The 57671-nt window shown below is 67.4% G+C and carries 45 protein-coding genes (2 of these 45 running past the window's edge); 21 read left to right on the top strand and 24 right to left on the bottom strand.

All coding sequences use genetic code 11. The features are described 5' to 3' along the window. Both KY496_RS20060 and KY496_RS20065 read left to right on the top strand, forming a co-directional pair. On the top strand, window positions 1-1969 hold the end of the coding sequence (locus KY496_RS20060) for a GH36-type glycosyl hydrolase domain-containing protein (RefSeq protein WP_219862116.1). Its footprint begins 6134 nt before the window's first position; only the last 1969 of its 8103 coding nucleotides appear in the window; its start codon lies off the left edge, out of view; its stop codon occupies window positions 1967-1969. A 10-nt stretch (window positions 1970-1979) separates the two neighbouring features. Then, the gene (locus tag KY496_RS20065) at window positions 1980-2849 is read left to right on the top strand and encodes a hypothetical protein (protein WP_005663592.1); all 870 of its coding nucleotides are present in this window, start codon (window positions 1980-1982) and stop codon (window positions 2847-2849) included. Window positions 2850-2858: 9 nt separating this feature from the next. On the opposite strand, the gene KY496_RS20070 is transcribed toward KY496_RS20065, so the two are convergent. The 4 genes from KY496_RS20070 to KY496_RS20085 form a co-directional block, all read right to left on the bottom strand. After that, the gene (locus KY496_RS20070) at window positions 2859-4328 is read right to left on the bottom strand and encodes a PD-(D/E)XK nuclease family protein (RefSeq protein ID WP_219862118.1); all 1470 of its coding nucleotides are present in this window, start codon (window positions 4326-4328) and stop codon (window positions 2859-2861) included. Between the two features lie 23 nt (window positions 4329-4351). Continuing rightward, window positions 4352-5836 (bottom strand): DUF2779 domain-containing protein, encoded by a 1485-nt coding sequence (locus tag KY496_RS20075; protein ID WP_005663588.1) that lies wholly within the window; start codon window positions 5834-5836, stop codon window positions 4352-4354. A 40-nt stretch (window positions 5837-5876) separates the two neighbouring features. Next, on the bottom strand, window positions 5877-7967 hold the full coding sequence (locus tag KY496_RS20080) for an AAA family ATPase (protein WP_005663587.1): 2091 nt from the start codon (window positions 7965-7967) through the stop codon (window positions 5877-5879). Window positions 7968-8032: 65 nt separating this feature from the next. Further along, complete coding sequence (locus tag KY496_RS20085) at window positions 8033-8569, bottom strand: hypothetical protein (protein WP_005663586.1); 537 nt, start codon at window positions 8567-8569, stop codon at window positions 8033-8035. A gap of 209 nt (window positions 8570-8778) precedes the next feature. On the opposite strand from KY496_RS20085, the gene KY496_RS20090 reads away from it, so the two are divergent. Together KY496_RS20090 and KY496_RS20095 are read left to right on the top strand one after the other, a co-directional pair. Beyond that, window positions 8779-9192: a hypothetical protein gene (locus KY496_RS20090; RefSeq protein WP_005663584.1), complete on the top strand. Its 414-nt coding sequence runs from the start codon at window positions 8779-8781 to the stop codon at window positions 9190-9192. Continuing rightward, window positions 9192-10199: a YafY family protein gene (locus KY496_RS20095; protein WP_005663582.1), complete on the top strand. Its 1008-nt coding sequence runs from the start codon at window positions 9192-9194 to the stop codon at window positions 10197-10199. Before KY496_RS20090 ends, KY496_RS20095 begins: the two co-directional genes overlap by 1 nt. On the opposite strand, the gene KY496_RS20100 is transcribed toward KY496_RS20095, so the two are convergent. The 5 genes from KY496_RS20100 to KY496_RS20120 form a co-directional block, all read right to left on the bottom strand. After that, entirely contained in the window at window positions 10190-11872 is a 1683-nt protein-coding gene (locus KY496_RS20100) for a nuclease-related domain-containing DEAD/DEAH box helicase (RefSeq protein WP_005663581.1), read from the bottom strand. The two genes, KY496_RS20095 and KY496_RS20100, sit on opposite strands and share 10 nt — an antisense overlap. A gap of 93 nt (window positions 11873-11965) precedes the next feature. Next, window positions 11966-12949, bottom strand: coding sequence for a LacI family DNA-binding transcriptional regulator (locus KY496_RS20105; protein ID WP_219862120.1), 984 nt, complete (start codon window positions 12947-12949; stop codon window positions 11966-11968). Between the two features lie 16 nt (window positions 12950-12965). Next, window positions 12966-15305, bottom strand: a complete 2340-nt coding sequence (locus KY496_RS20110; protein ID WP_219862121.1) for a GH92 family glycosyl hydrolase — start codon at window positions 15303-15305, stop codon at window positions 12966-12968. Window positions 15306-15432: 127 nt separating this feature from the next. Continuing rightward, window positions 15433-15843, bottom strand: coding sequence for a RidA family protein (locus KY496_RS20115; RefSeq protein WP_184240036.1), 411 nt, complete (start codon window positions 15841-15843; stop codon window positions 15433-15435). 55 nt (window positions 15844-15898) lie between these two features. After that, a complete protein-coding gene (locus KY496_RS20120; protein ID WP_219862123.1) occupies window positions 15899-16801 on the bottom strand; it encodes a LysR family transcriptional regulator in 903 nt (300 codons plus the stop codon). A 138-nt stretch (window positions 16802-16939) separates the two neighbouring features. Here KY496_RS20120 and KY496_RS20125 point away from each other — a divergent pair, with 138 nt between their 5' ends. After that, the gene (locus KY496_RS20125; protein WP_229520318.1) at window positions 16940-18550 is read left to right on the top strand and encodes a CehA/McbA family metallohydrolase; all 1611 of its coding nucleotides are present in this window, start codon (window positions 16940-16942) and stop codon (window positions 18548-18550) included. A 3-nt stretch (window positions 18551-18553) separates the two neighbouring features. On the opposite strand, the gene KY496_RS20130 is transcribed toward KY496_RS20125, so the two are convergent. Then, window positions 18554-19129 carry a TMEM165/GDT1 family protein gene (locus tag KY496_RS20130; protein ID WP_005663571.1) on the bottom strand — a complete coding sequence of 192 codons (576 nt, stop codon included), beginning with the start codon at window positions 19127-19129 and terminating at the stop codon, window positions 18554-18556. A 163-nt stretch (window positions 19130-19292) separates the two neighbouring features. On the opposite strand from KY496_RS20130, the gene KY496_RS20135 reads away from it, so the two are divergent. Beyond that, window positions 19293-21149 carry a M1 family metallopeptidase gene (locus tag KY496_RS20135; protein ID WP_219862125.1) on the top strand — a complete coding sequence of 619 codons (1857 nt, stop codon included), beginning with the start codon at window positions 19293-19295 and terminating at the stop codon, window positions 21147-21149. Further along, window positions 21146-22756, top strand: a complete 1611-nt coding sequence (locus KY496_RS20140; protein WP_184240030.1) for a serine hydrolase — start codon at window positions 21146-21148, stop codon at window positions 22754-22756. Before KY496_RS20135 ends, KY496_RS20140 begins: the two co-directional genes overlap by 4 nt. Before the next feature lie 47 nt (window positions 22757-22803). On the opposite strand, the gene KY496_RS20145 is transcribed toward KY496_RS20140, so the two are convergent. Together KY496_RS20145 and KY496_RS20150 are read right to left on the bottom strand one after the other, a co-directional pair. Beyond that, complete coding sequence (locus tag KY496_RS20145; RefSeq protein WP_219862126.1) at window positions 22804-24423, bottom strand: S1C family serine protease; 1620 nt, start codon at window positions 24421-24423, stop codon at window positions 22804-22806. 121 nt (window positions 24424-24544) lie between these two features. Continuing rightward, window positions 24545-25330 (bottom strand): class I SAM-dependent methyltransferase, encoded by a 786-nt coding sequence (locus tag KY496_RS20150; RefSeq protein ID WP_219862128.1) that lies wholly within the window; start codon window positions 25328-25330, stop codon window positions 24545-24547. A 329-nt stretch (window positions 25331-25659) separates the two neighbouring features. Between KY496_RS20150 and KY496_RS20155 the strand changes: the two genes are divergently transcribed. The 11 genes from KY496_RS20155 (at window position 25660) to KY496_RS20205 (ending at window position 39910) form a co-directional block, all read left to right on the top strand. Next, a complete protein-coding gene (locus KY496_RS20155; protein ID WP_219862130.1) occupies window positions 25660-27294 on the top strand; it encodes a TldD/PmbA family protein in 1635 nt (544 codons plus the stop codon). A 13-nt stretch (window positions 27295-27307) separates the two neighbouring features. Beyond that, window positions 27308-28642, top strand: coding sequence for a TldD/PmbA family protein (locus KY496_RS20160; protein ID WP_219862132.1), 1335 nt, complete (start codon window positions 27308-27310; stop codon window positions 28640-28642). Between the two features lie 64 nt (window positions 28643-28706). Further along, window positions 28707-30344, top strand: a complete 1638-nt coding sequence (locus KY496_RS20165) for a TldD/PmbA family protein (protein ID WP_219862134.1) — start codon at window positions 28707-28709, stop codon at window positions 30342-30344. A gap of 10 nt (window positions 30345-30354) precedes the next feature. Next, entirely contained in the window at window positions 30355-31692 is a 1338-nt protein-coding gene (locus KY496_RS20170) for a TldD/PmbA family protein (protein WP_005663559.1), read from the top strand. Between the two features lie 15 nt (window positions 31693-31707). Further along, window positions 31708-32331: a DUF4159 domain-containing protein gene (locus KY496_RS20175; protein WP_005663557.1), complete on the top strand. Its 624-nt coding sequence runs from the start codon at window positions 31708-31710 to the stop codon at window positions 32329-32331. A gap of 3 nt (window positions 32332-32334) precedes the next feature. Next, a complete protein-coding gene (locus KY496_RS20180; RefSeq protein ID WP_005663556.1) occupies window positions 32335-33339 on the top strand; it encodes a MoxR family ATPase in 1005 nt (334 codons plus the stop codon). 14 nt (window positions 33340-33353) lie between these two features. Further along, window positions 33354-34238, top strand: a complete 885-nt coding sequence (locus tag KY496_RS20185; protein WP_219862136.1) for a DUF58 domain-containing protein — start codon at window positions 33354-33356, stop codon at window positions 34236-34238. A gap of 3 nt (window positions 34239-34241) precedes the next feature. Continuing rightward, complete coding sequence (locus tag KY496_RS20190; RefSeq protein ID WP_219862138.1) at window positions 34242-35225, top strand: BatA domain-containing protein; 984 nt, start codon at window positions 34242-34244, stop codon at window positions 35223-35225. Next, entirely contained in the window at window positions 35209-37302 is a 2094-nt protein-coding gene (locus KY496_RS20195; RefSeq protein ID WP_219862140.1) for a DUF4175 domain-containing protein, read from the top strand. Before KY496_RS20190 ends, KY496_RS20195 begins: the two co-directional genes overlap by 17 nt. After that, a complete protein-coding gene (locus tag KY496_RS20200) occupies window positions 37299-38870 on the top strand; it encodes a hypothetical protein (RefSeq protein WP_219862141.1) in 1572 nt (523 codons plus the stop codon). The genes KY496_RS20195 and KY496_RS20200 overlap by 4 nt, the downstream gene beginning before the upstream one ends. 71 nt (window positions 38871-38941) lie before the next feature. Beyond that, window positions 38942-39910: a cation diffusion facilitator family transporter gene (locus KY496_RS20205; RefSeq protein ID WP_219862143.1), complete on the top strand. Its 969-nt coding sequence runs from the start codon at window positions 38942-38944 to the stop codon at window positions 39908-39910. A gap of 16 nt (window positions 39911-39926) precedes the next feature. On the opposite strand, the gene KY496_RS20210 is transcribed toward KY496_RS20205, so the two are convergent. Then, window positions 39927-42350, bottom strand: a complete 2424-nt coding sequence (locus KY496_RS20210; protein ID WP_229520319.1) for a TonB-dependent siderophore receptor — start codon at window positions 42348-42350, stop codon at window positions 39927-39929. Between the two features lie 362 nt (window positions 42351-42712). Between KY496_RS20210 and KY496_RS20215 the strand changes: the two genes are divergently transcribed. Both KY496_RS20215 and KY496_RS20220 read left to right on the top strand, forming a co-directional pair. Then, window positions 42713-42910 carry a hypothetical protein gene (locus KY496_RS20215; protein ID WP_005663549.1) on the top strand — a complete coding sequence of 66 codons (198 nt, stop codon included), beginning with the start codon at window positions 42713-42715 and terminating at the stop codon, window positions 42908-42910. Continuing rightward, the gene (locus KY496_RS20220; RefSeq protein ID WP_005663548.1) at window positions 42911-43423 is read left to right on the top strand and encodes a hypothetical protein; all 513 of its coding nucleotides are present in this window, start codon (window positions 42911-42913) and stop codon (window positions 43421-43423) included. Here the strand turns inward: KY496_RS20220 and KY496_RS20225 are convergent. The 9 genes from KY496_RS20225 to KY496_RS20265 all read right to left on the bottom strand — a co-directional run bounded on the left by KY496_RS20225 (window position 43395) and on the right by KY496_RS20265 (window position 54051). Next, window positions 43395-44165, bottom strand: a complete 771-nt coding sequence (locus tag KY496_RS20225) for a spermidine synthase (protein WP_219862146.1) — start codon at window positions 44163-44165, stop codon at window positions 43395-43397. The two genes, KY496_RS20220 and KY496_RS20225, sit on opposite strands and share 29 nt — an antisense overlap. A 44-nt stretch (window positions 44166-44209) precedes the next feature. Then, a complete protein-coding gene (locus KY496_RS20230; protein WP_219862148.1) occupies window positions 44210-44809 on the bottom strand; it encodes a glutathione S-transferase family protein in 600 nt (199 codons plus the stop codon). Between the two features lie 9 nt (window positions 44810-44818). After that, window positions 44819-46183, bottom strand: a complete 1365-nt coding sequence (locus KY496_RS20235; RefSeq protein WP_219862150.1) for a PAS domain-containing sensor histidine kinase — start codon at window positions 46181-46183, stop codon at window positions 44819-44821. Next, window positions 46180-47511 carry a sigma-54 dependent transcriptional regulator gene (locus KY496_RS20240; protein ID WP_219862152.1) on the bottom strand — a complete coding sequence of 444 codons (1332 nt, stop codon included), beginning with the start codon at window positions 47509-47511 and terminating at the stop codon, window positions 46180-46182. Before KY496_RS20240 ends, KY496_RS20235 begins: the two co-directional genes overlap by 4 nt. A 30-nt stretch (window positions 47512-47541) precedes the next feature. Next, window positions 47542-48774, bottom strand: coding sequence for an ABC transporter permease (locus KY496_RS20245; RefSeq protein ID WP_219862154.1), 1233 nt, complete (start codon window positions 48772-48774; stop codon window positions 47542-47544). 18 nt (window positions 48775-48792) lie between these two features. Continuing rightward, a complete protein-coding gene (locus KY496_RS20250) occupies window positions 48793-50100 on the bottom strand; it encodes an ABC transporter permease (protein ID WP_184240001.1) in 1308 nt (435 codons plus the stop codon). 9 nt (window positions 50101-50109) lie between these two features. Beyond that, complete coding sequence (locus KY496_RS20255) at window positions 50110-50823, bottom strand: ABC transporter ATP-binding protein (RefSeq protein WP_005663539.1); 714 nt, start codon at window positions 50821-50823, stop codon at window positions 50110-50112. Between the two features lie 25 nt (window positions 50824-50848). After that, window positions 50849-52114, bottom strand: coding sequence for an efflux RND transporter periplasmic adaptor subunit (locus KY496_RS20260; RefSeq protein WP_184239999.1), 1266 nt, complete (start codon window positions 52112-52114; stop codon window positions 50849-50851). Between the two features lie 158 nt (window positions 52115-52272). Then, on the bottom strand, window positions 52273-54051 hold the full coding sequence (locus KY496_RS20265; protein ID WP_219862155.1) for a YbhB/YbcL family Raf kinase inhibitor-like protein: 1779 nt from the start codon (window positions 54049-54051) through the stop codon (window positions 52273-52275). Window positions 54052-54271: 220 nt separating this feature from the next. Here KY496_RS20265 and KY496_RS20270 point away from each other — a divergent pair, with 220 nt between their 5' ends. After that, window positions 54272-55870, top strand: coding sequence for a hypothetical protein (locus KY496_RS20270; protein WP_229520320.1), 1599 nt, complete (start codon window positions 54272-54274; stop codon window positions 55868-55870). On the opposite strand, the gene KY496_RS20275 is transcribed toward KY496_RS20270, so the two are convergent. Then, window positions 55816-57666, bottom strand: coding sequence for a phytase (locus KY496_RS20275; RefSeq protein WP_219862159.1), 1851 nt, complete (start codon window positions 57664-57666; stop codon window positions 55816-55818). The two genes, KY496_RS20270 and KY496_RS20275, sit on opposite strands and share 55 nt — an antisense overlap. Next, window positions 57663-57671, bottom strand: the final stretch of a protein-coding gene (locus tag KY496_RS20280; protein ID WP_219862160.1) for a TonB-dependent receptor. 2517 nt of this gene lie beyond the right edge of the window; 9 of the gene's 2526 nt are visible here — the last part of the coding sequence; its start codon lies beyond the right edge, outside the window; its stop codon occupies window positions 57663-57665. Before KY496_RS20280 ends, KY496_RS20275 begins: the two co-directional genes overlap by 4 nt.

Here is a 57671-nt window from a genome sequence, read left to right on the forward strand (position 1 = left end):
GCAGGGCGGCGAAGCCTTTTACCTGCGCGACGAGGACAGTGGCGACGTCTGGTCGCCGACGCCGTGGCCGGCGCCGTCATCAGAGACGTACACGACGCGCCATGGCATCGGCTACAGCGTGTTCGAACACCTTGTCCACGGCATCCATTCCGAGCTGCGCTGCTTCGTGGCCCAGGACGCGCCGCTCAAGTACAGCGTGCTGCGCCTGCGCAACGACAGCGATGCGCCGCGCCGCCTGAGCGCGACGGGGTATGTGGAGTGGCTGCTGGACGAGCGCCACGCGCCGCCCGGCCTGCAGGTGGTGACCGGACGCGACCTCGCCAGCGGCGCGCTGTTGGCGCGCAACGTCTTCGGCGCGGGTTTCCATGACAAGGTCGCGTTCTTCCATGTCGACGCCGAGCAGGTCGCCGTGACCTGCGACCGCCAGGAATTCATCGGCCGTTCCGGGGCCATCGCACGCCCGGCGGCGTTGGGGCGCGCCGGGTTGTCGGGCATTGCCGGCGCCGGTTTCGACCCGTGCGCCGCGTTGCAGGTCGGCGTCACCCTGGCGCCGGGCGCCGAGTGCGAACTGGTCTTCGTGCTCGGCGTGGCCGGTCCCGGGAGCCTGGACGCCAGCGCGGTCGTGCAGCGCCATGGCACGGCGCAGGCCGCCGCCGCCGCATGGCAGCGCCTGCGCGACTGGTGGGAGCATACGCTCGGCGCCGTCACCGCATGCACGCCGGAACCCGGCTTCGACCTGCGCGTGAACAGCTGGTTGCCCTATCAGGCGATCGGCGCCATGATGGGCGAGCGCGATCCGGCGGCGCGCCTGCAATCGGCCCTGGCCTGTGCCCACGCTCGCCCGGAGCTGCTGCGCGAGGCCCTGCTGCGCGCCGCGCCCGCCTTCACGGCGGGTTGCCTGGTCGAGGACTTCCTGTGGCTGCCGTACGCGCTGACGCGCTATCTCGCGGTGACGGACGACCATGCGCTGCTGGCCGTGCGCCTGTCGGAGCGTGACGATCTGTACCAGCACTGCGTGCACGGCCTGCGCGGTTGCCTGCGCTTCGGGCCGCGCGGCCTGCCGCCGGCGGCGGGGCGCCTGCATGAGGAAGGGGTGGCCGGTCGCGTCGAGAGCGTGCGCCTGGGCTTCTTCATGGCGGCCGTGCTGCAGCGCTTCGCCGAGGTGGCCGACCGGCGCGGCGACTTCGGTTTCGCCACCACCTGCCGCGGCGCGGCGCTGGCGCTGGGCGCGCAGTGCGAGGAGCACGGCTGGGATGGCGACTGGTACCGCTGGACCTGGCTGGACAGCAGCACAGCCCTCGGTTCGATCGCCAATGCGGCCTGCCGCGTCGAGCTGTCGACCCAGTGCTGGGCGCTGGAGGCCGGGGCGGCGCAAGGCCCGCAAGCGCTGCGCGCGGCGGTGCGGCGCCTGCGCCTCGACGGCGCCGTGCCGCGCTGCGATCCGCCGGTGGATGGCGAATGGAGCGAACGGGTGCCGTCGAGCCCCGGCCAGGACCACCGCGCCACCGCCTGGGCCGCGGCCGGACTCGCACGGCTGGGCGACGCCGGCCACGCATGGCAGCTGGCGCGCATGCTCGAGCCGATGACGCATGGCGACGGTCCGCCCTACCTGATGAGCGGCGGCCTGCGCACGATCGCGCCGCATGCCGGCCGCGCCATCGGCGGCGTCGCCACGCCGGCGGCGGCGTGGACCTGGTTGCTGTTCGTCGAAATGCTGCTGGGCCTCGAACGGCATGGCGAGGCGCTGCGTTTGAGGCCGCGCCTGGCGCCGGGCTGGGATGGTTTCAGCCTGCGCTACCGGCATCGCGGCGCCTTCTACGAGATCACGGTGCGCGCCACCGAAGGACCCGAAGAAATGCTGCTGGACGGCCAACCCTGCCCCGATTGGACGGTCGTGCTGCGCGATGACCGGCGTGACCACAAGGTAGAATTGCGGGTTGCGCGCGACCCGAGCGCGCCCGAAGCATAGGATCAAGATCATGAACATCATCACCCGCGCCCTCGGCTGCGGCGCCTGCCTGCTGGCCGCGGGGTTCGCGGCCGGTCCGGCACAGGCGCTCGACTGGAGCGACACCGCCATCAGCTGGCGCTACGGCAGCCGCTTCGCCGAGCCCTTCAATCCGGAACACATCGACAAGCACGTCCTCGCGCTGACCCACGCCAGCGGCTACAAGTACGGCAGCAACTACTTCAACCTGGATTGGCTCAAGTCCGACCGCAACGATCCGCGCTCGCTCGGCGGCAGTTCCGGCGCCGAGGAAGCCTACCTGCTGTATCGCCACACGCTCGACATCGGCGCGCTGAGCGGGCGCGAACTGCGCTTCGGGAAGGTGAAGGGCGTCGGGCTCACCGCCGGCTTCGACCTGAACACGAAACGCGACGTCGGCTACAACTCGCGCAAGCGCATGCTGGTGGTCGGGCCGACCCTGATGTGGGACGTGCCGGGCTTCCTCAGCACCAGCATCCTCCTGATCCGCGAAAGCAATGCGCCGAGCGGCGCCTTCGCCCCGATCTCCGACGTGCGCGGGCGCTACAAGTACGAGAACCACCCGATGCTCAACGTCAGCTGGGGCATTCCGCTGAACGAGCGCTGGGCCTTCGAGGGCTATGCCAACTTCATCGCCGAGAAGGGGCTGGACGAAACCGGCAACCCGACCGGGGCCGAGACCAATATCGACATGCAGCTGATGTACGACGTCGGCGCCCACTTCGGCCAGAAGAAGAACCGCTTCCGTGTCGGTGTCGAATACCAGTTCTGGAACAACAAGTTCGGCAATACCCGCGCCACGACCGGCGGACGCGGACAGCGCGCCAGCACGCCGATGATCCGTGCCGAGTATCACTTCTGACGTCTCACATCAAGCCTTGTTGGTGCCGTCATCCTCCTCCAGCAAGGTGCGTTCGATCGTGCGCGCCACGTCGTCGATGCACGTCAGGAGTGCGGGAGAGGTCAGTTCCTCGGCAAGCGTTGCAACGTTCCGGCCCTTGAGCTCCCACTTGAGCAATGAGAAAAACGTGGCCGTGATGGCTGCATGGCGCACAGTGGGAATGCCGGCACCGGCCCTGGTCGAAAAATGGCCATTGAGCGTCTTGCGCAGCCGCGTGATCCAGGCATGGCGATCGATGCCTTCGAGAGGGCCGATGACGAGAAACAGGTTCCAACCGTACTCAGCCTCATCAGTGTCCCTGGACTGCGGACGCTCGGTGACATAGGAATGCAGCTCGAAGAGCACCGCGTGCTTGCCGGATGTCCAGGCGTGTTTCTTGTTCTCTTTCGTCTTTACCGCATATTTCCGGGACAGTTCGGCTAGTGCCGAACCAGCGGGCCATGCCAGGAAGCGCATGATGCTGCGTCCGGAGTCGTCAATGAAGATACTGGGTGTAACAGAGCCGTCGGCAACCTGGTTTGGCCACTTGTTCTTGAACCAGCGCAGGACTTTCGCGCGCTCATCCGAATCGTATCCCGCAAGGAAAGAAAACGCGTTCTTGTAACGATTATAAAGTCCCCAGCTCGAATCCACCGCCTCCAGGCCAAGCCGGCCACCCCACCGGCTGCACGTCGCATCGATGAATTTTTTGGCGTCAGGGTAGTTGTCGACCAGTTCCAGCGCGAGACTGTCGGCGTCGGCATTTGCGGCATCCCCTTCGACCTTGTCGCGCAAGATCGACTTGTAGTGGTCGATGAGCATGGCCGGGCCAGGGCCCAGCGTGTCACAGGACTGCGCGGTCAGTTCCAGGGCTGGATACACGACATTGCTGTAAGTGACGCAGTTCCAGTCTTCGCGCGGCTCTTCTTCATTCACGGTCAAGAACACCAGTACCGAGTTCCCTGCACCAAAACGCGTATGCATCCAGCGCCTGTAACGAGGAAGTTGTCCATCCCCTTCCCTGGCATTGACCTTGTTTTCAATGGCGATGACAACCTCGCCGCCGCCACGGCGTGGGATCTGCAGAACGATGTCCAGGCGGCCGCTGTCGGCGCTGGACCCCGCTCCGTCAGTGGTTTCTATCGAAAGCTCATCCCTTCCACCTTTGAATGAAATTTCGGGAGTGACACGGGCCAGGTCGAGATCCAGTTGGTGAACTTCACGCAGCAGGCCTCCTCCCGCGTCAGCGCCAAGTTGCACGCTGAGCTGCAACAGGAAATTGCGCAGGAAGGCGTTGCCCAATCCGTGTGTTCCATAGGGGTCGAGCATGTGCGCCAGAAAGCGGGTATGGCGTATTTCGTACTCACGCACGTTCAGTACGTCGAAGATATTGAAGGCATTGAGCTGACGGTCGAGTTCGAGGAAAGACTTGTCGACCAACAGATTCTGAATCGTGGACATTTGTACCTTTTGAAAGTGGTTGTTTATTTTCCGGCGAAGTAGCGCCACAGCCGCACCATGGCCAAGGTATCGAGTTCGCAGTAAGCGAGTAACTGCGTCTCGATCGCGCGCTTGCGCTCCGGCGCCGTGCCGACCGCGATCGCCTCCAGGTAGGCCTGCATTGCGGCGCCGCCGTCCTGCACGCCCTCGAGGTCGTCGTAGCGCAGGTCGGGCGCGACCGCCGGCAGCACCTTCTTGATGCTCCAGCTGCCCTCTTGCGACGGGTGGTAGTAGCGCTCGCGCGCCACCGGCAGCAGGTCGACCACGCGTGCATTGATCGCCAGCAGCGCATCGTGCAGTGGCGGGAAGCGCTCGGCCAGTTCCTGGATGCGCGACTTCTCGAAGCTGGCGTTGTACACGAACACGGGGCCGTGCCCGCCGCAGGCCGCGATCAGTGCGACGGCGAAGGCGTGCGACGGATCGTCGCCAGAGAGGTCGAGGAAGGCGGCGTGTTCGATCCCGCCCTCGCTGTCCAGCCGGTGCACGCTGAACTGGAAGGGGATCATCTGGAACGGCCGCGTGCCTTGCCAGACCGGCACCGCGAAGGCGATGGTCTCGAAGTCGAGGAAATACCCCGGCAGCGGATGCGGCGCCAGGTCGGCGGCGGCGCCCGCGGCATCGAAATAGGCCTGTCCCGAGATGGTGTGCTGCTTCACGCGCAACTGCTTGTCGCTCAGCAGTGCATCCGGGATATCGCGCATGTCCAGCGCGCCATCGTCCACGCATTGCCTGGCCGCCTTGCTGCGCAGCTGCGGCAGCCAGGCGACCGGGAAATCGGCCTGCGGCATGCCGCTGGCGCAATGGGCGGTAAAGCCGCAATCGTAGGGGCTCGCGCAATGCTTGCCGGGCTGTATATCGGGTTCGTCGACCGAGGCGGCCACGGCGCGCGCCCCGGCCACCCAGGCCGCGACTTCGTCCGCGCGGCCGAAGGCTTCCTGGGTCAGGTCTTCCTCGACCAGCAGGCCGCGGTAGTCGCCGCCTCCCGGATAGACCCAGCTGCTGTCGATATGGGCCAGCGCGATGCCTTCCAGGGCCACGCCGGCGTCCAGCGCCATCCGCGCCTGGATCGCGGCGTCGTCGCGGTGGTAGTCCTTGACCGAGGTCGACGACTTGACCTCGACCATGCGCCAGCGGCGCGGGCCCTGGCCAGGCAAGGGAAGCAGGACGTCGGCGAAGGCCATGGCGCCGCCGGCGACGAAGCCGGCCTCGAAGATCGGCTGGCCTGAATCGAGCAGCGCCAGGCTGCGCGCCAGCGCCGCATCGAAGCCTTCGGTGTGCGGATCGAGCAGGGCGCCCGTGCCGTGCGGGTCGTACAGGCGGCGCGCCAGGTCGCCCACCTGGTGGCCGGCGGCGAAGGCCGCCATGCTCGCCGCATTGTCCACGCGCAGCTCGGGACGGTGCAGCTCGAGCCACAGGCGGCGCTCGCACTGGCGATAGGCCATCAGCCTGGATTTCGAAAAACGTCGCATCGGTTCGCTCCTGGAGAATGGTGAGTATGGCATCGCAGGTTTAGGCCAGGAAGCCGATCGCTGCCTGCCGGCCGCGTTTCCCCGCGGATTCCTGCTCGAGCGCCGTCACCAGTTGCGCGCAGACAACAAAGGGGGCGAAACGGTGGCGCCGCGCCAGGGCGGCGAAGTCGCCCGGGGTCAGCTGCGGCAGACCGCGCAGGCGTTCGGCGTCGCATGCGTCGGGCGGCGCCAGGCCGAGGGCGGCGCACTGGCGTTCCAGCATCAGGAGCGCCTGTTCCGGGCGCAGGTAGCCGAAGCGCAGCTTGAGGTCGAAGCGGCGCAGCGCGGCCGGGTCGATGTCGTCCATCAGATTGGTCGAGGCGATGAACACGCCGCCGAAGGCTTCCATCCGGGTCAGCATCTCGTTCACGCGCGTGACTTCCCACGAGGCGCGCGCGCCTTCGCGGTCGCGCAGGAAGCTGTCGACTTCGTCGATCATCAGGAGCGCGCCTTCGCGCTCGGCCTGGCGGAAGGCCTGGGCGATCGCCTTTTCGCTCTCGCCGACGTATTTCGACATCAGTTCCGAGGCGCTGCGCAGCATCAGCGGCATCTCGAGCTGTTCGGACAGCCAGCGTCCGAAGGCGCTCTTGCCGGTGCCGGGCGGACCGTACAGGCAGATGCGGCCCGAGCGCGCATGCTGCAGGCCCGGCAGCAGCGCCGCCAGCTCGGTGTCGGCATTCAGGATGGCCGGGTCGTAATCGGGCGGCAGCCGGCTGGCGGCGCCGGCATCCAGGCCCGCATGGCCTTGCGCCTCGAGCGAGCGGTTGGCGAGCCAGGCGACGGCGCGCGCGGCGCCTGGCTGGTCGAACTGGTCGCGGATCGTGCGCACCACCGAGGCCACGCGGTCGACCACGGCCGGGGCCAGGGTCTCGACCTGCGCCATGCGCGCCAGGGTCGGGGGATCGACCAGGTCGCCGCAGGCGGCCTGCAGGATGCGTTCGCGCTGGGCGCGCGGCGGCACCTGCACTTCGACCAGCACGTCGAAGCGGCGCAGGAAGGCCGGGTCGATGCCGGCGATCGAGTTCGACAGCCACAGGGTCGGCACCTGGTTCTGTTCCAGCGTGCGGTTGATCCATGCCTTGCGTCGCTGGGCGGTGCTGCGCTGCCCGAACATGCCGTCGTCGGCGAACACGTCCTCGACCTCGTCGAACAGCAGCAGCGCGCGGCGGCGGTCGAAGAAGCTCTGGGCGGCGCGGTAGGCGCGCAGCCGGCGTTCGCCGCCGACCGGGTCGCCGTCCTCGTCTTCGCTGGCCACTTCGAACAGCTCGCAGCCCAGCTCCGCCGCCAGGGCGCGCGCCAGCTCGCTTTTTCCCGTGCCGGGCGCGCCGTAGACGAATACGTTCACGCCCTGGTGGATGCCGTCCCGCGCTACCGTGCGCGCCAGGTAGGGGCGCAGGATGGCCAGTTCCTGTTCCAGGTGGGGAAAGTCGTCCAGCGTCAGGCGCGCCGGGGCGCTCGGCGCCACCGTGTCGCGCAGCAGCGAGATCGGATCGGCGTCGAGGCCGACGACCGAGTCGGCGAAGCGGTTCGACAGCAGGTCGAGCTTGCTGCGCAGCGAGCCGTTGATGGCGCGGTCGACGGTGAGCAGGCCCGAGCGCGCCAGCACGCCGCCCGCGCCCAGCGCGGCGCGCACCTCGTCGGGCTGCAGCTCGAGCAGCGTGGACAGCACGTCGACGATCTTCGCGGCCGACAGGTTGCCCAGCGTCTCGGCGGCGTCGTCGAGGATGCGCTCGTGGTGCAGCATGGTGGCGAATTCGAGGATGCGGCATTCGGCGCCGGACATGCCGACCAGGGCCGCCAGGCGCGCCACGTTGGCGTGCAGGATCGTGGGCACCTTGCGCTCGGCGTCGCGTTCAGCCTCGCGGTGCAGTTCGCGCAGGCGCGCGCGCACCAGCGCCGCATCGAAGTCGCGCTCGTCGTCGATCCAGTCGCCCAGTCCCAGCGCGCGCGCCACGTGATCGTTGGAAAAGCACATCGACCCGACCAGGTCGCGGTGGCCGCCGAGCGGCATCATGATGCGCAAAACCCACAGGGTGACGGCCGGGGCGAGTTCCTGGGGCACGGGGCGGATGCGACGGCGGCGTACGGTCAAATTGGCTCTCCTGGTGATGGGATGACGTCATTGTGCGGCAGGGGTGCGACAGCTTGTGTCGCGCATTACTTGACGCGGGTGAGCCGCGGCGCGGCGCCCAGGGGCCGTGCCGGCAGGCCGGCGCCGGCCAGGCCGCGCCGCTGCGCCATCTCGGCGTAGCGCTTGCGGAATGCGCCCTTCCACGGCGCGACCCCGGTCCCGTCCTGGGCCAGGGCGTCGCGCAGGCCGGCCAGGCGGCCGACCACGAAGGCGCCGAGCCAGTCGCGGCGGCTGGCCACCTGCATCGCCGGTCCGTTGCCGGCCACCGCATCCTGCACCGAACCGGGCCACGGCGCGCGGCTGGCGCTCACCTGGTCGTCGAGCGCGCCGAGGGCCAGGCGCAGGTCGAAGTCGCGGCTGTCGACGCAGGCCAGCAGCGCCGCCAGCTTCAGGTGAGGGGGCAGGGCCGACATGCCGATGAAGGCCAGCAGCGCATCGTGGTGGCGGACCGGGTCCTGTCCGGGCAGGCTTGCGGCCCGCTCGAGGAGGGGATGCCACTGGCGGCGGATGGCGTCGAGGCTGCGGCACCGTTCGAGCGGGAGATACCAGCGCAGGTCGGTCATTGATTCCTTGTCGGCTGTGAAAGACGGAACACAGCATAGGAGACCCCGGCGACAGGATGTGTCGCAGCCGGCCGAGGACATGGCGCGACGCATGCTGTCGCATGCGCATGCCAATCTGCGTCTGCCCGGCCGGTCTTTAATTTCCTGACGGTAATTTATTTGCTAATATCACATCTTGAACGCGCCACGTCGGCGCGGCGAAAGCCACCATGCCTGCACTGATCGAACACATCGACGCCATCGCGCGCCAGAAGGGGCGCGCCGCGCTCTACCTCGAATTCCATCCGCAAGCCGCCGCCGAACGGCGCGCCTACCACCACGAACAAGACCCGATGCGCGCCCAGGTGCTGGCCTGGCTGGACGCCAACGGGGTGCCGTGGCGGCCCTGCGGCCCGCTGGCCAATCCGTCGGTGATGGCGTCCTGGCGCGGCCAGGTCTACCTCGACCTGCCGTGGGACGAGGATCTGCCGGCCTACCGGGTGCTGCGCGACTATCTCGAACTGCCCGACGGCAGCATGCGCCATGCCGGCGTGCGCTTCTACGCCATGCCGCTCGAGCTGGCGATGGAAAACGCGGAGCACGACGAGCCTGGATACTGGCAGCGCTGGGCGGAGGAGTTCTGATGGCGAGCAACCAGCAAGCCCTCCTGCGCCAATGGCATATGCTGCAGCTGGTGCCGCGCGCGCCGCTGTCGATCGAGGCCGGCGAATTGTGCAAGCGACTGGATGCGCTCGAATTCCCGGTCACCAAGCGCACCGTCGAGCGCGACCTGAACGCCTTGTCCGAAGTGTTCCCGCTGGTGTGCGACGACGCCGAGAAACCCTTCAAGTGGAGCTGGCTGCGCGGCGCCCAGCGCTTCGACCTGCCCGGCCTGACGGTACCCGAGGCGCTCACCATGACCCTGGTCGAGCAGCATCTGCGCCACCATCTGCCGCCCAGCACCGCCGAAGCGCTGCAGCCGTATTTCGCATCGGCCGCGCGCACCTTGTCGACCGACGACGATCCGGCGCCGTCCAAGGCGTGGCTGCGCAAGGTGCGCAGCGTGCCGCCGCAGCAACCGCTGATTGCGCCGCGCCTGGACCCCGACTGTCAGCGCACCGTCTACCTGGCGCTGATGGAAGATCGCCAGCTCACGCTGCATTACCGCAAGCGCGACGCCACCGAACTCACGCTCTACGAGACGGTGCATCCGCTGGCGATCGTCCAGCGCGGCGGCATCGTCTACCTGGTCTGCATGTTTGGAGACTACGAGGACGTGCGCACTATCCCGCTGCACCGCATCGTGGCGGCCGAGGCGCGCTACGAGGATGCGCGCAAGAAGATGGGATTCGACCTCGACGCCTACATCGCCTCGGGCCAGTTCGGCGTGATCGCCGGCGAGCCGCTGCGCCTGCGCGCCGTGTTTACACGCGCGGCCGGCGAACACCTGTATGAAACGCCGCTCAGCGAAGACCAGCAGCTCACGGCGCACGGCGATGGACACCTGCGTCTCGCGGCCACGGTGCCGCATACGCGTTCGCTGGTGTGGTGGCTGCTGGGCTTCGGCGACGGCGTGGTGGTCGAGGAGCCGGCCGGCCTGCGCCAGGAGATGGCGGAGACTGCGGCGAGGATGGCGCAGGCTTATGTCTGAGGCGCGGACGCGGCGGGCGTGACGCGCGCCCGCTCATCGCCAGCCGCCTCCTGCAGCGCCGCATACAGGCAGCGCTCGGCCTCGGGCGACAGCACCAGCTCGACCGCCATCTGCGCCCGCGTGAGGGCGACGAACAGCATGCGGCGCGCCTTGTCGTCGAGGGCGTCGAGGTCGAATTCGGTCACCACCACCGCGGGCGCGCTCTGGCCCTTGTAGCGGTACACCGACTCGACCAGCAGCTCGCCCTCGCTCCAGCGCTGCGCGCCGTCGCGCCCGTACTCGCCGGTGAAGCGGCGCGTCAGCCAGGGGCCGATGGTGGCCCGGTTCAGCAATTGCGAGCTGCCGCGCCCGCGGCCGCACACGACCGCGATATCGTCCAGGGCAAAGCCGCGCGCCAGCAGCGCCGCGACCGCCGCCTCGGTCGCCGCCAGCAGCTCCTCGCCGCAGGCATAGCCGCGGATGCCCGGCACCTCGCCGGCGTAGGGATTCATGCTGCGCACCGGCGGGCGCACCAGGTCGAGCGCATTGATCATGTCGCACAGGATGCGCGGGGTGCGGAAGTTGTCGCTGCAGCGGATCACGACCGCCTCGTCCAGCTCGAAGCCTTCCTTGCCGTACAGGCGCTGCGCCTCGTCCTCCAGCACGTACAGGCGTCCGTTCTTGCGCAGCTGGCCGCCCAGGCTGGCCACCCACTCGGCGCTGAAGTCCTGGGCTTCGTCGATGACCAGCAGGTCGAAGCGCGCCGCGACGCCGTCACTGTCGTCCAGGTAGGCCTGGGCCATGCGCTCGAAGCCCTCGGGCGAGAACTCCGGCTCGCCGTGATGGCGACGGTAATGCTCGACGCACAGCTCGTGATAGTTGACGACCTCGCTCGATGGCGGCGCCAGCACGCGCACGTGGTCGGCCAGGCTCCGGTTGTAGCAGACGTAGAGCGCGTCCAGGCGCGCGGCGCGCGCATCCTCCAGCAGCTGCAGGGCCAGCTGGGTCTTGCCGGAGCCGGCCGTCGCCTGGACCCGCACGATCCCGGATGCCGCCTCGACCCGCGGCACCCAGGTCGCCAGTCCGTCCGACAGCCGGCGCACCGTGCCCTGCAGCTGGTCGCGCAGCACGTCCAGCACCGGCATCACCTGGAACTGGTTGAGCAGCAGGCGGCGCAGCGCCTCGCGATCGACCTCGCGCGGGGTCGGCGCCAGCCAGTCGCACACCGAACCGATCATGCGGTCATAGCCGTGGGCGTCGATGATGCGCTCGCGCGGGATCGCCGAGACCTGGCCGTCGCCCAGCGCATAGTCGGGCAGCACCAGGCAGCTGATGAGTTCCGGATGGATGCCGGCCTGCTGCAGGCGGTTCTGCATCGCGCCGCGCTGCACCGTGGTCTGGCGCGCCACATCGCATTCGCGCTTGCCGTACAGCTTGTAGATGCCGCCTGCGCGCAGCACGACGTCGCCGGCCTTCACTTCCATCAGCAGCAGGTTGCCGTTCGGCGCCAGCACCACGATGTCGATTTCGCCGTAGCGGTCGCGCCCATGATGGAGCGTGTGCAGCGTTACGCTGTGGAAGACCTCGAAGCCGGCCGGCAGATGGTCGCGCAAGCGCTCGAGGACCTCGAGTTCGCGGTAAAGTCCGGCATCGGTGCGCAGTGGCGGGAGCAGGTGGGGCGACAGGGTGGCCATGGCGGGAGCAATCGTCAGAAGTTGTCTATTATTAAGCAACCAGCCGGATGACACCATGGCCTGTCGTTTTTTTGCCCCAGCCGGAACGGCAAGTCAGTCGTCGTTGCTGCTTTCGCGCACCACCAGCTGGACCGCGAGCGTCTGTTCCAGGCTGGCGCTGTCCACTCTTTCCAGCAGCGAATCGACGCCCATCCGCCCCAGCAAATCCTTGTCGATCCCGATGCTGGACAGCGGCGGGATCGCGCTGGAGGCGGCGCTGATGTCGTCGAAGCCGACGATCGCGATGTCGTGCGGAATCTTCAGGCCGCGCTCCAGGCAGTGGCGCATGGCGGCCAGCGCCGTGCTGTCGTTGTAGCAGAACAGCGCGTCCGGCCGCGGCTCGCGCGCCAGCAGGGCGTCGACCGCCTGGCGCACGTTGTCGAGGCTGTTGCCGATGCTGGGCAGCTGGACCTCGAGGTCGGGATTGGCCAGCATGCGCGCCTCGAACAAGGCCTTGCGAAAGCCGCGGTAGCGTTCCAGGATGCTGTGGTGGGCCAGCGGGCCGGTGAGCATGGCGATGCGGCGCCGGCCCTGCCGGATCAGGTGGCGCGTCGCCAGGTAGCCGCCCAGCGCATGGTCGGGATTGACCGAGCGGTAACCGGGCAGGCGCATGTCGAGCAGCACCAGGGGCTTGCCGGTGTCGCGCAGCGCCGCCACCAGTTCGGGCTCGAAGAAGCCGGCGCACAGCAGGGCGTCGGGCTGGTGCAGGCGCACCAGGTCGAGCACCGGCTCGGCCGGGCCCACCACCACGAACGACAGCGCGATGCCGCGCTTGCGGCAGGCATCCTCGGCGCCGTGCAGCACCGGCAGGTAGAACGGGCTGGCCGACTGCGTGTTGTGCTGGCGGTGCAGCAAGAAGGCGATGCGGCGCACGTCGCCCTCGCGCAGCTTGGCGAAGTCGTAGCCCATCTCGCGCGCCACCGCGCAAATGCGTTCGCGCGTCTTGTCGGTCAGGCCGTCCTGGTTCTTCAGCGCGCGCGAGACCGTGCCGATCGAGTAGCCCGTGGCGCGGGCGATGTCGCGGATCGTGACGGCCATGGCGCGCTTCCCCCGGTCAGTACCTGGTCTGCGTGTAGGGACGGGCGTTCTGTTCCTTGCCCCAGTCCTTGTTCGGCGTGGCCTGCATGGTGAACACCAGTTCGCCGCCGGCCATGATGTCCTCGTGGCGGATGAAGGTGCGCATCAAGGGCTTGCCGTTCAGGGTGACGCGGCCGACGTAGCCGTTGGCAGTCGACAGGTTATCGGCGCGCACCGTGAAGCGCTTCCCGTTCGGCAGGTTCAGGGTCGCCTTGTCCAGGAAGGGACGGCCGATCACGTACTCGTTGCTGGCCGGGGCCACCGGGTAGAAGCCGAGCGCGGTGAAGGCGAACCAGGCCGACATCTGGCCCAGGTCGTCGTTGCCCGACAGGCCGTCCGGCTTGTCGCTGTACTGGGTGGCCATGATGTTGGCCAGGCGTTCCTGGGTGCGCCATGGCGCGCCGGCGTAGTTGTACAGGTAGGCCACGTGGTGCGAAGGCTCGTTGCCGTGGGCGTAGTGGCCGATCAGGCCCGAGATGTCTTCCATGTGGGCGTACACGGTCTCGTCGACCTTGGCGTCGAACACCTGGTCGATCTTGCTCACCAGCTTGGTGTCGCCGCCCAGGAAGGAGATCAGGCCGGCGTTATCGTGCGGCATATACCAGGAATACTGCCAGGCGCTGCCCTCGGTATAGTCGCTGCCGAAGTTCGACTGTTCCGGATTGAACGGGGTGCGGAATTCGCCGGTGGACTTGCGGGCGCGGATGAAGCCGGTCTCCTTGTCGAACACGTTGCGGTAGTTCTGGGCGCGTTTGTAGTAGCGGGCCGCGATGTCCTTCTTGCCCATCTTCTCGGCCATGCGCGCGATGGTCCAGTCATCGAAGGCGTATTCGACGGTCTTCGACGCCGCTTCCTTCTCGAGGTCGATCGGCACGTAGCCCAGCTTCATATAGTGTTCCAGGCCGCCGTAAGGGCCGTATTCGGCGCTGGCCGTCATCGCCGCCAGGGCCTTGTCGGCGTCGAAGCCGCGGATGCCCTTCATGTAGGCATCGGCGATCACCGGCACCGCGTGGTAGCCGATCATGCACCAGGTTTCCAGGCCGTGGAACTGCCATACCGGCAGGATGCCGTAGGGGCTGTGCTGCGTTGATGCGATCAGCGAGTTCACGAAGTCGGCGTTGCGCTGCTCGGGCGCGACGATGGTGAGCAGCGGGTGCAGCGCGCGGTAGGTGTCCCACAATGAGAAGGTCGAGTGGAAGCGGAAGTTCTTCGCCTTGTGCACCTGGTTGTCCGGGCCGCGGTAGCTGCCGTCGAGGTCCATGAACAGCGACGGCGCCAGCATGGTGTGGTACAGGGCGGTGTAGAACTTGGTGCGCATCGGGCCTTCGGCCTCGACCTTCACCGCGCCCAGCGCGTCGTTCCAGGCCTTGCCGGCGCGCTCGCGCTCCTGGTCGAAGTCCCAGCCCGGCATCTCGGCCAGGTTGGCGATCGCATTGTCTTCGCTCACCGCCGACAGGGCGACCTTGACCAGCAGCGTGCCGTCCTGCGGCACGCCGAAGTTGAAGTCGGCCATCAGCTGCTTGCCTTCGACCAGCGCCTTGTCGGCCGGGGTCTTGCCGGGCGGAGCGAAGCCGCGATACGGAATCGATTCTTCGCGGTTCAGGAGTTGGCGGGTGTCGATCGGGCGCGAGAACTGGATCGCGAAGTGCACCTGGCGGCCGGGCGCCCAGCCGCGCGTCTCGCGCATGCCGGTGATTATGGTGCTGCTCCGCACGCGCAGGCGCGCCCACAGGTTCTTCTCGTCGTAGTTGTAGATGCTGGTGCGCAGGTCGAGCAGCACCTTGGCCGGCTCGCCGGCCTTGAATTTATAACGGTGCAGGCCCACGCGCTCGCTGGCGGTCAGCTCGACATCGACTTCATGGTCCTTCAGGCGCACCGCGTAGTAGCCCGGCTCGGCCTTTTCCTGGTCGTGCGAGAAGCGCGAGCGGTAGCCCGAGAACGGACGCTCCGGATAGCCCGGCTCCAGCTTGGTCTCGCCGCTGTAGGGCATCAGGAGCACGTCGCCCAGGTCGGAGTGGCCGCTGCCGGAGAAGTGGGTGTGCGAAAAGCCGAGGATCGAGCTGTCGGCGTAGTTGTAGCCCGAGGCCCAGGGATAGCTCTGGCGGAAGTGGCGGTGCTGCGTGTCGGGGCTGAGCTGCACCATGCCGAAGGGACGGCTGGCGCCGGGGAAGGTGTGGCCGTCGCCGCCGGTGCCGATGAAGACGTCCACGGCTTCGGCCGGGCTGCCCGGCGCGGCGGCCAGGACGGGAGTTGCGCTAAACAAGAATGCCGCACTGGCGGCGATCGAGAGTTGTCCGAAATTGAGTCTGGCCGTCATGAGGTCTCCACACGTGGCAGCAGCGACGCCGCCTGTTTTTTGCACTATACCCAAGTGAAACTTATATGTGGAGACTGGTTTCCAAGCAATCTTTACCGTGTTTCAGCCCATCTGTTTAGCCGGTTTACTAAACATTTTGCGCGCGGCGTTTGGCGACCGCTTCGATTTCGACCAGGGTGTCGGGCGACGCCAGCGAGGCCACGCCGATGCCGGTCAGGGCAGGGCGCGGCAGGCCGAGGTGGCGCACCAGGATCGGCGCCACGGTCTCGAGGTGCTCGCCGATCTCGCCGCGCACGTAGACGCGCAGCTGCAGGATCTGCTCGACCGAGGACCCGGCGGCCTCCAGGACCGCGATCAGGTTGCGCGCCGCGCCTTCGGTCTGCTCGGCCAGGGTGGTGTGCTTGACCTTGTACTCACGGTCCCAGTCGACCTGGCCCGATACGAACACCAGGCCGGTGTCATGGTCGATGGTCGCGTGGGACAGGCCATGCGGGGCGCCGTCGTACAGGGCAGGGGGATCGATGCGTTCGATGCTCATGCGGGTTCCTTGCGTTGAAAGGCGCCAGCTTAGGCATGCGCGCCCGCCGCCGCAATCAAGCGCGGCTTGTAGCGGATACAAGGCCGGATCCGACCCGCTCCAGCACCCAGGTGATGAAAGCATCGTTTTGCGCATTCGGATGGTGGGCGGCCACGACCTGGTAGCCGGGCGGGTACTTGGGCAGCGCGATCTCGAATACTCCCTCGCAGGGCAGCAGGCGCGATGGCATGAACGCGACCAGGTCCGATCCCTTCAGGTATTCCAGCGCCATGAAGAAGGACGGCGCCGACGCGACCACGCGCCGCTGCAATCCCTGGCGCGCGAACCAGCCGTCGGCCGATCCCGTGAAACTGGCCATGCCCGGATTGGTGACGATGAAGTCTTGCTCCGCCAGCTTTTCGAGCGGCATGACGCCGCCCTCGGCCAGCGCGCGGTTGCCGGTGACGCAGCGGTACTGCTCGAGGAACAGGGGCTGCGTCACCAGCCCGGGCGCCACGTATCCATCCACCGTGAAGATCAGGTCGATTTCTCCCTGGTGCAGCTTGCGGGTGAGGGCGCTGACCTCGATGTCGACCACCGCCACCTTCACTTTCGGCGCCTCGGCCCTCAGCGTGCGCACCAGGTCGGCCACGATCACCTTCTGCGTGTAGTCGGTGCCCGAGATCACCAGCGTGCGCTCGGCCTGTTCGGGCCGGACCTCGAAGGGCAGGGGAATCCCGCTCAATTGGGCCAGCACCTGGCCGATGTGCGGCGCGATCAGCTTCGCATACGGCGTCGGCGCCATGCCCTGGCCGGTGCGCACGAACAGCGGGTCGCCCAGGATGGCGCGCAGCTTCTTCAGTTGCAGGCTGACCGCCTGCTGCGAGACGTCCAGGTGCTCGGCTGCCGCCGAGATGGTGTCGAAGCGGTTCAGGGCGTCGAGCGTGCGCAGGTGGGTGAGTTCGAGCTTGTCGATCATGAGACTGCCAACATAAACGGCTATCTCGTCCGTTGCAAGTTGTCATGATTGAAATTCATCAAAGCCAATGGACGAAATGACAATTTTTATGGGAGGCTGGTCAATATGAATGAGGTATGAAATTGCAAAAATTGCATCATGAAAACCTCATTCCTCTCCCCGTTTCTGGCCCTGTCGCTGTGCTGCAGCCTGGCGCAAGCCGCCCCCGCAGAACACCAGGAATTCGAAGCCACCCTGCTCGCGCCGTTCCAGGCCGGCGCGGCCCAAGGGCGGACCTTCACGCTGCATTTTGCCTATCCCGGCCTGGCGCGCGCGGCCACCGTCGACTGGCGGGTGGAGCTGGTACGGCCCGACGGCCGCGTCGCCCTGCGCTGGCGCGGCGCGGCGCCGTTCACGGGCGAGGCCATGACCGTTACCGTGCCATGGTCCGGCCGCCTGGGATTGGCGCCGGCGCCGAGCGGCATCTATCGCGTCCGGCTGCGCGCGACCGTGCGCGGCGACGCGCATGAGGAAGTCGAGCAGGACTGGGAGATCGCGGTCGGCGCGCCGCCGCTGCCAGCCATGCCGGCATTCTCGCCGCTGGCGCGCGCCTTCGCGCCGGCCGCCGCGCCGGCGCCCGGGGCGCTGCCCTACACGGTCTATCTCGGCAACCTGCACAGCCAGACCAACCACAGCGACGGCGGCGCCGACATCGCCGAGTGCAAGGGCGCCCAATCGCCATTGAAGTCGCCGCACGGCCCGGACCACGCCTTCGCCTATGCGCGCGGGCGCGGCCTCGACATCCTGGTCGCCTCGGAACACAACCACATGTACGACGGCTCGGAGGGCAGCGCGCCGGACGCCGACCCCGCCGCCGCCAAGGGCTTGTACCGCGCCGGCCTGGAAAGCGCCGCCAGCTTCTCGAAAAAGCACCCGGACTTTCTCGCGGTGTACGGTCTGGAATGGGGCGTCATCAACAACGGCGGCCATATCAACATCTTCAACAGCGACGAGCTGCTCGGATGGGAGACCAATGCCAAAGGCGAGCTGATGGCCGACACGCGCACTCCCAAGGGCGACTATGCGGCGCTGTACACGCTGATGCGCGAGCGCGGCTGGGTGGGGCAGTTCAACCATCCGGCGCACGCGGGCCAGTTCCAGGTCGATGGCGTGCCGCTCGCCTATACCGAGGACGGCGGCGAAGCGATGGCGCTGTGCGAGGTGATGAACAGCACCGCGTTCTCGACCAACGTCGACGAGACCGAGACCCGCCGCAGCAATTTCGAAGGCGCCTGCAACCGCCTGCTCGAAGCGGGTTACCGCCTGGCCTTCAGCACCAACCAGGACAACCACTGCGCCAACTGGGGCGCGTCGTTCACCAACCGCACCGGCGTGCTGCTGCCGAACGGCGCGGCCCTGAGCCGCGCCACCTTCGTCGAAGCGCTCAAGGCGCGCCGCGTGTTCGCGACGATGGACAAGGATTCGCAACTGGTCCTGACCGCGAACGGACGGATGATGGGCGAGCGCTTCACCAATCGCGGACCGCTCGCGCTGGTGGCGAATTTTGCGAGTTCAACCGGCCGGAAGGCAGCCTCGGTCGCGATCATGGAAGGCGTCCCGGGCCGCAAGGGCACGGTCACCCAGATGTCGGACCAGGCCGAGACCACCTTCACCCCGAGTCCGGGCGCGCACTTCTATTATGCGAAGGTGACCCAGGACGACGGCAACGTGCTGTGGTCGGCGCCGGTGTGGGTCATGCAGGAGGAATGAGGATTAGAACCCCAGGCCTTCGCCCATCCCCAGCAGGGTCGCGATGCCGAGCACCGCGAAGATCAGCGCCGCGATGCCGTGCACGAGCTTGAGCGGCACGCGGTTCGCGATGCGTTCGCCGAAGTACACCGCCGGCACGTTGGCCAGCATCATGCCGAAGGTGGTGCCGGCGACGATGGCGGCCATCGATTCATAGCGCGCGGCCAGCGCCACGGTGGCGACCTGCGTCTTGTCGCCCATCTCGGCCACGAAGAAGGCGATCAGGGTGGTCAGGAACACGCCGTACTTCGCCAGTTGCGCTTCCTCGGCGTCGATTTCGTCGGGCGTCAATACCCACGCGGCCATCCCGAGGAAGGACAGGCCCAGCACCCAGCGCATCACGCCAGGGCCCAGCAGCTCGCTGACGAGGGCGCCGACGGCGGCGGCGAAGGCGTGGTTGGCCACTGTCGCGACAAGGATGCCGAACACGATCGGCAGGGGGCGGCGAAAGCGCGCGGCGAGCAGGAAAGCCAGCAACTGGGTCTTGTCGCCGATCTCGGCGAGGCCCACGATGCCGGTCGAGACGAGAAAGGCGTCCATCAGTCGGGTGAAGCAGGAGGAAGGCCGCGATCATAGCAGACGCGGCAAGTCGCTGCGCCGGCATGTGTATTTATCGCGCGGGCGGCGCGCTTTCGCTGGCCAGGCGTGCATGCTATCCTGCACCCGCCTCGGCCTGCCGGGCCGACCTTCCCTGCGAGAGACCATGAACAAAAGTACCCTGCTGCGCGCCAGCACCGCAGCCTTCCTGGGCGCCTGGAGCGCTTACGCCTTCGCACTCGATCCCCTCAGCTACGCCAAATACGACCAGGTCAAGACCACCGCCCTGCACCTGGACCTGAAGGCCGACTTCGCGAAGAAAAGCCTGGACGGCTATGCCGAGCTGACCCTCGACTGGCTGGACAAGAAGGCGACCACGCTCGACCTGGACACGCGCGAGCTGACGATCTCGAAGATCGAGGCGCAGGATGCGAAAGGCGCCTGGCGCAAGGCCGACTACTCGCTCGGCAAGTTCGACGAAGAGAAGGGCCAGCCGCTGCACGTCAAGCTGCCGGACCAGCAAAAGAAGGTGCGCATCCACTACCGCACCGCGCCGACCGCCACCGCGCTGCAATGGCTGCAGCCGGTGCAGACCATGTCGGGCAAGCACCCGTTCATGTTCAGCCAGTCGCAGGCGATCAATGCCCGCTCGTGGGTGCCGATCCAGGACACGCCGGCGGTGCGCTTCACCTACAGCGCGCGCATCGAGGCGCCGCAAGGCCTGCGCGTGGTGATGAGCGCCGATAACGACATGAAGGCCACCGGCAAGGGAGGCTGGAAGTTCAATATGCCGCAGCCGATTCCTTCCTACCTGCTGGCGATCGGCATCGGCGAGCTCGAAGCGCGCACGCTCGGCGGGCGCACCGGCGTCTACGCCGAGCCGCAGCGCATCAAGGCCGCCGAGTACGAGCTGGCAGACACCGAGAAGATGGTGGAAGCGGCCGAGAAGCTGTACGGCCCGTATCGCTGGGGACGCTACGACATGCTGGTCCTGCCGCCGTCGTTCCCGATCGGCGGCATGGAAAACCCGCGCCTTACTTTTCTTACCCCGACCATGATCGCGGGCGACCGCAGCCTGGTCGACCTGATCGCCCACGAACTGGCGCACAGCTGGTCGGGCAACCTGGTGACCAACGCCTCGTGGAAGCACTGGTGGCTCAACGAAGGCTTCACCACCTATGTCACCACCCGCATCCTGGAGGAGATCTACGGCAAGGAAGTCGCCCTCATGAACCTGCAGCTGGAGCAGGAAGAGGCGCTGGAGATGCTGAAGGACCTGCCGCCAGCGAAGCAGGCGCTGGTCTCGCGCCAGCCGGACACCTCGGCCGAATACTACCCGGACACCTCGCTGGCCTATCCGAAGGGCGCCTGGTTCCTGCACACGCTCGAGCAGCGCGCCGGCCGCGCCGCCTTCGACACCTTCCTGCGCGGCTGGTTCGACGGCCACGCCTTCCAGAGCGTGACCAACGACCAGTTCCTGGACTACCTGCGCAAGAACCTGCTGGCGAAGAATCCGAAGATCATGAGCGAGGCCGAGCTGGACGAGTGGATCTACGGTCCCGGCATCCCGCAAAGCGGCCAACGCGCCGTCTCGCAGCGCCTGGCGCAGCTGAATGCCTCGATCGACGGCTGGATCAAGGGCACGGTCTCGACCGATCAACTGAAGGCCAAGGACTGGAACGCCGCCGAGTGGATGAAGTTCCTGAACGACATCGACAACAAAGCCGATGCGAAAAAGCTGGAAGAACTCGACCGCGCCTACGGCCTGGCCAACACGAAGAACAACGAAGTCGCGTTCCGCTTCTATCGCGCCTCGGTGCACGCCGGCTACCGCGCCGTGCGTCCGCAGCTCGAGGCTTTCCTGATGAGCGTCGGCCGCCAGAAGTTCGTGGTGCCGCTGTACGCCGCGCTGCGCGAGAAACCGGACGACCGCGCCTGGGCCGAAGGCATCTACAAGAAGGCGCGCGAGCGTTACCACCCCGAGACGCAATCGAGCGTCGACAAGGCGATGGGCAAGCAATGATGACCATGAACCGACTCGCCGGCGCGCTGCTGCTCGCGGTGTGCGCGACCGCCGCTGTTGCACAGACCGCCGCCGCGCCAGCCGCCACCGCGGCGGCGCCCGCCTACGACCTGGAAGCCGACGTCAACCGCGTCCTGAAGACCTTCGACGTCCCCGGCATCGCCATCGCGGTGGTCAAGGACGGCAAGGTCGTCGTCACCCAGGGCTTCGGCGTGCGCAAGCTGGGCGACCCGACGCCGGTCGACGGCAAGACCATCTTCGAGATCGCGTCCAACTCCAAGGCCTTCACGGCGGCGGGGCTGGCGATGCTGGTCGACCAGGGCAAGCTGGAATGGGACGACCCGGTCATCAAGCACCTGCCGGACTTTCGCATGTACGATGCATATGTGACGGCCGAGATGACGGTGCGCGACCTGCTCACCCACCGCAGCGGCCTGGGACTCGGCGCCGGTGACCTGATGTGGTGGCCCACCACCACCTTCAGCACCGACGAGATCATCCACAACCTCCGCTACATCAAGCCGGCGACGAGCTTCCGCAACAGCTACGCCTACGACAACCTGCTGTACATCGTGGCCGGCAAGATCATCGCCCGGAAATCCGGCAAGGACTGGGGCGCGACCATGCGCGAGTGGATCCTCGATCCGGTCGGCATGGAGGCCACCACCACCAGCCTGGACCAGCACAAGCCGGGCATGAACGTGTCGGCGCCGCACAGCAAGATCGATGGCAAGGCGGCGGTGGTGAAGCCGATGCCGGTGGCGAACGCGATCGGCGCGGTGGGCATCAACACCAATGCCGAGGACATCGCGCGCTGGATGAACGTGCTGCTCGACCACGGGCGCGTGAAAACGGACGCCGGCGGCAAGGAAGTGCGGCTGTGGTCCGAGAAACAGGCGCGCGAGATGTGGACCGCGCAGACGCCGATGAAGATCAACCAGCCGCGCCCACCGCTGGCGGCGACCAAGCCGAACTTCTTCGCCTATGGCCTGGGCTTCCAGCTGCGCGACTACCAGGGCAAGCTGGTGGCGATGCATGGCGGCGCGCTGCAGGGCTTCTATTCGCGCGTCATGCTGGTGCCGGAAGCGAAGCTGGGCATCGCGATCTTCACCAATGCCGAAAGCGGTCCGTCGCTCAATGCGCTGCAATACCGCCTGCTGGACCAGTACCTGGGCGTGGCGCCGACCGACTGGATCGGCCGCATCGCCGAGGTCGACCGCGAAGCGCGCGAAAAGGAAGCGGCGCGCGTGAAGGGTGAAAGCGCCAGCCGCGCCAAGGCATCGAAGCCGTCGCTGCCGCTGTGGGACTACGAAGGCGAGTACGAGGACGCCTGGTATGGCAAGGCGACCGTCAAGCGCCAGGGCAGCAAGCTGGTGATGTCGTTCTCGCGCACGCCCGACCTGACCGGCGAGATGGAGCACTTCCAGCACGACACCTTCATCGTGCGCTGGAAGGAGCGCAACTTCAATGCCGACGCCTACGCGACGTTCTCGCTGGACCATGATGGTTCGATCGAGCGCCTGCGCATGAAGCCGGTGTCGACCGAGACGGATTTCAGCTACGACTTCCAGGACTTGCTGTTCACGCCCGTGAAAAAGGCGAAGTGAGATAAAAAACGCCCGCATGTTCGCGGGCGTTTTTCATGGCGGGGAGCTTATTTGCGCTCCCACACCTTCATCATGTCTTCCGACCCCTGCGTCCTGATCCCGTTGTCCGACAGGATCGATTCGGTCGCCGCCAGCGTCGCCTGGCGCGGCAGGATCATGGTCTCGCCGTAGCGCTGGTCGAAGCGCAGCACCACCTGCTCGTCCTTCAGGTCGCGCAGCAGTTCCACCAGGTGGCGCAGGCTGCGCACCTTCTCGCCGTTCACCGACTCGACCACCGAGCCGAAGCGATTGTTGTAGCCACTCACCAGCTTGTGCGGGAAGAACGGCGCGCTGATCACCACCAGCTCTTCGCGCTCCGGCGTCGGCGAGTCGCCACGCTGCGTGACCAGCGGGCTGGCATTGAAGGCATAGGCGTTCATCCCCGGCGCGCTGCCGGCGACAAAGCTCATGAATTCGCTGGTGGCGCGTGAGAAGGCGATCGGGCCATAGATGAAATAGGACGGGTAGCCGCCGTCCAGGTCCGAGATCAGCAGTGGACGCGGGCCGGTGGCCGGCACCTCGACCTTCATCTGCTTGCCGCCGCGGATGATCGTCATCGGCACCTTGCCGTTCTTCGCCACCTGCTGGATGCGGTACTGGAAGCGCACGCGCAGGTTCGAGCCCAGCTTGACCATGCCCTGGTTGTCGACCGCATGCTCGCCGATATGGGTGATCACGTCCCACTCCTTGAGCGGCCAGCTGGCGTCGACCCGGTAGGGGCGGTGCACCACCGCGCCTTCGACCGATTTGTCGAGCTTGAGGAACTGGCGCAGCGCCGGGTTTTCCAGCGTCTGCACGCTGTCGTGCAGCAGCGGCTTGCCGTCGTAGCGGCCGTCGGCCACGTCGCGCAGGAACAGTTCGATTTCCTCGTTGGGGATCACGTAGCCGATGTTCTGCGCATTGGCCGCGCCGGCGAAGGCCAGGCCGACCATGCGCTCGCCCGACACCACCGGGCCGCCGCTGTTGCCGGGATTGATCGGGGCGTCGATCTGGATCCGCAGGCCCGAGCTGAAGGCGCCGTAGTTGACGAACTCCACGCGCGAGACGATGCCGGTGGTGGTCGACAGCGAGTTGCCGCCGACCGGATAGCCGTAGGCGAACACCTGCTGGCGCACGTCGGGCAGCACGGGCGCCCTCGGCACCGGCGGACGCCTGTCGAAGAAGGACGGGTCTTCCAGTTCCAGCACGGCCAGGTCGATGCCGCGCGCCAGCGCGATCACCTTGGCGGCCACCTTGTCGCCCGACTGGCTGGCCTGCACCTCGACCTGGCTCGCATAGCCGACCACGTGGGCATTGGTCAGGATGCGCTTGCCCTCGATGATGACGCCGGAACCGGTGACCGAGGCTGGGGCCGCCTTGGTCCAGGGTTTATAGGGTTCGGGGCGGCGGATCGTGGCGAAGATCTTCACCACCGAGTTCTCGACCGCGGGCAGGACCGGCGCGGGCACGGCGCTCTTGGCGGCAGGGGGAGCAACTGCGGGAGCGACGGCGGGCGCCGTGGCAGGAGTAGGAGCAGGAGCAGGAGCAGGCATGGCCTGGACCTCGGGCAGCACGGTGTCCTGGGCGTGCGCGGCGCCGCAGGCGCCAAGGAGGAGGGCGGCCAGGCGCAATGTCGGCAGAGTCTTCATGGTTTCCTTCGAATGGACGGTTCAGGATGCATCCAGAAGAATAACCACAGGCGGCGCAAAAGGAAATACGGGAATCGTCGCGAAGGAATACCGGCCTTCCTTCGCGACGTGGCGCTTATGCTTACTGCTTGACGAACTTGAGCGTCATGCGGTCGCTCTCGCCGATGGCGAGGTACTTCTCGCGGTCCTTGTCCTTGTTGGTCAGCACCGGCGGCAGGGTCCACACGCCTTTTTCATGGTCGGCGGTGTCCTTCGGATTGGCGTTCACCTCCGACTTGGCGGCCAGCTTGAAGCCGGCGCGTTCGGCCATGCGGATCACGTATGCCTCGTGCATATAGCCGCTCGAGGCCTTGGCGTCCTGCTCCATCTTCGCCGGCAGGCGGTGCTCGACCACGCCCAGCACGCCGCCCGGCTTCAAGACCTTGTGCGCTTCCTTCAGCACGGTGAGCACGGCGTCGTCGCCATTGCCCAGCCAGTTGTGCAGGTTGCGGAAGGTGACCACCATGTCGGCGCTGTTCGGGGCGCCCAGCGCGATGCTGCCCGGTGGCGCGAACTGGACCGGGGTCACCTTGCCGTACACGGCGCCATTGGCCGCCAGCCTGTCGCGGAAGGCCTTGCCGCCGCGGCTCTCGGCGTCCGGCACGGCGCCATACAGCTTGCCCTGGTCGCGCAGGTAGGGCGCCAGGATCTCGGTGTACCAGCCGCCGCCCGGCGACAGCTCGATCACCGTCATGTTCGGCTTGATGCCGAAGAAGGTCAGGGTTTCGTAAGGGTGGCGGTAGGCGTCGCGGGCCTTGCTGGCGGCGGCGCGGTGTTCGCCGGCGATGGCGGATTTCAGGGCATCGTCCGCGTGCGCGGCGCCGGCAAGGCCGGTTGCCAGCATCGCGGCCAGGATCAGTCGTTTCATCGTGCGAGGTCTCCTTGGTGGGTGGGACGGCAGGCGATTCGCCGCCGTCAGCCCGAGGATGATCGAACAGGCAACCTCCATAGTCAAGCGTTCGCCGTATATGCATATATGGGGAATGTCCGTTGTACAGACAGTGCCCATCACAGGCAGAGAACATTGCATTGAGGTGGCACAAAGATTGCCTATTCAAAACGTTGAGTCAATGCTATGGTTGAGAGGTTTGCCGCGTGGCACACAGGCAAATCCAAAACAATAGCGATGTACATACAAGAGCGGCGCCGAGCTGTTTGCGGAACCGCTGCCCGGAAGTAGGTCATTCAGGAGAACACATGGAACGCCGTACCTTTCTCAATCTCAGCAGCCTGGCCGCCGCCTCGATGCTGTTGCCATTCGGTCGCGCGATCGCTGCCGAGGAACTGGTCAGCACGATGCCCGTCGCCGCCAAGAAGGCCCTGGCCGACGTCGCGCTGAACGCCGCCACCAAGGCCGGCGCCAGCTACGCCGACGTGCGCATCGGACGCTATCTCAACCAGTTCATCACCACCCGCGACCTGAACGTCGAGAACGTCGCCAATACCGAGTCGGCCGGCGTCGGCGTGCGCGTCATCGTGAACGGCGCCTACGGCTTCGCCGCGACCTCGGACATGTCGAACGACGGCATCGCCAACGCGGCGCGCCAGGCGGTGGCGATCGCCAAAGCGAACGCCAGGCTGCAGACCGAACCGGTGCGGCTTGCACCAGTCAAGGGCGTCGGTGAGGTTTCGTGGAGCACGCCGTACACCAAGGACTGGCGCACGGTGCCGATCGCCGAGAAGACCGACATGCTGATCGCCGCCAACAAGGCGGGCATGGAAGGCGGCGCCAACTTCATGCGCACGATGCTGTTCCAGGTGAACCAGCAGAAGTACTTCGCCTCGACCGACGGCTCGTATATCGACCAGGACGTGCATCGCCTGTGGGCGCCGCTGTCGGCCACCGCGGTCGACAAGGCCACCGGCAAGTTCCGCTCGCGCGACGGCCTGAGCTCCCCGGTTGGCAAGGGCTATGAATACTTCGACGCCCGCCCCGAGCACAAGATCAAGGCCGCCGGCGGCGTCGCCACCCTGTACACCGAGACCTACGACATCGTCGAGGACGCGCGGGCCGCGGGCCGCGACGCCAAGCGCAAGCTGACCGCCAAGTCGGTCCAGCCGGGCAAGTACGACCTGATGCTGTCGCCGGAACACCTGTGGCTGACCATCCACGAAAACGTCGGCCACCCGACCGAACTCGATCGCGTGCTGGGCTACGAGGCCAACTACGCCGGCACCAGCTTCGCCACGGTTGACAAGCTGAAGTCGAAGAGCTTCAAGTACGGCGCCCCGATCGTCAACATCTTCGCCGACAAGACCACCCCGGGTTCGCTGGGCGCGATCGGCTACGACGACGAAGGCGTCAAGACCAAGCGCTGGGACATCATCAAGGACGGCATCCTGGTCAACTTCCAGGCCACGCGCGACCAGGCCCACATCATCGGCGAGAAGGAATCGCACGGCTGCTCGTACGCGGACGGCTGGAACACGGTGCAATTCCAGCGCATGCCGAACGTGTCGCTGGCGCCGGGCAAGGCCAGGCTGACCCCGGACGAGATGGTCAAGGGCATCAAGAAGGGCATCTATATCATCGGCGACGGCTCGTTCTCGATCGACCAGCAGCGCTACAACTCGCAGTTCGGCGGCCAGCTGTTCTTCGAGATCAAGGACGGCAAGATCGGCCAGATGCTGGAAGACGTGGCCTACCAGTCGAACACCCAGGAATTCTGGGGCGGCTGCAGCGCGATCTGCGACGAGCGCGACTGGCGCATGGGCGGCTCCTTCTTCGACGGCAAGGGACAGCCGCCGCAGATCAGCATCGTCTCGCACGGTTCGTCGACCGCGCGCTTCAACGGCATCAACGTGATCAACACCGCTCGCAAGATCGGCTAAGGCAGGGACGCACATGAGCATCTTGACCCAGGAACAAACAAAAAAGATCAGTGACCGCGTGATGTCGCTGACCAAGGCCGACGAGTGCATCGTCAACATCGAAGGCAGCACCATCGGCAACATCCGCTTCGCCCGCAACGCCGTCTCGACCGCCGGCCTGGCCGACGACACCCGCGTGCAGGTGCAGGTCGCATTCGGCAAGAAGCAGGGCACGGCCACCATCAACGAGTTCGACGACAAGTCGATCGAGCGCGCCGTGCGCCGCGCCGAAGACCTGGCGAAGCTGGCGCCGGACAATCCGGAATTCATCCCGGCGATCGCCAAGACCGCCTACAAGCCGTCCGACACTTTCGTGCAGAAGACCGCCGACATCGATCCGGAGTACCGCGCGCAGGCCGCCGCCTACGCGATCGAGGGGTGCCGCAAGCGCGGCCTGGTCTCGGCCGGCTTCTTCACCGACCGCACCAGCTTCGAGACCGTCGCCAACTCGAACGGCCTGTTCGGCCACCAGGTCGCGACCTCGCTCGACTTCACCCTGACCGTGCGCACCGAAGACGGCCGCGGTTCGGGCTGGGTCAAGCGCTCGGCGCGCGACGTCACCAAGTTCGACCCGCGCGAAGCGGCCGAGATCGCGATCGAGAAGGCCTTGCGCTCGGTCGACGCGAAGGCGCTGGAGCCGGGACGCTACACCGTGATCATGGAGCCGGCGGCGACGTCGGACCTGCTGTCCTTCATGCTGGGCGGCTTCGACGCGCGCCGCGCCGACGAGGGCCGCAGCTTCCTGTCAAAGGCCGGCGGCAAGAATCGGCTGGGCGACAAGCTGTTCGACAGCCAGGTCAACATCTGGTCCGACCCATGGGACAAGGACGTCGCCGTGCTGCCATGGGACAACGACATGCTGCCGCGCGAACGCGTGGAGCTGGTCAAGGACGGCAAGATCAACGCCCTCGACTACTCGCGCTACTGGGCGCAGCAGAAGAAGCAGCGCGCGGTGGGCGCGGCCGGCAACATCATCATGGCCGGCACCAACAAGACCACCGAGGAGCTGATCGCCAACACCAAGAAGGGCGTGCTGGTCACCCGCACCTGGTACATCCGCATGGTGGACCCGCAATCGGTGCTGCTGACCGGCCTGACCCGCGACGGCACCTTCTACGTCGAGAACGGCAAGATCAAGCATCCGATCAAGAACTTCCGTTTCAACGAAAGCCCGGTGACGATGCTGAACAATATCGAAGAGATCGGCAAGCCGGTGGTGATCGGCGCCGACGAAGCGCGCTACTCGATGCTGATCCCGTCGATGAAGATCCGCGACTTCAACTTCACGTCGCTGTCGGACGCCGTTTAACGTAGGGTGGGCGGCTTGTCCGCCCACGCGGATGCCACCCGAGGGCACCGCACCTGGAGAATTCATGGAACGTCGTAAATTCCTGCAGATCGGCGCCGGCACTGCCGGCGCCATGCTCATTCCGGTGTTCGGCAACGCGATCGCGGCCGAAGACCTGCTCAAGCCGATGGCGGCAAGCGCCAAGAAGGTCCTGGCCGACACCGCCATGGGCGCGGCCACCCAGGCCGGCGCGTCGTATTGCGACGTGCGCATCGGCCGCTACCTGAACCAGTTCATCGTCACGCGCGACCTGAACGTCGAAAGCATCAACAATACCGAATCGAGCGGCGTGGGCGTGCGCGTGATCGCCGACGGCGCCTACGGCTTCGCCTCGACCAACAGCATGACCGCGGACGGCGTCGCCCAGGCCGCGCGCCAGGCGGTGGCGATCGCCAAGGCCAACGCCAGGCTGCAGATCGAGCCGGTGCGCCTGGCGCCGGTCAAGGGCGTGGGCGAAGTGGCATGGGCCACGCCGATCAAGAAGGATTGGCGCACCCTGCCGGTCAAGGAAAAGGCCGACATGCTGATCGCCGCCAACAAGGCCGGCCTGGATGCGGGCGCGAACTTCATGACCGCCTCGCTGTTCCAGATCAACCAGCAAAAATACTTCGCCTCGACCGACGGCTCCTATATCGACCAGGACGTGCACCGCCTGTGGGCCCCGATCAATGCCACCGCGGTCGACAAGGCCACCGGCAAGTTCCGCTCGCGCGGCGGCCTGGGCGCCCCGGCCTCGATGGGCTATGAATATTTCGACGCGCGTCCCGAAGACAAGGTGCGCGCCGCCGGCGGCGTCACCACGCTGTACACCAAGTCCTACGACATCGTCGAGGATGCGCGCCTGGCCGGCAGGCAGGCGCGCGAGAAGCTCAGCGCCAAGTCGGTCGAGCCGGGCAAGTACGACCTCGTGCTCAGTCCCGAACACTTGTTCCTGACCATCCACGAAAACGTCGGCCACCCGACGGAACTGGACCGCGTGCTCGGTTACGAAGCCAACTATGCCGGCACCAGCTTCGTGGGCCTCGACAAGTGGCAGAGCAAGAAATTCAAGTACGGCGCCGAGCGCGTCAATTTTGTCGCGGACCGCACCACGCCGGGCTCGCTGGGCCTGATCGGCTACGACGACGAGGGCGTGCCGGCCAAGCAGTGGGACATCATCCGCAACGGCGTCCTGGTCAACTACCAGGCCACGCGCGACCAGGCCCACATCATCGGCGAGAAGGAATCGCACGGCTGCTCGTACGCCGACAGCTGGAGCACGGTGCAGTTCCAGCGCATGCCGAACGTTTCGCTGGAGCCGGGCAAAGCGCGCCTGACGCCGGACGAGATGGTCAAGGACGTCAAGAAGGGCATCTATATCCTGGGCCGCGGCTCCTACTCGATCGACCAGCAGCGCTACAACTTCCAGTTCGGCGGCACGCTGTACTACGAGATCAAGAACGGCAAGATCACCGGCCCGCTCGAGGACGTGGCCTACCAGGCGAATACCCAGGAATTCTGGAATGCCTGCTCGGCCATCTGCGACGAGCGCGACTGGCGCATGGGCGGCTCCTTCTTCGACGGCAAGGGGCAGCCGAGCCAGGTGAGCGCGGTGTCGCACGGATCGAGCACCACCCGCTTCAACGGCATCAACGTCATCAATACCGCACGCAAGATCGGATAAGGAGACCAGGATGAAATCCCTGAATCAGGAACAAGCAAAACGTATCACCGATCGCGTGCTGTCGCTGTCGAAAGCCGACGAGTGCACGGTGGGGATCGAAGGCAGCCGCGTCGGCAACGTGCGCTTCGCGCGCAACAGCGTGTCGACCGCCGGCCTGACCGAAGACATGCAGCTGGTCGTGCGCGTGGCCTTCGGCAAGCGCAGCGGCACCGCCGTGATCAACGAATTCGACGACAAGTCGCTGGAAAAGGCCGTGCGCCGCGCCGAGGAACTGGCGAAGCTGGCGCCGGAGAATCCGGAATTCATGCCCGCCATCGCCAAGCAGGAATACCGCGCCACCACCACCTTCGTGCCCAAGACCGCGGCGATCGACCCGGACTTCCGGGCCGAGGTGGCGGCCACCTGCATCGAGCTGGCGCGCAAGAACAAGCTGGTCACCGCCGGCTTCTTCACCGACAGCACCCGTTTCTCGACCATCGCCAACTCGAACGGCGTGTTCGGCCACCAGGACTTCACCGACCTGTCGTTCAGCCTCACCGCGCGCACCGAGGACGGCCGCGGTTCCGGCTGGGTGACCCGCTCGGCGGTCGACGCCGCGCGCTTCGACGCGCGCGAAGCGGCCGAGATCGCGATCGAGAAGGCGCTGCGTTCGGTCGAGGCGCGCGCGCTGGAACCGGGCCGCTACACCGTGATCCTGGAGCCGGCGGCGACCTCGGAAATCCTCGGCAATATGTTCGGCGCCTTCGACGCGCGTTCGGCCGACGAGGGCCGCAGCTTCCTGTCGAAGGCCGGCGGCAAGAACCGCCTGGGCGACAAGCTGTTCGACAGCCAGGTGAACATCTGGGCCGACCCGTGGGACAAGGACGTGCCGGTCGCGCCATGGGACAACGAATCGCTGCTGGCGCGTGAACGCACCGAGCTGGTCAAGGATGGCCGCGTCGCCTCGCTCGACTACTCGCGCTACTGGGCGCAGAAGACCGGCAAGCGCGCCACCGCGGGTCACGGCAATATGATCATGGCGGGCGGCACCAAGTCGCTGGAAGAGCTGATCGAAGGCACCAAGAAGGGCATCGTGGTCACCCGCACCTGGTATATCCGCATGGTCGATCCGCAGTCGCTGCTGCTCACGGGCCTGACCCGCGACGGCACCTTCTACGTCGAGAACGGCAAGATCAAGTACCCGCTCAAGAACTTCCGCTTCAACGAGAGCCCGGTCACGATCCTGAACAATATCGACGAACTGGGCAAGCCGCAGATCATCGGCGGCGACGAAGTGCCGTTCCAGATGGTGCTGCCGCCGATGAAGGTGCGCGACTTCAACTTCACCTCGCTGTCCGACGCGGTCTGACGGTTGCGAATGTAAATGGCGAGTTACGACTTCTACTTCACGCGCCTGATGTATGAATCGGGCAACTGGGACGTAGATATCCGCATGCCCAGCAACGTGCTGAACTCCCTGGTGGAGTACACCACGTTGCGGGTGGATACGACCGAGCGCATGGTGGCCCTGTCGGATCCGAAGATGCTGCAGGCGCCGTTCTGCTACCTGGCCGGCCACAAGCTGGTGCAGTTCACCCCGGCGGAACGGAGCAATTTCGAGAAGTACGTGCGCGGCGGCGGCTTCGTCTTCGTGGACGATTGCAACCACGACATCGACGGCTTGTTCGCCAAGTCGTTCGAGGCCGAGATGGCGAAGATCTTCGGGCTGCATGCGCTCAAGAAGATCCCGAACAACCATCCGCTGTACTCGTGCTTCTTCAAGTTCGAGGACGGGCCGCCGACGACGTCGATGGAACTCAATGGCTGGGGCGACGACCTGGTGCACGAGTACCTGAAGGCGATCGAGATCGGCGGGCGCGTGCGCGTGCTGTACTCGAACAAGGACTATGGCTGCGAATGGGATTACGACTTCCGCAACAAGCGTTTCCTCGCGGTCGACAATACCCGCTTCGCGGTGAACATCATTCAATATGCGTTGGGAGCATGACCAGTGTCGCAACAAGATGCAGTAGCGTGGAATGAACAGGATATCGCCGCCCTGACGGCGAAAGTGGGCGCACTGAAGGCCAGCATGGCGCGCGTGATCATCGGCCAGGAAGAGGTGGTCGAACTGCTCGTCACCTGCCTGCTGGCGGGCGGCCACGCGCTGGTCGAAGGCGTGCCGGGGCTGGGCAAGACCCTGCTCGTCAAATCGCTGGCGCAAGCCACCGACATGCAGTTCCGCCGCGTGCAGTTCACGCCCGACCTGATGCCGTCGGATATCGTCGGCACCGAGATCCTGGAAGAAGACGCGAGCACTCGCCAGCGCGTGTTCCGCTTCCAGCCCGGCCCGGTGTTCACCCAGGTGCTGCTGGCCGACGAGATCAACCGCGCCCCGCCCAAGACCCAGTCGGCGCTGCTGGAGGCGATGCAGGAGCGTTCGGTGACCTTCGCCGGCCAGACCCACAAGCTGCCGCGGCCCTTCTTCGTGCTGGCCACGCAGAACCCGATCGAACAGGCCGGCACCTATCCGCTGCCCGAGGCCCAGCTCGACCGCTTCCTGCTGCGCATCGACGTGGTCTATCCGACCGAGGACGAAGAAGTGCTGATGGTCTCGCGCACCACCCATGCCGGCCTGCAGGATGCCGAACCGGTGATGGACGTCGAGACCCTGCTGCGCCTGCAGCAGCTGGTGCGCGACATCGAGATCGGCGACCACCTGGTGCGCTATGCGACGCGCCTGGTGCGCGCCACCCGTCCGAGCGAGACCACGGTCGACGCGGTCAAGAAGCACATCGGCTGGGGCGCCGGCCCACGCGCCGGCCAGGCGCTGGTGCTGGCCTCCAAGGCGCGCGCCCTGATGCAGGGCCGGCTGGCGGTGACCCGCGACGACATCGGGGCCATGCTGCTGCCGGTGCTGGCGCACCGTGTGCTGCGCAACTTCGAGGCCGAGGCCGACGGCATCGCCATCGCCGACGTGCTGCAGGCGCTGCAGAGCGAGATCAAGGTTCCGTAACGGGCGTTCGCTGCATGTCGTTAGCCAATACCGCGCTGATCGCGCACACGCAAAAGCTCGACCTCGTGATCCGCCACGTGCTGGCGGGCCTGGGCCATGGCATCCACGCCGGGCGCGAACGCGGGGCGGGCGTCGAGTTCTCGGAATACCGCGCCTACGTGCCCGGCGACGAGTGGCGCCGCGTCGACTGGAAGCTGGCGGCGCGCGCCGACCGCTACTTCGTGCGCGAGGCCGAGCGCGACAGCCACGTGGCGGTCTGGCTGGTGCTCGATGCCAGCGCCTCGATGGCGGAGCCGAGCCGCAGTGCCCCCGGCCTCGACAAGCTGGCCTATGCGCGCATGCTGCTCGGCTGCGTCGCCGCGATCGCGCAGCGCCAGGGCGACGCCTTCGGCCTGGTGGTGCTCGGTGGCGGCAAGGTGGCGTTCACGCCGGCCTTGCGCGGACCGCGCCACTTGCAGCGCGTGCTGTCCCAGCTCCAGCGCGCCGAACCGGATGGCGACCTGCCGGATGCCGCGACCCTGAAGGCGAGCCTGCACTTCGCCCAGTCGCCGAGCGCGATCTATGCGGCCAGCGACCTGCTCGATTGGCCGTCGCCGCTGTCGGTCGCCCTGATTCGCCTGCGCCAGATGCGCCACGACGTGCGTGTGCTGGGACTGCAGACGCAGGCCGAGGTCGACGCCAGCTTTTCCAGCGACCTGGCCTACCGCGATCCGGAACGCGAAGAGGGCGTGTTCCGCTTCGGCGCCGACCTCAAGGAAGGCTACCGCCGCAACCGCGAAGCCCACTTCGACACCCTCACGGCGCAGTGCCGCAAGAACGATATGCCGCTGACCCTGGCCGCGATCGAGCAGTCGCCGATCGAGGTGCTGCGGAGCTGGCTGCGACGCCCGGGAAGGTAACTCATGAATGCATTCTGGTGGCTCGCGCTGCCTGTTCTCCTCCTGCCGGTCTGGTGGCACCGCAAGAAGCGCGTGCAGAACCAGGCGGCGCCAATGGCGACCGCACGCTTCCTGCCGCGCACCGAGCCGCGCCAGACACGGGTCTGGCGCTGGAGCAATCCGCTATTGCTGCTGGTGCGCTGCCTGCTGCTGCTGGCGCTCATTGCCTGGCTGGCCGACCCGGTCTATCCGTGGCGCGGCGATACGGTCGTGGTGACGCAAGGCGCCGACCCCGCATGGGTCGAGCGCGAAGCGACGCAAGCCGGCCTGGCGGACGCCGAGCGCGTCACGCTGCCCGCCGCGCAGGCCCTGGGCTGGGTGCACACGCACGAACGCGAGTGGCGACCGGACGCGCGGCTGCTGGTGCTGGGCGAGGTGCCGATGCCGGCCGCCAGGCCGGCGTTCGGCCGTGCGGTCGAGGTGCGTACCCAGGCCGCCACGCCCGCCAGGGTCGAGCGCCACGTCCACATCGCCAGCGAGCGCGCCGCCGAGTGGCGCCGCATGTTCATCGCGCAGGGAGGGCCAGAGAAAATCATCATCGACGACACGCCGGGCGCCGCGACGTCGCTGATCGTCTGGGACCGCGCCGCAGCCCCGCCAGCCTCGTTGCGCGCGTCGTTGTGGTGGGTGACGAACCCATCCGCCTTCCCCGAACTGGCCAAGGCGCCTGCGCTGGACGGCCTGCGCTACGCCGACAGCGCGCGCGGCCGCCTGTGGCATCATGCCGGCTGGCCGCCGCAAGATCCGGACGCCGCCCGCGCGCTGCTCGACGACTGGCAGCAGCTGCACGTCGGCCCGCGTCCATTCATGATGGCGTCGCAGGCATTCACGGCGAACGGCGCCGCCGATGCGCCGGAACCGGGCGGCGCGCTGCGCGGCGTCCTGCTGGCCGTCCTGGCCGCACTCTTCGTACTGGAAAGGAGTCTCACGCATGCACGGAGGCGTTGAGATCACCAAACGGGTATGGCGCGCAGCCCAGCTGCGCCGCCTGCCGCTGTGGATAGGCGGCGCGCTGCCATGGCTGGCGATTCCATCGGGACCGGGCCTGCTGGCCTGGGCCGGCTGGTGCGCGCTGGACTGGGTCAAGCTGCGCCGCCGCGTCACCTTCGAGTGGACCGCCTGGCTGGACGGCGCCGTGCCCGAGATGGAGGATAGCGCGGCCCTGCTCGAGCAGGCCGATTCGCCGATCGCCCGCTTGCAGCAGCAGCGCCTGTTCGACCGCCTGGACGCCGTCATTTCGCCGGCCCAGCTGCGCCGGATCGTCGCGCGCCATGTGTCGAGCGGTTATCCGATCATCCTGGTCAGCGCCGTGCTGGCGGGGATGGTGTGGTATGCCACCACCAGGCCGTCCGATGGCGCGGCCCCTGTGGCGCCGAGCCCGGTCGGCAGCGCGACCGCGGCCACGCTGGCCCAACTCACCATCAAGCTGGCGCCGCCGGCCTATACCGGCATCAAGGCATCCGAATCGGCGCCGCGCGACCTGCAGGCGCCCGAGCAGACCGTGGTCAGCTGGTGCCTGAAGGACGGCACGGCAGGCGACAACAGGATCGAACTGGGCAACGGCCAGGTGCTCGAGCCGGGCAAGGAGTGCGCGCGCTGGACCGCCACCGAATCGGTGGTGTGGCGCTGGCGCGGCCAGCGCCACACGCTGCGCGTCATCCCCGACCAGCCGCCCGAGATCACGATTCTTGCTCCGACCCAGATGATCCAGGACCTGCGCGAGAACGCGACCGGCACTGCGATGGCGATCCGGATCCGCGACGACTACGCGATCCGGCGCGCCACCCTGCACATGACGCTGGCGCGCGGCAGCGGCGAGAACGTCAAGTTCACCGACCGCGAGATGCCGCTGCCGGCATCCAGCGATCCGAAGCGGCGCGACTGGTCGAAGCAATGGTCGCTCGCCGAGCTGGAAATGGAACCGGGCGACGAGCTGTATTTCTTCGTGCGCGCGACCGACAACGCCGGCCGTCCCCAGACCGTGCAGTCGCCCACCTACACCGTGCGCCGGCCGGCGCCGGAACAGGAGGCGGAAGAAGAGAGCGCGGCGATGCCGTCGCTGGTCAAGCCGGCGTCGCTGCGCAGCCAGCGCCAGATCATCATCGACACCGAACAACTCATCGCCGACATGCGCGGGACGAAGATCGCGGCCGACGAGGTACGCGACCGCAGCGAACGCATCGCCAACGACCAGGCGCAGCTGCGCCGGCGCTATGGCCAGTTCCTGGGCGAGGAGTCGACGCTGTTCGCCGACAACGCCGGTTCCGGCACCGGCGGCGCGCAAAAGCAGGACGAGCATGACGATCACGAAGGCCATGAGCACGGCCCCGGCGAGCATCCGCACGAGGAAGGCCACGGCCACGACCACGGCAGCCCGAACACCCGCAAGAGCGCCATCGTGAACCAGACCCAGCACATCCTCGAAGCCTATGGCCACGCCCATGACGAGGCCGAGAACGCGACCATGTACGACGAGGGCACCAAGAAGGTGCTGCGCCGCGCGCTGGTCGCGATGTGGGACGCCGAGAAGTCGCTGCGCGCGATCGCGCCAAAGACCGCCTTGCCGCCCGAGCACAAGGCCCTGGAAGCGATCAAGGAGTTGCAGCAGGCCGAACGCATCTACCTGCACAAGACCGCCTTCACCCCGCCGCCGATCAAGGAAGAAAAACGCATGACCGGCGAGATGGCCGGCGCCGCCAGTTACCGCCGCGAACAGGCGACAGAAGCGTCGCCGCTGCCGGAGGAACTGCGCGCGCTGGTGGCCTCCCTGTCAGGCGAGGCCGCGCTGCCTGCGCTGTGGATGCGCACCGCCAACGACTGGGTGCGTACGCGCCTGAAGGACGACGAACAGCGCCTGGCCGCCCAGCGCGCGATCCAGGACGTGGCCGACGGCTGCATCGCCTGCCGTCCGGTGCTGCGCGCCTGGCTGCGCACCGGCGCCGGCGAGGGCCAGGTGCTGCTGCAGGCCAGCAGCAAGGTCGAGACCCCGTTCGCACGCCACTGGCGCGAGGCGGGCGCGCCATGAACCAGACCCTGCTCATCGGCCTCATCGCCCTGGCCGGCGTCGTCAGCGCCGTGCTCTACCTGCGCCGCCGCCAGTGGCTGGACGCGCTGCTGGTCGTCGTCGCGGCCACCGCCCTGGGCCTGTTCGCGGCCGACCTGCGCGTGCCCGGCGAGGCCGGCCGCACGCTCGCCGTCGACCCGGCCGCGCCGCCGCTGTCGTTGCTACCCTCGCTCCAGGGCGTGAACGCGTTGCGTCTCGAAGGCGACGGCCTGCGCGCCGCCGCATGGAACGACCTGCCGGCCCTGCCGCTCGCCTGGCAGGCGCCGAAGGGCGGCGCGCTGCGCCTCGACTTCCCGAGCCAGGTGGCCCTGGGCCGCCTGTTTACCCTCAAGGTCGAGCGCGAAGACAAGACCGAGAATAAGAAAGAGATTCAGGAAGAGATTCGCCTGGAACTGCTGGCCGAGAACGGCCAGCCGATCGCGCAGGCGCGCGGCGCGGGCACTCTGACCGTCGAGTGGATGCCGCCGGTAGCCGAGCGCGTCGTCCTCAAGGCGCGCCTGCTGGACGCGAACGACAAGGTGATCGCCGAAGGTCCGGTGCCGTTCACCGTGCACGAGCCGGTCCAGTTGCAGGTCGTGGGCCGCTTCGGCGCGCCGTCGTTCGACCTGCGCGTGCTCAACGACCTGCTGGCCGGCAGCGGCGCGCTGCTCGACTGGCAGGTCACGCTGGGGCGCGACATCACCCGCCTTGAACAGCCGCGCGAAGAGATGACGGCGCCTAACCTGATGGTGATCGATGCCGCCCGCTTCGAGCGCATGGGTGGCGGCGAACGTGCCGCGTTGCTCGAGCGCGTGGCCGCCGGCATGCCGCTCCTGGTGCTGGGCGGGAATGCGAACGATCCGGGCGTCTGGTCGCGCACCCTGCAATTGCCGCTGCGCGTGCAGCCGCTGGGCGGCAAGCTGGAGGCCCCGTTGGAGATGCCGCTGGCGCCGATGCTGCCGACGGCGCGCGAGGCCGGCCCCTGGCTCGGCGCGGATGACATGGTCTGGACCCGCGACTGGAAAAAGGGCCGCATCGCCTGGCTGGGCGTGAGCGAATGGCACCGCCACGCGATCGCCGAACCGCGCAAGCTGGCGCTCTGGTGGCAGGGTGTGCTCGACCGCGTCGGCGTCGAGCGCCGCCAGGAGACCGAATGGCTGGCTGGCGCCGAGATGCCGCTGCCCGGACAGCGCCTGGAAGTCTGCGCCCGTGGCGTCGAGGGCGAGGTCGCCTTCCCCGAACTGAAGCAGGCCTTGCGCTGGCAAGCCCGCGCCGATCGCACCGACGCTTCCTGCGTTGCGCTGTGGCCGCAGAAGTCCGGCTGGCTGCGCATCGCGGACCGCAAGGCGGGCGCGCATGCCGTCTACGTGTATGCGGAAAACGACTGGCCGCAGTGGCAGGCCATGCAAAAGCGCGACGCAACGGCGCGTTACGCCGTCCGCACGCCGCTTGGCGCCCGGGAAGGGCCGACCCGCCCGATGCCGGCCTGGCCGTTCGCCCTGGCCTTCGCCTCCGCGATGCTGCTGCTATGGTGGCGCGAACGCAGGTAGCGGCAGGTGCGTGGCCGTACGGATCTCCGTAACGCAGTGCTCCATCATGTGCACTCGAACGGGAGAAAAGTATGAATCAAGCAGCACAGGTCGGCGAACGCGGCGCGGCGCCCGAACCGCCGCGTCAGGATTCGCGCAAGGTAATCTACGCGGCCATCGTGGCCAATCTTGGGATTGCCATCGCCAAGTTCATCGTAGCGGGCATCACCGGCAGCGCCGCGATGGTCGCCGAGGGCATCCACTCCGCAGTGGATACCGGCAACGAGCTGCTTCTGCTGCTGGGCGAACGCCGTAGCGCGCGCAAGCCCGACCGCAAGCATCCTTTCGGCTACGGAAAATCCCTGTACTTCTGGGCGCTGATCGTCGCGTTGTCGGTGTTTTCGCTGGGCGGCGGGCTGTCGATCTACCACGGCGTCGCGGCGCTGCAGGATCCGCCGCCACTGGAGGACCCTCTATGGAACTATGTGGTCCTGGGCGCGGCCGCCCTGTTCGAGGGCTATAGCTGGAATGTGTCGCGCAAGGCGCTCAACGCGAAGCGCGGTCCCGGCATGACGCTGTGGCAAACGGTCCGCGCCAGCAAGGACGCCTCGGTATTTACTGTATTCATCGAGGATTCGGCCGCGCTGCTGGGCATCGCGATCGCTGCGGCCGGCATCGCTGTCGGCCATTATTTGGACAATCCCTACGCTGACCCGGTGGCGTCGATCCTGATCGGGCTGCTGCTGGTGGGGGCGGCCGTCACGCTGGCGCGCGAGACCGGCGGCCTGCTGGTGGGGGAGGGCATCGACGGCGCGCAACTGGAGTCGTTGTGCGCGCTGTTCCTGCGCGAGCCGGCGCTCGAGAGCGTGACGAGCCTGCGCACCATGCAGCTGGGCCCTGAGGAGGTGCTGCTCGCAGCTTCCGTGAAATTCCGCCGTGGGCTGCAGATCGGTGAAGTGGAGCAGGCGATCGCCCGCATCGAAACGGCGATCGGCGCCGCCAATCCGGTGGTCCGCCATGTGTATTTCGAGGCGTCTGGACTGCGCTCGGCACTGCGCTGAGCCGAGCGCGCCAGTCTCAGAACGTATAGTCCGCCTTCACATACGCCGAGCGCCCGTTCATCCCGAACGGGCAGGTCTCCCAGCAGTGCGTGAAGCCCATCTGCGGGAAAGGCGCCGCGCGTTCGGGGTCCCAGCGCGTCGGATAGGTGTCGAACAGGTTGTTCACGCCCGCCGACAGGCTGAGGTTCTTGTTGAAGGCATAGCGGCCGGTCAGGTCGACGATCCACTTCGCCTCCCAGGTCTGCACGAACGGCGCCGTGAACCCTTGCCCCTGCACCTCGCCGAAGTAGTTGGCGCGCGCCGTCACGTTCCACGGTCCGGTGGTGTAGTCGGCCGACACCACGTGGTGTTTGCGCGGCTGGCCGCGTTCGATCAGCGTCACCTGGGCGTCGTCGAACAGCTGGGCGCCGGTGAGCACCGGCGACTGCGAGTGGCGGTCGTCGACCTCGGTCTTATTGAAGCCCAGCTGGCCCGACAGCACCAGGGTCGAGCCCTGGGCCCGGATGGTCTGCTGCGCCACCAGGTCGAAGCCGGTGGTGGTGGTGTCGATCGCATTGGTGAAGAACTGGGCCTGGCCCACGCGCAGCGGATCGAGGATGTTGCGGATCGGGCAGGCGGCCGGCGTCGGGCAGGGGCCGGACTCCGGCGCGATATTGCTGGAGAAGACGATGCGGTCGTCGATCCTGGTGCGGTAGACGTCGGCGGTGAGCGAGAAGCCCTGGCTCGGGCGCAGGATCATGCCGATGCTGGCGCTCTTCGAGGTTTCTTCCTGCAGCGGCGCGATGCCGAAGGCGCGCGTGACGGCGCTGTCTTCGCGCGCGGTCAGGGTCTCGGTCAGCACGCCGGCGGCGTTCAGGTTGGTCGAGACCGAGCTGTAGAACTTCTGCTGCACGCCCGGCGCCCGGAAGCCGGTCGAGGCGCTGCCGCGGATCCCGACCGTGCGGCTTGGGTCCCAGCGCAGGCTCAGTTTGCCGATCGTGGTGTTGCCGAAGTCCGAGTAGCGTTCGTGGCGCGCCGCGGCGCCGAGCGTGACGCTGGCGCCGAACTTGCGCTCGAGGTCCAGGTAGTAGGCGGTGTTGTGGCGGCCCTCGTCGACCGCGGTGCTCGGGGTGTAGCCGGGGAAGCCCTGGATGCCCGAGGCGGCGATGCCGCCGTTCTGGTCGCGGATGATGATGGCCGGATTGTTGTTGCGGCCATACTGGTACGAGACCGGGTCGCCAGCCTCGATTTCGTAGTTGTCGCGCCGCCATTCGAAGCCGGCGGCCACGAACAGCTCGCCGCCCAGCACGTTCACCGGCCCCTTGAAATCGAGGTTGAAGGTGGTCTGCTCGAACTTGAGCGTGCCGGTGTCGGCCGACGTCGGCGATTCGCCGTTCTCGTACCAGTAGCTGACATTGACCGAGTTCCGCTCGTGGAACTTGAGCTGGCTGCGGCCGTGGTTGACGCTGACGTCGGCGTTCCAGCCGTTGGGCAGGTCGTGGCGGTAGCCGACGGCCAGCGAAGCGTCCTGCACGGTGGTCACGATATTCGGCAGGAAGCCGTTTGGATAGAGCTCGGGCACGTTGCGCGAATCCTCGGCCGGGCGGAAGAAGCCGCCCGAATCGCCCTTGCGCCTGGAGGCGCCGCCGAAGGCATACAGTTCGCCGCCGGCGGTCGGGATGGCCGAATTCATCCACAGATAGTAGTCCTTGGTGTTGCTGTCGCCCAGGCGCTGGGTCACGCGCGGCGGGTCGACGCGCAGGGTGTCCGGGCCGGCGCGATTGGTTTCGTCGCGCTTCCTGGCCTCGACCGACAGGTTCAGGTAGCCGCCGTCGGCCCCCAGCGCGAAGCCGCGGTTGGCGCTGGCCGAATAGGTGTCGCCATCGCCTTCGTCGGTGGTGCCGGCGCTGGCGCTCAAAGTGCCGTTGCCGGCGCCCTTCTTGAGGATGATGTTGATGACGCCCGCGATCGCGTCCGAACCGTACTGCGCCGCCGCGCCGTCACGCAGCACCTCGATCGACTGGATCGCCGACAGCGGGATCGCATTGATGTCGGTGCCGGCCGAGCCGCGGCCGATGGTCTGCTGCACGTTGACCAGGGCTTGCTGGTGACGGCGCTTGCCGTTGATGAGCACCAGCAGCTGGTCCGGGCCCAGGCCGCGCAGGGTGGCGGGGCGGATGATGTCGGTGCCGTCGCTCACGAAGGTGCTGGTGAAGTTGAACGAAGGGTCGAGGTCTTGCAGCACCTTGCCCAGTTCGAGCGTGCCGGCGGACTGGATGTCCTTGCTGTTGATGAGGCCCACCGGAACCGCAGTGTCGAGCGCGGTCTTGGCCTGGGTGCGCGAGCCGAGCACCACGACCTGCGACATATTGCTGTCCGTCTCCTGGGCGCTGGCGGGCGCCAGCGCCGCCATCAGTGCCGACGCCAGCAGGGCGCGTTGCGGCAGTGTTTTCTTGTTCAACTTCCTGGTCATCCTCTACCCCCTGCATTGAGTTTTGTCATGTCATCCGCTTGTTCGGATGTCATTTGATGTTAGCAATGGGGTATGTCTCTACACCACGAAGTTATTGAAATAAGTAAATACGAAGGTGAATAGGCGGGGTGGTCGTCGCGCAAAAGAGACGCGCCCTCACACTTCACGACATATTCATGAGTGTCGGGTAATGCATTGAGAATAAAGAAATTTTTGGTGAGAAATGTTGCTGCAGAGAGTTTGCTGGATTGTTACGTTCTCTAACAAGATTTCCAAGGGTGTGCTGCCGAGTGGCTTTAGCATTACATCTCAAGCCGGCGCTTTCGCCGCACTTCGTAGGCAGCCACATCATGATCCAACGACGAATCGACGAGCGGTCCGCGCTCGCTACCGAATATGCGTTGTTCCTGGCCGAGACGCGCGGCGTGTCGGCCGGGCTGGTGTACCTCGAGAGCTGCGATGTCTCACGAGAGATCCTGCTGCGCGCCATGCAGGATCCCGCCGCCCGCCGCAGCCGCGAGCGGCGCCAACGGCAACGGAACGACTAGATGAATATCACCCAGCTATGCAAGCGCTACGGCCTCCAGCACCACGGCAGCCTCGAAAGCGCCTGGGACGCCCACGGGCCGACCGGCATCGTGCTGATGCAGCTCTGGCACGCTCCCAACCAGAAGATCCATGACCATCCGCTGCCCGGCGCGCAGCTGCGGGTGCGCTGCATGGACGCCGGCGAGCCCCACGTATCCGACGCGAGGTTGGACGGAAACGCGTGCGCCGCCCGCGTGCGCAGCATCGCGGCGCTCGAGAACGGCGCACGCGGCTTTGCCGCGATGTCGATCCCGCCGAGCCAGTCGCGCGGCGCCGGCGCCTGGGCCAAGTATGCCAATCTCGAACGGGTGTTCCCGGTGCTGGCGCTGGAGCGCGAACCCTGCGGCGCGGTGTTCGCGCTGCTCGGCGCGCCGGTGCCGGCGTCCGAACTGGGCGTGACCGGCCCCCGTCCAGGACGCCGCCCGCCCACGCCGCGCCACACGATCACGAGTGGTCGCGCATCCACTCTTTGAGGCCGTTGACCCAGTTCTTGGCCGGCAGGTTCAGGCGCCGCTTGATCTCGCCGGCGCGCTCGTACAGCTCCGCGAAGTCGAGTTCGGGAGCCTCTCCGAAGGCCAGCACGACGATATTCGCATCGTGCACCTCGGGCAGCCAGGCGACGGCGTCGAAGACCTGCTCCATGTGCAGGAAGTTCTTGTCGTAGTTGCTGAAGTCGCCGAACACATTGGCGGTCACGATGCCGCCCGGCGCCAGGCAATCGCGGCAGCCCTGATAGAACTCGACCGAATCGAGCACCGGGCCGCGCGCGTCCTGGTCGTACAGGTCGACCTGCAGCACGTCGAACTTGCCATGGTTGGCGCGGTCGAGCACGAAGTCGAGCGCATTCATTTCGCGCACGTCCAGGCGGGCATCGTTGTCGGGCAGGCCGAACAGCGCACGGCAGATCGCGATCACGTTGGGATTGAGTTCGATCGCCGTGACCTTCGCCTCGGGAAAGCGCTGGTAGCAGAACTTGGTGAGCGCGGCGCTGCCCAGCCCGAGCTGGGCGATGTGGCGCGGCGCGCGCTGGAACAGCGTCCACATCATCATCATCTGCACGTATTCGAGCTCGATCGTGTCCGGCTTGGCGAGGCGCATCGCGCCCTGCACCCAGGAGGTGCCGAGGTGCAGGAAGCGCACGCCTTCGAATTCGTCGATGGTGGCGGGCGGATGGCCGGGCTGGGCGAAGCGGGGATCGATGGTGGACGGCGGCATGGTCGAGCGGCTGGAAAATCAGAGCCGATCTTACCAGAGACGGCTCATGCCACCCCGTTGCCGCACCAGGCGCCGAAGCCCGGACGTTCGCCAAGACGCGCGTACCAGGCCGCCACGTGGGGATAGTCGGGCCGCGCCATCGGCGTCATCAGCCAGCGGTTGACCGACAGGCCGAGCACGATGTCGGCCAGCGAAAAGCCGGCGCCGGCGATCCAGGGGCCGTTGTCGCCCAGGTGCGCATCGAGCAGCCCGACGTGGCGGTTCCAGCCTGCGATGCCGGCCTCGATCAGCGCCGGGTCCCGGTGCGCCGGGCTGCTGCGCACCAGCGCCATGAAGGCATAGCGCCAGGCCGTGTTTAATTCGGTGGCCTGCCAGTCCATCCACTGGCTGACGCGGGCGCGCGCCCGCGCCTCGGCCGGCCACAGCGACGCCCCGGCGTGGCGCTCGCACAGGTAGCGACAAATGGTGTTCGATTCCCACAACACGAAGCCGTCGTCGACCAGCACCGGCGCCATGCGGTTCGGGTTCAGCGCCGCGTGGCCGTCCTGCCACTCCTCGCACACGAACGGCAAGCCCAGTTCGGTGCAGGTCCACAGCACCTTGCGCACATTGATCGAGGTGGCCTTGCCGATGACGGTCAGCATGATGTCCTTTCAGGTGGGGGAAGCTGCCGGCAGCCCCGGCAGGAACAGCGTGACGGCAAGCCCGCCGCCGTCACGGTTGGCGAGCAGGATGCGTCCGCCGTGGGCCTCGGCGATCTCGCGCGCCAGCGCCAGCCCCAGGCCGGTGCCGCTGCGCTTGGTCGAATAGAAGGGCACCAGCGCCTGGGTCAGCACCGCCTCGCTCATGCCGCTGCCGCGATCGAGTACGTCGATGCGCAGCTGGTCCTGCACGCGCCGCACCTGCAGCTGGACCCGGTCTGGCCTGGATCCGGATTCGTGCGCGTTCTTGAGCAGGTTCAGGAGTGCCTGCTCGAGCTGGGCGGCGTCGACCCAGGCCGGGTCGGGCGGCAGCTCGCCTTCGACGGAAAAATCGACCTGGCCGGCCAGGCGTGCGACCAGCTCTGACCACGGGCAGGCTTCCAGGCGCGGCGTCGGCAGCTTGGCGAAGCACGCATAGCCGAGGATGAAGCTCTCCAGGTGGCGGGTGCGTTCGCCGATGGTCGAGAGAATCTGCGGGAGGCGCTCCACCTGCCCGCGCCGCACCAGCTCGGCGCCGGAATGGGCGAGCGAGGCGAGCGGCGCCAGCGAGTTGTTGAGCTCATGGCTGATCACGCGGATCACCTTCTTCCAGGTCTGCACTTCCTGGCGCCGCAGTTCGGCCGTCAGCTGGCGCAGCAGCAGCAGCTCGTGGCGGCGGCCGTTCAGGTTGAAGGTGCTGCGCGCCAGGTGATACACCTCTTCGCTTTCCCCTTCGCCGGCGCTGAACAGGCCATCGCCGCCCCGCGCCAGCGCTTCGCGCAGGGCCGGCGCCGCCTCGTCGAGCACGGCGCGCAGGGCGTGCCCCTCGAGCTTGCAGCCATGCGCCAGCAACTGGCGGGCGGCGACGTTGGCATAGACGATGATGCCGGCGTGGCCGACCGTATCCGCCACCAGCAGCATCGCCACCGGCGTGTTCTGCACCATCGAATCGAGCAGCAGCTCGCGCTGGGCCAGGCCCAGGCGCTGCTCGCGCAGGACGGCGCCCAGCCGGTTATGGGCCGCGATCAGGTCGCTCAGCTCGTCGTTGTGCGGCCAATGCAGGCTGAAGGAAAAATCGCCGTCGCGGTAGCTGTCCACCGTGCCTTCCAGCGCGCGAAACAGCGACAGGATCGGCTGGACTTGCGCGCGCAGGGTGATGATCGCGACCGGCAGCAGTCCAAGCAGGCACAGGCCCGCGACCAGCAGCGGGCGGCCGGGGAACAGGGCGTCCAGGCCGAGCGCGGCCAGCATGGCCAGCACGAGCAGGGTGCCGACCAGCGCCGACAGGCGCGTGACCAGCGAGAACCTGGTCCGGGCCGGCGCCTGGCGTCCACTCACGGACGTTCGATCCCAAGCCGCTCCATACGGCGGTACAGCGCCTGGCGCGACAGGCCAAGTTCGTTTGCCGCCTGCGCCACCACCCCGCCGGCGCGCGCCAGCGCCGCCACGATGGCGTCGCGGTCGGGATCAAGGTCCTGGGCCGGCAGGCTGGCCGCGGGCAGCCCGAGGTCCGCCACCGTGATGGTGTCGCCGCCCGACAGCAGGTTGGCGCGCGCCATCACGTTCTTCAGTTCGCGCACATTGCCGGGCCAGGGGTGGGCCAACAAAGCGGCTTCGGCCGACGGATGCAGGGCCTTGCCGCGCGCCAGGAATGATTGCGCCAGCGGCAGGATGTCGCCCGGACGGCTCGCGAGCGGCGGCAGGCGCAGCTCGATCACGTTCAGGCGGTAGAACAGGTCTTCGCGGAAGGTCCCGGCGCGGATCATCGCGGACAGATCGGCATTGGTGGCGCTGATCACGCGCACTTTTACTTGCCGCTCGCGGTTGGAACCGAGCCGCTCGAAGCGGCCGGTTTCCAGCACCCGCAGCAGCTTCATCTGCCCGGCCAGCGGCAGGTTGCCGATTTCGTCGAGGAACAGGGTGCCGCCGTCGGCCGCCTCGAACTTGCCTTCGCGCGCCTTCGAGGCGCCGGTGTAGGCGCCGGCATCGGCGCCGAACAGCTCGGCCTCGATCAGCTCGGACGGCAGGGCGCCGCAATTGAGCACCACGAAGGGACCGGCGGCCACTTGTGAATTGGCCTGGATGATTTCGGCGATGCGCTCCTTGCCGGTGCCGTTGGGCCCCGTGATCAGCACCGGCACGTCGGCGCGTGCGACCTGGCAGGCCAGGTGCAGCACGCGTTCGGTGGCCGGGTCCTGCCACACCAGGCCGCGCAGGTCGAAGTTCAGCTCGAGCTCGCGCTTGGCCTTGCGTTCGCGCTGCAGGCGGCTACCGAGCGCGCGATTGGCCTGGCCCAGCTCGATCAGGTTGCCGACCGTGGCCAGCAGGCGCTCGTCGTTCCAGGGTTTGGAAAGATAGTCGGCGGCGCCCGCCTTGACCAGGTCGACCGCCGCATCCAGGTGGGTCCAGGCGGTGAGCAGGATCACCGGCAGGTCGGGATGGCGCAGGCGGATCTCGCGAAACAGCGCCACGCCTTCCTCGCCCGACGTGGTGTCGGCCGTGAAGTTCATGTCCTGGATCACCAGGTCGACCGGCTCGCGGCCGAGGAGGTCCAGGCCCTCCTCGGGCGAGGCAGCGCGCAGCGCCGCGATGTCGTGCAGCGAGAACAGCACTTCGAGCGCCATGGCGACGGCGGCATTGTCGTCGATGATGAGAACTGTGGGCATGGCCGCCAGCATAGCATTCTCCCGCCCAGCCTAGGTGCTGCGGGTGGCCAGCGCCGGAGAGATGCTGGCCGCGCGCCAGGCCGGCCCGTAGGCGGCCAGGATGCCGATCGCCCAGAACAGCAGGGCGCCGGCGATCAGGTAGGGCAGCGGCAGCCGCGTCATTTCCAGCTTGCTCACCAATAGCTGGTTCAGGCCGACGCCCAGCAGCACGCCGCCGACCACGCCGGCGCTGGTGATCATGACGTTCTCCACGATGAAGTAGCGCAGGATGTCGATTCTCCGCGCGCCCAGCGCGCGCCGCACGCCGATCTGCTTGCGGCGCTGGGTCACCCACAGGCTGGCCATGCCGACGATGCCGCTGCAGGTCACCAGCAGCAGCAGCGCGCTCACCGTCACCAGCATCCACGACAGCGCCATGTCGGCGCGGTAGCGGTCCTTGCGGTCGCCCTCGACGGTCGCGATGCGCAGGATCATCGGCGTGGCCGACGACTTGCGCAGCGCCTGTTCGGCTTCCCGCATCACGCGGTCGCGCTCGCCCGCTTCGCTGCGCAGCGCATACATCGTGCCGGGCGTACCGTACATGAGCGCCGGGATCAGGATCGAATACTCGGCATCCTGGCCCACTTCGGCGTGGATGGTCTGCAGGCGCTCGACCACGCCGACCACCTGGGCGCCGCGCGCTTCGCTGCCGGTGCCGAAGTACATGGTCTTGCCGACCGCGGGCGCGTCGGGCCACAGCTTCTCGGCCAGCGCCTTCGTCATGAGGATCATGGTCGGCAACTCGCGGTTGGTAGCCTGGTTGACTTCCGGGATTTCGTGCGCCAGGAAGTCGCGGCCTTCGACCAGCTTCAGGCCGAAAGTCTTGACCATCGAGCCGTCCGACATATAGGCCGACGCATAGGCGCTCTCGCGCTCCTGGCGCGGATCGGCGGCGACGCTGGTGGTGCTGCCGCTTTGCGACATCGGCATCTGCGACACCTGGCCCGCGGCCACGACACCTGGCACGGCGCGCAGCACGTCCAGCTCGCGCTTGATGGTGGCCAGCATCTGCTCGGGCGTGTCCTGGTTCAGGTTGCGCACTGAGAAGTAGAAGGTCGAGGCTTCGTCGTCGAGGCCGGAAGGGCGCGACGCCACCTCGCGCCGTTCGTTCACGATGTGCAGGGCGTTGGCCAGGATCGCCAGGCTCAGGGCGACCTGCATCGCCACCAGGATCGGGCCGGTCTTGTTGCGCAGCAGCGCGGACAGGATTGGTCGGATTTCCATATTCAGTCCTCCTGATGATTATTGCGATTTGAGCTGGATGGCCGGCGTCACCTGGCAGGCGCGCCAGGTCGGCAGCAGACCAGCGACCAGCGAGGCGCAGATCGACAGCACGAAGGTCAAGGCAAGCATCTGCCAGTCCATGCGCGCCACCGCCGCCATGCTCTTGCTTTCCATGCCGATCAGGGCCAGGGCGCCGAAGGCCAGCGCCAGTCCCAGCACGCCGCCGGCCAGGCCGACCACGCCGGTCTCGATCAGGAACTGGCGGAAGATGTCGCGCCGCGAAGCGCCCAGCGCACGGCGGATGCCGACCTCGGAGGCGCGCACCGAGAACTTCGCCAGCAGCAGGCCGACGGTGTTGACCAGGCACAGGAGCAGGAAGCCGAACGCCAGCCAGGCCGACAGCCGGGTATCGTTGCCCACCACCTTCTGCTTTTCCATCCATTCCATCACGTCGTACAGCTCGACCGGGGCCTGGCGCTTCAGGCGGCCCATCTTGCGCTGCTCGCTCGCGTAGTTCTCGAGGAAGGCGTGCAGGTCGGCGCGGTCCATGCCGGAGCGGGTTTCGAGCCACAGTTGGATCCAGGTGCATTCCGAGGCCAGCAGCGAGGCAAAGCCTGAATCGCGCGACTCGCTGCAGTTGACGCTGCCGTAGGCCGGCAACTCGCGCCGCACCGCGGTGGTGAAGGGAATCATGAAATCTTCACCGGTGGCCGGGCCGCTGCCGATCAGCTTGTAGTAGCGCGGCATCGGATTCCATTCGTCGAGCACGCCCACCACGGTGAACGGTTCGCCACCCATGCGCAGGCGCTCGCCGACCGGGCTGGCGTCGCCGAACAGCTTCTCCGCCACCGCACGGCTCAGCACCACGACGTTGGCGCCGCGCGTCTCGTCCTCGACGCTCCACGGCTGGCCATGCAGGAAGGGCACCTCGAACATGGCGAAGAAATCGCGTGTCGGCGCCAGGCCATAGCCGGTGAAGGCCGGAATGTCGGTGCGCGGCGGCTCGATCGGCATGCCGGTGCCGTACATGGCCGTGCCACGGTCGCCCGGCTTGGCGCGCAGCAGGTTCATCGCGTCCTTGTAGGTCATCTGCATGTCGATGTGCTCGGACCCCGGGATATAGCCTTCGGGCTGGGCGTTGTCGATGAAGGGCACGAACAGGCGGTCGCTCCTGGAGGGGATCGGGTCGCCCGACATCGCGTGCAGGATGGCGAGCGTCGAGACGCTGGCGGCCACGCCGATGGCCAGGGTCAGCACCATCAGCGCGGTCAGGTAGCGGTTGCGGCGCAGGCTGCGCACGCCGAGCTTGAAGTAATAGCCGAACATGGCAGCTCCTCAGGCTGGGACGGAAGCCACGCTGTCGACCAGCGACGGCGAACGGCGCACCAGGTCGGACACCTGGCCGTCGATGATGTGCACGTTGCGATGGGTGCGCACCGCGAGTTCCGGATCGTGGGTCACCATCAGGATCGTGGTGCCGGCGGCGTTGATCTCTTCCAGCAGCTCCATCACGCCGCGCGCCATCTGCGTGTCCAGGTTGCCGGTCGGTTCGTCGGCCAGCAGCAGTTTCGGCGAACCGGCCAGCGCGCGCGCGATCGCCACGCGCTGCTGCTGGCCGCCCGACAGCTCGGCCGGGTAGTGCTTCATGCGCGAGGCCAGGCCGACCTTGGCCAGCGCGTCCTCGATGCGCTCCTTGCGTTCGCGCGCATTGAAGCCGCGGTAGCGCAGCGGCACGTCGACGTTGTCGAACAGGTTCAGGTCGGGGATCAGGTTGAAGCCCTGGAAGATGAAGCCCAGCTTCTCGTTGCGCAGGCGCGAGCGCGCCGCGTCGTCCAGGCCCTTCACGTTGACGCCGTCGAGCACGTACTCGCCCGAGGTGAATTCCTCGAGCAGGCCGGCGATGTTCAAAAAGCTGGTCTTGCCCGAGCCGGACGGACCGGTCACGGTGACGAATTCGCCCTGGCTGACGTGGATCTCGAAGCCGCGCAGCGCGTGCGTCTCGATCATGTGGGTGCGGTACACCTTGCTCAGGTTGGTCATGCGCAGCATGGTTGGCTCCTTGTTCTGGAAGATTTCAGTTGATCGAAACACGTGCGGCGTTCTCGAAGGCGTCGGTGCCGGCCACCACCACCCGGTCGCCGACCTGCAGGCCGGAGAGGATCTCGACCGCCGAGATGCTGGTGGCGCCGACCTGGATCGGGGTGCGCTGCGCGACGCCGTCGCGCATCACGTAGGCGTGGCGGCCGCCTTCGTTTTCGAGGAAGGGGCCGCGCTGCACCATCAGGACGTTCGGCTTTTCCTCGATCAGGAGGCGCGCGCTGACGCGCTGGCTCTGGCGCAGGCCCTTGGGCTGCTCGCCGTCGAAGCGCACCCGCGCCAGCACCTGGTTCTTGACCACCTCGGGCGACAACGCCGACAGCTTGCCGGTGGCGCGGCCCGAGGGCAGGGTGATCTCGGCGCTCATGCCCAGGCCCAGGTCGCCGGCATAGGTTTCGGGCACCTCGACCTCGACTTCGAGCTTGGACAGGTCGACCAGCGTCATCAAAGGGGCATTGGCGATGACCACCATGCGGTTCTGGACGTTCAGCGTGCCGATGAAGCCGTCCACCGGCGCGCGCACGGTCAGTTCGTCGACCCGGCGCTGGGCATTGGCCATCGACAGGCGCGCGCGCTCCATCTCGTTGGTCTTGGTGCGGATCGCCAGCTGGACGTCGTCGCCTTCGAGGTTGGCCGCCTGCGCCGCGTGTTTGGCGCGGATGCCGGCCGAGTTGAGGGCGTCCTGGGCCTTCTGGTAGTCGATCTTGGCGATGATGCCGACCACGCCCACGCTGTCGTAGCGCTCCACGGTGCGCTGGGCCGACAGGCGCTCGATCTCGGCGGTGTCGGCTTCGCGCCGGGCCAGCAGTTGCTGCTTGCGCGCCAGGATCTGCTGGCGCGCCACCTCGGCCTTGAGCTGTTCGTAGGTCGAGACTTCGCGCTTGAGGGCGTCGGTCAGGTCGGGCGACTCGAGCACCGCCAGCACGTCGCCCTTCTTGACGGTGTCGCCGGCGGCGACCTTCAGGTTGACGGTGGCGGGGGCGGTGGAATACAGGGTGGGGCTGACGGCGGCCACGACGCGGCCGTTGACGGCGGCGTCGCGCACCAGCGTGCCGCGCTGGACTTCGGCGATGCGCACGCGGCTGGCGGAGACGGAATGTTCGCTGCCGCTCCAGGCGGCGTACAGGGAGAAACTGGCGGCGGCCAGGGCGACGGCGCCCCCTAGCAGCAGCGCGCGGCGCTTGATCTTGTGGCCGGCCGGCGGGGCGACGACGGCGTCTTGCAGGGATGTATCGCGAATCATGGCGTGTCCAGTAACGACGGGTTGCTTGTCGTTACAGCACGATCCATGCCAGGATGTAAGTTATTGATTCATAAGGTGAGGGCCGGCGAACGCCGCTGTCCGCGGTGTCCGTCCGGCCTCCCTGCGGTCGTTCGCGGACAGGACTGTCCGCGTCGCGCTCACTTCTGCGGCTGCTGCTTCTGGCCGTACCTGCCGACGATTTCGCCCTTGGCCAGCACATGGCCCTTCATCGCCGCCAGCACCTGGTCGCGGTCGGCGCCGAATGGCACGTCGAGCATCTTGTCGAGGGCATAGACCTGGAAGTGGTAGCGGTGCGCCGCCTCGCCGACCGGCGGCTTGGGACCATAGTAGCCGGGCGCGCCGCGCGTGGTGCGGCCCTGCAGTACGCCGTCCGGGTCGGACAGGCGGGGCTGCTCCTGCACGCCTTCCGGTACGCTGGTGATGGTGGCCGGGATATTCCACATCACCCAGTGTACGAAGGGCGTGACCGGCTTGGCGTCCGGGTCTTCCACGATGACCGCGTACGACTTCGCGCCCGCCACGGCTTTCCAGGACAGCGCCGGCGAGACGCCGTCCGCATACTCGGTGTAGCGCTCGTCCATCATCCCGTTGGCGCTGAAGCTCGACGACGTCACGCTCAGTTGGCCCTTGGCCTCGGTCTCGGGGCGCTGGTTCGCCAGCGGAACCTTGTTGCCCTTGTTGACCTGCTGCTCCATGGGGCCGGCCGGCGCCTTCGGCGGCGTGGCGGCGGCCGTCCTGGCGCCGGTGTAGGCGACACGGTAGATCACACCGTTGGCGTCGTCCGCCATCAGCAGCGAGCCGTCCCTGGCCAGCGCCAGGCCGACCGGGCGCGCGATATGGGTCTTGCCGCCGTCCGTCAGGAAGCCGGTGACGAAGGGCTCCACCGAGGTCGGCTGGCCGTTTTGATAGCGCACGCGCACGATCTCGTAGCCCGACGCCGGCACCCGGTTCCACGAACCGCGCATGGTCACGAAAGCGTCGCCCTGGTATTCCGCCGGGAAGGCGCTGCCGGCGCCCCATGCCCACTGCATCGGCGCCGCGTGCGCGGTATAGCCCAGCACCATCGGCGTGCTGCGGGCCTTCCATTGCTCCTTGGTGATCTCGCCCTGCGGCGTGCTTTGCGGGTAGATCTCGCCGGCCCCATACACATGCGGCCAACCGTATTGCTTGCCCAGCTCGATCTTGTTGATCTCTTCGGGCTGGACGTCGTCGCCCAGGAAGTCGATGCCGTGGTCGAAGCCCCACAGCTCGCCCGTGGTCGGATGCCAGCCGAAGCCGATCATGTTGCGCAGGCCGCTGGCATAGATGCTGCGGCTCTTGCCGTCGGGGGATACGCGCAGCAAGGTGGCGTTTTCCACATTGCTCTCGTTGCAGGTATTGCAGGTGCTGCCGACGCTCAGGTACAGCATGCCGTCCGGGCCGAAGGCCATGGTGCGGTTCGGGTGCTGGCCCGAATCGGGCAGGTCGCCGAGCAGCATCTTGAGTTCGCCCAGGCGGCCGTCCGGCTTGATGTCGGCCACGAACAGCTCCTTGACGGTGACCAGGTACAGCTTGTTGTCGCGGATCGCCAGGCCGTGAGCCCCGGCGCGGTTGGCCACCGTGACCGGCGCGCCGTCGGCGCGGCCGTCGCCGTTGGCGTCGCGCAGCAGCAGCACGTCCCCCTGGTCGCGCCGGCTCACATACACGTCGCCGTTCGGCGCCACCGCGATGATGCGCGCGTTCTTGAGGCCCGTCGCGAAGGCGCTGACCGTGAAGCCTTGCGGGGCCTTCAGCGCCGCGATACGCTCCGGCGTGGCCTCCACCTTGTTGGGTTTCCAGACATTGATCTTGGTGGAGAACAGGGTGCCGTCGCCCTGCTGGGCGGTGGCGGAGCCGAACATCAGGCATAGCGCGGCTGCGAGCGAAGCGCGTTTCATCGGGCCTACCTTTCTTGGTCGTTGTTGTGGGAGCCTTGCGCCAATGATCGTGCCAGCGATTCGGAAAGCGGTATGTTTGGAAACGTACATTGTCGAATTCAATGTTGAACATGCGCCATGGGTAATTTCAACCCATAAATGTTTTCGATCTTGCAAGATGGCAATCGACCCGTATATTGGATTGGCACCCGGCGCGGCCGGTTCTCCAGAAAGTCCATCAGTGTCGTTGTTCGACCGCCTGCAAGACCTGTGGCGCAGCCTCGCGCTCGTCCCACCCGCCCCTCCGCGGCGCCATTTCTTCATCCCGGACGAGGTCGAGCGCCTGTATCGCCTCGATGGCGCCGCCGGCATCGACGACCAGACCTGGAACGACTTGCTGCTCGAATCGTACGAAGAAAAATTGGCGCCCCAGGCCAGCATCTTCGCGCGCCAGGTGCTGCACCGGCGCCTGCGGGCCGGCATCGACGATGCGGCATGCGTCGCGCAGCGCGCGCGCCTGCAGGCGCTGATGGATGACCCGGCGCGGCTGGATGCGATCGACGCCAGCCTGTCTACCTTGCGCCATGCCGATGCCGAGGTGGCCGGCCTGCTGTTCCAGGATACGGCGCCGACAATCCCGTGGTGGCCGCACTGGCTATGGCTGCTGCCGCTCGCGCTGCTGCTGTCGCTGGCCGCCCTGGCGACCCAGCCGCTGGGCTGGATGTTGACCCTGGCGGCGCTAGCGCCCCTGATGGCGCTGCAGATGCGCCTGCACCGCCCGCTCGAGGAATGGGCCGCCGCCATCCGCGCGCTGCACGCGCTGCTGCGCGCGACCAGCCTGCTGGGCGGGCAGGGCGGGCAGCTGCTGGAACCTTTCGTGGCGGCGCGCCCGAGGGCGGAACGCCTGCACGTGCGCCTGGCGCGCTCGCTGAGCCTGCGCATGATCCCGGGCGCGCTGCAGTACGCCGACTGGTTCGCAGCGGCCAATGTGGTCTATCATTTCAAGACGCGGCGCATCGTGCATGCCGAGCGTGCCTTCCTGCGCGAGTGCTACCTGGCCTGCGCCAACCTGGAGGCCGACGTGACCCTGGCGCGTCACCTGGCAGCGATGGAGCGCTGGTGCTGGGCCGAGCGCGGCGATGCGCGCACGCTGGTGCTGGAGGGCGGCGTCCATCCCCTGATGGCGCAGCCGGTCGCGCTGTCGGTGGCGTTGCAAGGAAAAGGCGCCTTCGTCTCCGGCCAGAACGCCTCGGGCAAGAGCACCTTCCTGCGCATGGTGGGCCTGAACGCGATCGCGGCGCGCGCCTTCGGCTTCTGTTACGCGACGCGCGCCTGCCTGCCGGCGCTGCCGGTGCGCGCCAGCATGCGCAGCGAGGATTCGCTGCTGGGCGGCGAGAGCCTGTACATGGCGGAGCTGCGGCGCGCGAAGGAGTTGCTGGACGTTGCCGGCCAGCCGCCGGGCATCTGCCTGATCGATGAGGTATTCAGAGGCACGAACCACCTGGAGTCGGTGTCGGCGGCCTGCGCCGTGCTGGAACAGTTATCGGAGCGCGACCTGGTGCTGGTGTCCTCGCACAACCTGGTGCTGGCGCCGCTGCTGCGCGCGCAGCTGGCGCCGTTCTTCATCGACACCGCCAGCGGCCAGCCGGTGCTGGCGCCGGGCGTGTTGCGCAACCCGAACGGCATCGCGCTGCTGGCGAGCCAGGGCTTCGGGCCGCGGATCGAGGAGCGGGCGGCCGAGGTGGCGCGCTGGTTGAGCAGCCACCTGGTGGAACCCGCGCCGCCTCAATCTTCCAGCTTCAGGGCCTTGGCGACGTCGTCCCAGGCCACCGTCTTGTAGTTCTGGGCGCCTTCGGGCATGCGCTTGAAGCCGTCATGCACTACCAGCATGCCGCGCGTGTACGGGCCGCCGAAGTTCGCCGAGCTCACTTCCAGGCCATCGGTCTCGGAGGCGCCGTCGATGCCGGCCACCGGATCCATGCCGACCCGGAACGCGCCGCGCACCTTGAACGGCGGCGCCGCATCGAACACCACGTAGCTGCTGTTGCCCTGGCTCGACACCACCAGGTAGCTGCGCTTGTCGCCGTGGTAGATGCCCATGCCTTCGATGTCGTCGTGCAGCCATTCGCCCACCGGCATCACCATCTCGAGCTTGGCCGGCTGGTCGGCCTTCGCCGACGTGACCCACAGCGCCTTGTCTTCCTCGCCCACGAACAGCAGGCCGCTGCGGTCGTCCGCCACGCAGCCTTCGGGTTGCGTCGCGACCCTGAACTGGCGCGCCAGCCTGGCGCCGTACTTGCCGCCGCTGCGGGTGATCTGCCAGTGCTCGTAGCGGCCGTCCTTGTCGTTCACAAAAGCATCCAGGCCGCCTTCGGGCGTGCGGTACAGGCAGGTGCCGTAGATGTCGCCCAGGCCGGTCGGCAGGCGCGCCGCTTCCGCCAGTTCGCCGCCGGCGTCGATCGTGTACAGCACCATCGCCTGCTCGTCGCGCTGGGTGGCCAGCGCCAGGTCGACGCGCTGACCCTCGAAGCGCAGGTCCTGGCGCACGTCGACGTTGTTCAGGCGGCCGGAAGCCAGGAACTGGGTCTGGCGGCCGTCCAGGTCATACACCAGCAGGCCCTGCTTCTTGTTGGAGCCGAGGATGCGCGACTTGCTGGCATCAAGCGGGTTGACCCAGATCGCCGGGTCGTCGGCCGCGTCGCCCATCTGCGCCACCGGCGCGGTCTGCATGCGCGGCATCACGATCGGCAGGGAACGCGGCGGCGCGCTGCCGGCTTTCCAGGCCAGGGCCGGCGACTGCCAGCCTTTTTTCGTCTGCACCATCAGGGCGCCGCCGCCCAGGGCCACCAGTTGTTTGGCGCCGAGCGCGCGCGCCGGCAATGCTTGCCATGCGGCGCCGGCACGGCGCCAGCCGAGCAGTTGGCCGTTTTCGCCGAGGGCGGCCACGCCGCCAGGCAGCACCGCCAACCCCTGGATCTCGCCTTTCAGTTTGCCATAGGGCGCGCGCAGCGCCACCGGCGTGCGCGCCGACGGGCCTTCGGCGTCGGCGCCATAGGCCCACAGGCCCATGCCTTCCTCGGCCACGAACAGGGTGGCGTAGGCGTCGTCGACGCGGCAGTGTTCGACGCCGGTCGGCAGCGCCAGGCGGCGCACCAGGCGGTGGGGCTCGCCCAGCAGCCATTGCTGCGCCTGGCCATCCGCGCCCACCAGGAACACGTGGTCGAGGTTCTGGGCATCGCGGTACATGCAGGCCGCCTCGATGCCGAAGCCGGCGCTCGGGATCGCCGGCAGGCGGGTCAGCGTACCGGCCGCCAGGTCGATCCGCACGGGCTGGGCCTGTTCGAGGTTCGAGTCGACCAGCACCGCCAGCGCGCCGCCTGAAGAAGGATGGACGTCAGGCCGCAGGTCGAGCCGCTCGCCGCGCAGGGCCAGCGTCGCGCGGTCGATGCCGTCGGCGCCGACCAGGCGCAGGCCGCGCTTGTCCAGCGCCAGCCAGGCGCCGCCAGGCAGGGCAGCCAGTTCTTCGGCGTCGAGCGGCGCCTTTGCCACTTGCGGTGCGGCGAGTGCTGCGGACATGGCGCCGTGCAGCGCCGCCAGGACGATGAGTGTAACGATCGGGGAAACGATTTTTTTCATTGGAA

Source organism: Massilia sp. NP310, assembly GCF_019443485.1.
Taxonomy (GTDB): Bacteria; Pseudomonadota; Gammaproteobacteria; order Burkholderiales; family Burkholderiaceae_D; genus Telluria; species Telluria timonae.

Bases quoted from the DNA above. Each gene is read 5' to 3' on its own strand.
- KY496_RS20095 (WP_005663582.1), top strand. From the start codon at position 9,192: ATGGCGAGCAACCAGCAAGCCCTCCTGCGCCAATGGCATATGCTGCAG.
- KY496_RS20160 (WP_219862132.1), top strand. From the start codon at position 27,308: ATGAGCATCTTGACCCAGGAACAAACAAAAAAGATCAGTGACCGCGTG.
- KY496_RS20190 (WP_219862138.1), top strand. From the start codon at position 34,242: ATGAATGCATTCTGGTGGCTCGCGCTGCCTGTTCTCCTCCTGCCGGTC.
- KY496_RS20130 (WP_005663571.1), bottom strand. From the start codon at position 19,129: ATGGACGCCTTTCTCGTCTCGACCGGCATCGTGGGCCTCGCCGAGATC.
- KY496_RS20085 (WP_005663586.1), bottom strand. From the start codon at position 8,569: ATGACCGACCTGCGCTGGTATCTCCCGCTCGAACGGTGCCGCAGCCTC.
- KY496_RS20240 (WP_219862152.1), bottom strand. From the start codon at position 47,511: ATGCCCACAGTTCTCATCATCGACGACAATGCCGCCGTCGCCATGGCG.
- KY496_RS20070 (WP_219862118.1), bottom strand. From the start codon at position 4,328: ATGTCCACGATTCAGAATCTGTTGGTCGACAAGTCTTTCCTCGAACTC.
- KY496_RS20230 (WP_219862148.1), bottom strand. From the start codon at position 44,809: ATGCTGACCGTCATCGGCAAGGCCACCTCGATCAATGTGCGCAAGGTG.
- KY496_RS20075 (WP_005663588.1), bottom strand. From the start codon at position 5,836: ATGCGACGTTTTTCGAAATCCAGGCTGATGGCCTATCGCCAGTGCGAG.
- KY496_RS20135 (WP_219862125.1), top strand. From the start codon at position 19,293: ATGAACAAAAGTACCCTGCTGCGCGCCAGCACCGCAGCCTTCCTGGGC.
- KY496_RS20265 (WP_219862155.1), bottom strand. From the start codon at position 54,051: ATGAAACGCGCTTCGCTCGCAGCCGCGCTATGCCTGATGTTCGGCTCC.
- KY496_RS20195 (WP_219862140.1), top strand. From the start codon at position 35,209: ATGCACGGAGGCGTTGAGATCACCAAACGGGTATGGCGCGCAGCCCAG.
- KY496_RS20150 (WP_219862128.1), bottom strand. From the start codon at position 25,330: ATGAAACGACTGATCCTGGCCGCGATGCTGGCAACCGGCCTTGCCGGC.
- KY496_RS20140 (WP_184240030.1), top strand. From the start codon at position 21,146: ATGATGACCATGAACCGACTCGCCGGCGCGCTGCTGCTCGCGGTGTGC.
- KY496_RS20220 (WP_005663548.1), top strand. From the start codon at position 42,911: ATGAATATCACCCAGCTATGCAAGCGCTACGGCCTCCAGCACCACGGC.
- KY496_RS20125 (WP_229520318.1), top strand. From the start codon at position 16,940: ATGAAAACCTCATTCCTCTCCCCGTTTCTGGCCCTGTCGCTGTGCTGC.
- KY496_RS20215 (WP_005663549.1), top strand. From the start codon at position 42,713: ATGATCCAACGACGAATCGACGAGCGGTCCGCGCTCGCTACCGAATAT.
- KY496_RS20200 (WP_219862141.1), top strand. From the start codon at position 37,299: ATGAACCAGACCCTGCTCATCGGCCTCATCGCCCTGGCCGGCGTCGTC.
- KY496_RS20185 (WP_219862136.1), top strand. From the start codon at position 33,354: ATGTCGTTAGCCAATACCGCGCTGATCGCGCACACGCAAAAGCTCGAC.
- KY496_RS20115 (WP_184240036.1), bottom strand. From the start codon at position 15,843: ATGAGCATCGAACGCATCGATCCCCCTGCCCTGTACGACGGCGCCCCG.
- KY496_RS20165 (WP_219862134.1), top strand. From the start codon at position 28,707: ATGGAACGTCGTAAATTCCTGCAGATCGGCGCCGGCACTGCCGGCGCC.
- KY496_RS20170 (WP_005663559.1), top strand. From the start codon at position 30,355: ATGAAATCCCTGAATCAGGAACAAGCAAAACGTATCACCGATCGCGTG.
- KY496_RS20255 (WP_005663539.1), bottom strand. From the start codon at position 50,823: ATGCTGCGCATGACCAACCTGAGCAAGGTGTACCGCACCCACATGATC.
- KY496_RS20090 (WP_005663584.1), top strand. From the start codon at position 8,779: ATGCCTGCACTGATCGAACACATCGACGCCATCGCGCGCCAGAAGGGG.
- KY496_RS20260 (WP_184239999.1), bottom strand. From the start codon at position 52,114: ATGATTCGCGATACATCCCTGCAAGACGCCGTCGTCGCCCCGCCGGCC.
- KY496_RS20110 (WP_219862121.1), bottom strand. From the start codon at position 15,305: ATGACGGCCAGACTCAATTTCGGACAACTCTCGATCGCCGCCAGTGCG.
- KY496_RS20275 (WP_219862159.1), bottom strand. From the start codon at position 57,666: ATGAAAAAAATCGTTTCCCCGATCGTTACACTCATCGTCCTGGCGGCG.
- KY496_RS20120 (WP_219862123.1), bottom strand. From the start codon at position 16,801: ATGATCGACAAGCTCGAACTCACCCACCTGCGCACGCTCGACGCCCTG.
- KY496_RS20145 (WP_219862126.1), bottom strand. From the start codon at position 24,423: ATGAAGACTCTGCCGACATTGCGCCTGGCCGCCCTCCTCCTTGGCGCC.
- KY496_RS20205 (WP_219862143.1), top strand. From the start codon at position 38,942: ATGAATCAAGCAGCACAGGTCGGCGAACGCGGCGCGGCGCCCGAACCG.
- KY496_RS20250 (WP_184240001.1), bottom strand. From the start codon at position 50,100: ATGTTCGGCTATTACTTCAAGCTCGGCGTGCGCAGCCTGCGCCGCAAC.
- KY496_RS20245 (WP_219862154.1), bottom strand. From the start codon at position 48,774: ATGGAAATCCGACCAATCCTGTCCGCGCTGCTGCGCAACAAGACCGGC.
- KY496_RS20105 (WP_219862120.1), bottom strand. From the start codon at position 12,949: ATGGCCGTCACGATCCGCGACATCGCCCGCGCCACGGGCTACTCGATC.
- KY496_RS20065 (WP_005663592.1), top strand. From the start codon at position 1,980: ATGAACATCATCACCCGCGCCCTCGGCTGCGGCGCCTGCCTGCTGGCC.
- KY496_RS20175 (WP_005663557.1), top strand. From the start codon at position 31,708: ATGGCGAGTTACGACTTCTACTTCACGCGCCTGATGTATGAATCGGGC.
- KY496_RS20225 (WP_219862146.1), bottom strand. From the start codon at position 44,165: ATGCCGCCGTCCACCATCGATCCCCGCTTCGCCCAGCCCGGCCATCCG.
- KY496_RS20100 (WP_005663581.1), bottom strand. From the start codon at position 11,872: ATGGCCACCCTGTCGCCCCACCTGCTCCCGCCACTGCGCACCGATGCC.
- KY496_RS20155 (WP_219862130.1), top strand. From the start codon at position 25,660: ATGGAACGCCGTACCTTTCTCAATCTCAGCAGCCTGGCCGCCGCCTCG.